We start from the raw sequence: 57,671 nt of genomic DNA, 5'->3' as shown, positions 1-57,671 counted from the left end.
ACCAAAAGATAACCCTTTTGTAGATAAAGAGAATGCTAAAACAGCAATTTTTAGTTACGGTCATCGTAATCCGCAAGGCATGGCTAAACACCCAAAAACAGGAGAAATTTGGGTCAATGAGCACGGACCAAAAGGTGGTGACGAGATTAACATTGTTAAAAAAGGAGAAAATTTTGGATGGCCTGTTATTAGTTACGGCGTAAACTATAGCGGTACAAAATTTACAGACATCACTGCAAAAGAAGGTATGCAACAACCTCTTTTTTATTGGGTACCATCCATCGCACCAAGCGGAATGGCTTTTGTAACATCAGACAAATATCCCGATTGGAAAAATAACATACTTGTTGGATCTTTAAAATTTGAATATTTAGAGCGTTTAGTTTTAAAAAACAATAAAGTTGTAAAGCGAGAAAAATTACTTGAAGGTATGGGTCGTGTTAGAGATGTCCAGCAAGGACCAGATGGTTTTATTTATGTTGCAATTGAAAATAAAGGCATTGTAAAAATTGTACCAAACAGCTAAAACAACGTTTCAATGAAATTGAACAAAATAATTCAAATAGTAGTGCTTTTCATATTTGTGCTATCTTCTTGTAAGGAAAAAATCAAGGAAGAGAAAAAAGAAAGACGCACAAAACAAAATATTGAAACAGTACAAAGCAATCCACTAAAAGAAAGTATTGCTCGCGGCAGATTGGTCTATAACGATTTTTGCATACAGTGCCATATGGCAACAGGTAAAGGTGTTGCTAATACATTTCCACCTTTGGCAAATTCAGATTATTTAAAAAATAAACAAGAGGAAAGTATTCACGGTATAAAATATGGTCAAAAAGGAGAACTCATTGTTAATGGTAAAACTTATAATGGTGTTATGATGCCTATGGGTTTAGAAGATGATGAAGTTGCCGATGTAATGAACTATATTAACAACTCTTGGGGCAATAATTATGGTGATTTAGTGACCGAAAAAGAAGTTGCCGAAATCCAAAAGTAATCTGCATCTAATTAATTAACTTTGTAAGCTTAAAAAAATTTAGAAATTAATGCTAATTATTGGAATTGCCGGCGGAACAGGCTGCGGAAAAACAACTGTTGTAAACAAACTTATAGAAGAACTTCCTGAAGGCGAAGTTGTTGTAATTTCTCAAGATTCGTATTACCAAGACACATCACATTTAAGTTACGATGAGCGTGTAAAAATCAATTTTGACCATCCACGTTCTATAGACTTCGATTTATTGGTAAAACATCTTAATTTACTTAAAGATGGTAAAACTATTGAGCAGCCAGTTTACTCTTTTGTAAAACACAACCGAACTGGCGATACCGTTTTAACCAAACCTCGCAAAGTGGTTATTGTTGAAGGTATTTTAATATTAACAAATCCTGAAATTAGAGAATTATTTGATATTAAAATATTTGTGCATGCCGATAGTGATGAGCGTTTAATTAGACGCTTAAAACGAGATATCTCGGAGCGCGGTAGAGATATTGATGAAGTTTTAAACCGTTACCAAACCACACTAAAACCAATGCATCAACAATTCATAGAACCAATGAAAGAGTATGCAGATATCATTATACCAAACAATAGATACAACACGGTTGCCGTTGACATAGTAAAAACAATTATTAGCGATAGACTTTAGTAAGAGATGACAAAATTTAATCCAAAATACCTTAAACCTTTCAAGAATTTCTTCGTTCTTGTTACTGTTGGTTTTGTAGTTTGGATGTTGTTTTTTGATACACACTCGTGGCTTTTGCATCACGATTTAAATAAAGATATTGAAGCGTTAGAGAACGAAAAAGAGTACTACCGCAATGAGATGGAAAAAGACAAAAAAGCTATTAAAATTTTAAGTACAGAAGAAGGTGTAGAAAAAGTGGCAAGAGAAACTTACTATATGAAAAAGCCTAACGAAGAAATTTATATTATAGAATACGAAGACAGCATTCCTAAAAAAGATAATGATGAGTAAACTATTCAATGATTTTGAAGAAATATCATCAAAAGCTTGGAAACAAAAAATTCAAGTAGACCTAAAAGGTGCAGATTATAATGACACCTTAATATGGAAAACACCAGATGGTATCAATGTAAAACCCTTTTACCACGCAGATGAATTTAAAGATTTACCTGAGGTATCAAAATCAAAAGCTACAGATTGGAAAATTGCTCAAGCTTTTGAAGTAAATGCTGCAAGAGAAGCCAATACACAAGCAAAAATCGCAATTGAAAAAGGAGCAGAATTCATCATTTTTAATATTAATAATTCTGAAATCGATATAAATACATTAGTTGAAGGAATTGAAACCGGCATTCATATTAATGCTTCGGAATTTTCAATAGAATTTATCGAAAGTATTTCTAGTTTGAAACGTAAAAATATCAGCTTTAACAATGATATTATTGGGCATTTAGGCAAAACAGGAAATTGGTTTTCAAACCTAAAGGAAGACCATTTAACTTTTGAAAAATCTGTTTCAAATAGCAATCAAATTTTTGTTGACCTAACGCATTATCAAAATGCAGGGGCAAATAATGTTCAGCAACTAGCCTATGCATTGGCACACGTTAATGAGTACCTTAATCATCTTACAAATAATTCTAAAAAACTCGACCAACTCAATGTAACATTTTCTGTTTCAGTTGGTAGTAATTATTTTTTCGAGATTGCAAAACTCCGCGCTTTAAGACAATTATGGTCTGTTTTAGCAAAGAGTTATAATGCAAATATAGATTGTAAAGTTATTGCTACACCGAGTAGACGAAACAAAACCATTTACGATTATAACGTAAATATGCTACGCACGACTACAGAATGTATGAGTGCTGTTTTAGGTGGCGCTAATGTAATTTGCAATCAGCCTTATAATAAACTGTTTCAAAATCCAACCGAGTTCGGAGAGCGTATATCTAGAAATCAACTGCTTATTCTTAAAAAAGAAAGCTATTTTGATGCAGTAAATAATCCTTCTGACGGTTCTTACTATATCGAAAGTTTAACCGAACAATTGTCAGAAAAAGCTCTAGAATTATTCAAAAATATTGAAACAAACGGTGGCTTTTTAAAGCAGTTAAAAGAAGGAACAATTCAGCGCAAAATAAAAGAAAGTGCAACAGAAGAACAGTCCGCTTTTAATAACGGAGAAATTACACTTTTAGGAACAAATAAACACCCTATTGCAGATGATAAAATGGCTAGTAATTTAGAAAAAATGCCATTTTTGAAAATTGAAAAAAGAAAAACGCTTATAGTTCCTATTATAGAAAAGAGACTTTCGGAAGAACTAGAAGCTAAAAGATTAAAAGAAGAATAAATTATGACATTTAAAAAAATAGGTATATTCATTTTAGCATTTTTTTACATCAGTTTACAGTCTTGTAAAGACAATGTAAAACTTGAAAATATACTCGATGAAAAGCAAGAACAATCGCCTTCAATTGGCACTAAACATTTTCTCGAAGAAGATGGTATACAGCTGCAATTACCAGACAATTTTAAGAGATTATCGCTTGCTAAATATTCTGAAATATTAAATTCAAAATCTAATAAAAACAAGCAAATTTTAGCACGTGCTGAACTTCAGAATTCGAGAAGCCTTAACGGAAACAGTTACATTTTTTATAACAAAGCTGATGAGGAAACTTATTTTGTAAACACCATTCCGTTTTCTGAAATTGAAAAAGAAGATGCACAAAAACTACTCGGCATTATTCGTCAAAACAATAAAGAAGTAGCTAAAAAACATGATGTAAAGTTTACTAAAGTCACTGCAAAGTTTAAATCTATAACTGGAGCACAAATTTTTAAAGCTGTCTTTAAAGCTGATTTTAAGAAGACTAAAACCGTAAATTATCAGCACACGTATTACATTACTTCCAATGATAAATCGGTATTACTTAAACTGATAACACCTACAGAAAATAGTTTTGACAAATACATTGAAAAAATGATTTTTTAATGACACGAAAAGATGTACAACATATTACGCTTGAAGAAAAAGCATTAGAACATAATATTTCTAAAGAGCAAAACCATTTTGAAACTGCAGAAGGCATTTCTGTAAAACCAACTTACTCAAAGGATGACATTGCTGATTTAGAACATCTCAATTTTGTAGCTGGTATTGCACCTAATCTCCGTGGACCATATTCTACAATGTATGTACGTCGACCTTGGACTATTAGACAGTATGCAGGATTTTCGACTGCTGAAGAAAGTAATGCCTTTTACAGACGAAATTTAGCTGCAGGTCAAAAAGGATTATCGGTTGCCTTTGATTTGGCAACGCATCGTGGTTATGACAGTGACCATGAACGTGTAGTTGGTGATGTTGGAAAAGCGGGCGTAGCTATAGATTCGGTTGAAGACATGAAAATGTTATTTGACCAAATTCCGCTAGATAAAATGTCAGTTTCAATGACTATGAATGGAGCGGTTTTACCAATTATGGCTTTCTACATCGTAGCAGCTGAAGAGCAAGGCGTAAAACCAGAAGAATTATCTGGAACTATTCAAAATGATATTTTGAAGGAATTTATGGTGCGTAATACCTACATCTATCCACCAACGCCATCGATGAAAATTATATCAGATATCTTTGAATATACGAGCAAAAATATGCCACGATTTAATAGTATTAGTATTTCAGGGTATCATATGCAAGAAGCTGGTGCAACTTGCGATATTGAGTTGGCATATACACTTGCCGATGGCTTAGAGTACATCCGAAAAGGACTTGAAGCTGGTATGGATATCGATACCTTTGCACCTCGCTTATCCTTCTTTTGGGCCATTGGGATGAACCATTTTATGGAAATTGCAAAGATGCGCGCAGCCAGAATGCTTTGGGCAAAACTTGTAAAGCAATTTAATCCTAAAAATCAAAAATCTTTAGCATTAAGAACACATTGCCAAACTTCTGGTTGGAGTTTAACTGAGCAAGACCCTTTTAATAATGTTGCACGCACCACTATTGAAGCGGCAGCTGCCGCGTTTGGTGGCACACAAAGCTTACATACAAATTCTTTAGATGAAGCTATTGCATTACCAACAGATTTCTCTGCACGAATAGCTAGAAATACCCAAATTTATTTACAAGAAGAAACACATATTACAAAAACGGTTGACCCTTGGGCAGGAAGTTTTTACGTAGAAAAATTAACAAGTGATATTGCTGAACGTGCTTGGCAACATATTCAGGAAGTTGAAGAATTAGGCGGAATGACAAAAGCAATTGAAGCAGGAATTCCAAAACTGCGAATTGAAGAAGCCGCCGCTCGCAAACAAGCCAGAATAGACTCTGGTCAAGACGTTATAGTTGGCGTAAACGAATATAGACTCGAAGAAGAAGACCCTTTACATATTTTAGAAGTCGATAACCAAACCGTGAGATTACAACAAATCGAACGCTTGAATAGTATTAAAGCATCTCGAAATACTGAAGAAGTTAATGCCACTTTGGCAAAATTAACCAAAGCTGCAAAATCAGGTGAAGAAAATTTACTAGCTTTAGCAGTAGATGCTGCAAGAAAACGTGCAACATTAGGCGAAATTAGTGATGCACTTGAAGCCGAATTTGGACGTTATAAAGCACAAATAAAATCATTTTCAGGTGTGTATAGTAAGGAAATAAAAGACGATAAAAGCTTTAAAAAAGCCCGTGAATTAGCAGATACATTTGCCGCTCAAGACGGGCGTCGTCCTCGTATAATGATTGCCAAAATGGGACAAGATGGTCATGACCGAGGCGCAAAAGTTGTTGCAACTGGTTATGCAGATGTTGGTTTTGATGTCGATATTGGTCCATTGTTTCAAACACCAAAAGAGGCAGCCAAACAAGCCGTAGAAAATGACGTGCATATTTTAGGCGTGTCGTCTTTAGCGGCTGGCCACAAAACACTTGTCCCTCAAGTTATAGAAGAATTAAAAGCTTACGGAAGAGATGATATTATGGTAATAGTTGGTGGTGTAATACCAAAACAAGATTACCAATTTTTGTTTGATGCTGGTGCCGTCGCTGTTTTTGGACCAGGAACTAAAATTAGTGATGCGGCTATACAAATTTTGGAGATTTTAATTGATTAAATTCTGTTATTCTAATTAAAACTTTAATGCGTAACTTTACTTAAAAAGAAAAGTTATGAATTATAAAATCCATTTATTATTGTTATTGTTTTTCTCTACCGTAATAGTTTCTGCACAGTCTTATCAAACAGCAACAATAGAAATTGAGGGCAAAAACATAGAAGTTTTTATTTTATCTGAATCTCCAATTGGTTTCTATAAAACAAAAGAAACCAACAGATATTATATTGAGAATAAAAAGAATACAACAGAATTAGTATCTCTAGACAATCTTTCTTATCCGCCAACAAATGGTAAAAATCGAGGCAAGCTCTTAGTTATATTTAGTGACTGTGTTTCTGTAAGAAGTAAAGCTTCAAAAAGCGATTTGTCAGAAGGTCGAATTTTAGCTTTAATAGAAATGTATAAAAACTGTGAAAGTTATACTGAGGATTACGAACTTTCAACACGAGAAAAAATAAACCAATCATATGCTAACCAAAAAAGTATAGTTAATTACGATTTTGGTGCGGGTTATTACAATCAGGAACTAAATTTTAGGTTAAATGGCAATCGCTCATTAGCTAGCAACAAAGGTGGAATTAGTATTTACGCAAGTGCAAATATTTCACCAAAACATTTAATTAGTTTAACTGGTCGTCTCTTTTATGATTTCTCTTTGCAATATAATTTTAACTCAACTTACGATTTTGGTAATTTTAAAAGCGATATTTCTTCGCTCTTTGTAACTGTTGCACCTAAATATTATTTAAATAAGTCAATCACAAAACTAAATCCTTTTATTGGTGCTTCAATTGGCGCAGCAATCTTAAATTACGATTACACAGACGATTCAGGAGTTGATTTTTCAAAAATTGATGGTACAGATGTAAAAGTTATTTACGGTTTTCATTTGGGTACAGAACTCTTTGATGATTTTGAATTAAGCTTAAATTATTACCCTGATTATAAGTTTAATGTTGTTATTGACGATACAACAGCAATCAATTCAAAATTTAACAGTCTCAATCTCAATATTGGGTACAAATTTTGATTAAAATATTGTAGGCGTCTTACCTAAAAATGAAAAAAAGAATTATCATATATCCGAATAGAATTAAGGGATTTGCAATCCTAATAATTTTTGCTGTGATAAATTCATCTGCTTTTGCTCAAAAAGCAAGCTTAATTAAATCTATAAAATCGGATACTATTCTAAAAAAGGAAGCGATAATCAATAAAAAAAAGAAAAATACACTTATAGAATTTAATGGAAATGATGGACCGTTTATCATTAACGATAGTTTACTTTATGTGGTAGATGAAGCCAACCATCTAAAAATTACAACCGTTTTTGATAAAGATTCAATACCAGTAGAAGTTTCAAATTTAAATAAAACAGAATTTTTTGTAAGTCTTGCATCAGGATATGATATTCCAGATTCAGAATACGAACTTCCTGAAAAAATTGTGGCAATTTCTGATATAGAAGGTAATTTTAACGCTTTTTCCAGCTTTCTGTATTCAAACAAAATAATAGATAAAAATTACGATTGGATTTTTGGTGAAGGGCATTTGGTTTTAAACGGAGACTTTGTAGATAGAGGTAAAAATGTAACGCAAGTTTTGTGGCTTATCTATAAATTAGACCAACAGGCAAAAGCACAAAATGGTCAAGTCCACTTTATTTTAGGAAACCACGAAATACTAAACTTTTACGGTGATTACAGGTATAACAACGGAAAGTATATTAAAGCAGCGCAAGTCATTAGCAATAAAAACAATAACGAAGAAGCTTTGCGATTTTTATATTCTGAAAATTCTGAAATTGGAAAATGGCTTGCTACAAAAAATGTGATTGAAAAAATAGGAGACTATATTTTTACACACGCTGGCTTGAGTCCAGATATTTTAAAATACGATTTAAACATCAAAGACATTAATAAGTTGGTTCGAAAAAACTATAACAATTTAGTTAAAATTGAAGATAAAACTGAACGGTTTTTATACAGTTCAGATGGGCCGTTTTGGTATCGAGGTTTAGCCAGAGAAAAGCTTAAATCTCAAGAATTAGACGAAATTTTAGAGGAGTTTAAAGCTAAAAAAATAATTATTGGTCATACTCCAGTTGATAGTATTTCTTCTAAATATGAGGGTAAATTAATTAATATTGATGTGCATCATGGGCAGCAAATGTTTTCTGGTAAAACTTATGGTTTACTAATTGAAAACTGTGAAGAGTTTATTATTGACGACACCAATAAAATTAAAGCTTTAAACAAAGACTAAAGTCCTTCAAAATATCTATCTAAATACGCTAAACGCTTTTTTAACCAATCTTCAAGATAGGCGTAATGTTCTGCATTAGACAATTCGTTCAACTTATTTTGCCAAACTAAAAATTCGCGCTCATATACCAATTCATCCGTAAAAGAATTATAAATGGCATCAATTTTAGAAAATAGGTTTCTATCATTATAAACAGTACCTCGTAGTTCTTTCCAACGTGTTTTAAGCTTTCCTTTGTAACCTTGAGGATTTTGAGCAATTAGCCTTTTAAACAATCCGTTGGTTAAAACATCATCTGTGGTAGCAATACGTTTTCCATCTTGAATAACCCCAAAAGTACCATCCAAATCCCACGGCACAATAAAATAAGGTTGGTTAGCATCATATTTTGCAAGTGAATAATTTTTACCCAAATTATCTGTAGCTCTAATAATATTTACAAAAATGTAATAATCAATGGCATTATCTAACACAAATTCTTCTGAAATTTTAGTTTTAAAATCTTCATTGCTAGAATTAACAACTAAATTTTGAAACCTTGATAAGTCACCAAAGTCTGAAGTATAATCAATAAAAGGATAATTAGATTCCCAACCAATCCAGCTTTTAAATACATTATCGTATTCTGGTGACGCTTTTGAAAAATCTGGTCCACCTTCATAAGAATTTGCTCTATAAATTCTACCTCTGATGGTATCGCCTTTATTCTTTTTAACTTGTAATTGTTTTCTATCAACAGACTCCATCAACTGATACAACCCGTAGTATTTGTTGTTTTTAAAAACTTCTACATAAGCCACATCAAAACCACTTTTTGCTTCGGGTTCTTTACCTAAATAATAGGGTTTATGGGTTTCGTTCCAAAGATTAGTTGCTACAAAAGAACGCAGACGGATTGGCTCATTAAACATGGCATCTAAAATCCAATCGTCATCAGAACGCATATGTAAAAACTGAGCATCTACACTCTCCTGAGTTGTGGCGTCTTTCCAAAGTTCTAAATCAAAAGATTTTTTATCAAATGATAACGAAAGATTGCCACGATGTCTCACACCCATTACAGATTCCACAAACTGCTTGTCATCGTAATAGCTGAATTTTCCTTCAATTTTTTTGCGACTATTAATCTGAGCGTCATTCATTGAAATATGAATGATTGGTAATTTGGTAATGTATAATTTATATTTAGTATCAGCTTTTACTGAAATCGCATTATTATGTGTGAGCTTTTCACCCTTTTTATCGAAAACATAAGTCTTATCAAAAGTTATAGATTTTACGTTTTGAGAAGCTAAATTTGTTTGATGCCAAACAATAATTTTACGCTCTATATCTATACCATAGCTACCTTTTTCTGCTATGATATCTTGAGAACATGATGTACTAACAAAAAATAAAAGAAAAATTAATGCAATTGTATGTTTCATTTCTCTCATAATTAATCTTGTAAATAGGTGTAAATTTAAAACTTATAAATCAATATTATTCTTAATCAATCAATAATAAAGCCATAATAAAAATTTAAGGCAATGTTGACAACTTCAATTTCTAAAACCCACAAATAATTGTATTTTTAAACCCTAAGAAAACCAAATCGATTAATGGGTAAAATCATAGCCATAGCAAACCAAAAAGGAGGCGTTGGTAAAACAACAACTTCTGTAAATTTAGCCGCTTCTCTCGGTGTTTTAGAGAAAAAAATATTATTGATAGATGTAGACCCACAAGCTAACGCAAGCTCAGGTTTAGGCATTGATGTAGACGCCGTTGAAATTGGTTCTTATCAAGTTTTAGAACATACAAAAACTGCCAAAGAAGCCATTGTAACTTCTAATGCACCAAACGTTGATATAATTCCAGCGCACATAGATTTAGTAGCCATTGAGATAGAACTTGTGGATAAAGATGAACGTGAATACATGCTAAAGAAAGCATTGGAAAACGTTAAGGAAGACTACGATTATATAATTATGGATTGTGCGCCATCACTAGGCCTACTTACGTTAAATGCACTTACTGCTGCAGATTCTGTAATTATACCTATTCAATGCGAATATTTTGCCCTCGAAGGCTTAGGAAAATTGCTAAACACTATTAAAAGTGTTCAAAAAATACACAACAAAAATTTAGATATCGAAGGTATGTTATTAACTATGTTTGATTCTAGATTACGATTATCTAACCAAGTGGTTGAAGAAGTACAAAAACATTTTAGTGATATGGTTTTTGATACAATTATTCAAAGAAATGTGCGTTTAAGCGAAGCACCAAGTTACGGCGAAAGCATCATTAATTATGACGTTAGCAGTCGAGGTGCCGCCAATTATCTTAATTTGGCAAAAGAAATAATTAAAAAGAATTTATAATGGCGAAGGCAACTAAAAAACAGGCTTTAGGACGAGGACTTTCAGCATTACTTAAAGACCCAGAAAATGATATAAATTCTGCTTCAGACAAAAATGCCGATAAAGTTGTTGGTAATATTGTGGAGTTAGATGTTGAGGATATAGAGATTAATCCGTTTCAGCCACGTACCAATTTCAATGAAGAAACCCTCAGAGAATTAGCTTCATCTATTAGAGAGTTAGGAGTTATTCAACCAATTACTGTTAGAAAATTAGCCTTTAACAAATACCAACTTATTTCTGGTGAGCGTCGTTTTAGAGCATCTAAACTTATAGGAAACGCCACCATACCTGCATACATTCGTATAGCTAATGACCAAGAATCATTAGAAATGGCACTTGTTGAAAATATTCAACGCCATGATTTAGACCCAATAGAAATTGCATTATCATACCAGCGTTTAATAGATGAAATTCAATTAACGCAAGAGCAAATGAGTGAGCGTGTTGGTAAAAAACGCTCAACAATTGCCAACTATTTACGTTTATTAAAATTAGACCCAATTATACAAACTGGAATGCGAGATGGTTTTATAACCATGGGACATGGACGTGCAATGATAAATATTGAAAGTCAAGTTGACCAACTCGAAGTTTACGAAAAAATCATCACTAATAAGTTATCTGTTCGTGCTACTGAAGCTTTGGTTAAAAATTTAAATAATCCTTCAGATTCTAATTCAAAAACAGAAACAGTTGCCATTCCGAAGCCAATAAAAAAAGGAATTAAAGAATTTTCGGAATACTTTGGGCATAAAATAGACGTTAAAGTAGCAAAGAACGGAAGCGGAAAAATTTCAATTCCTTTTCATTCTGAAGAAGATTTTAATCGCATTATAAAACTCGTAAAAAGTGCTAAATAAGCAACCTATCTTATTTTTTCTCTTTGTTATTGTTTCGGTCTGTGGATTTTCGCAAGTTGAAAGCGATACGATTACAGATACTACAATTGATGAGCTAAAAATCGAACAAGCACTTACAAAACAACGTGAGATAGACCCATTGCGTCCATCAAAAGCAGCGTTTTATTCTGCAATCTTACCAGGTTTAGGACAAGCCTACAATAAAAAATATTGGAAAATCCCTATTGTTATAGGTGCCATAACAACAGGTATTGTGGTTTATGACTTTAACAACGACCAATACAACCGTTACCGTGACGCTTTTAAAAGACGTTTAGCTGGCTTTACAGATGACGAATTTTATGGAACTGGCGCAACACCAGCAATTTCTGATGATGGCTTAATAAGAGCACAACGCCAGTTTCGCCGTAATAGAGACATTGCTATGCTTATTACAGCTGGCATCTACATCTTAAATATTATAGACGCCAATGTAGATGCGCATTTATTACAATTTAACGTAGACGAAAATCTTGCCATGAGACCTCATTTTCAATACAATCCAATGGAAAACTCCTCGGATTTAGGTGTCACCGTAAATTTTAAATTTTAGATATTTTGCTTATGAAAATAGCTTTACTCGGTTATGGCAGAATGGGAAAAATAATTGAACGCGTTGCTATAGAACGCGGTCATTCCATTTCAATAAAAGCAGATAGCAAAACCACTTCGCTTAATTTTTCTGATACAGACGTAGCCATAGACTTTAGCTTGCCTTCAACAGCAGTTTCTAATATCAAAGCATCAATTGATGCTAAAGTTCCCGTAATATCCGGAACAACTGGTTGGCTTGAGAGCTATGAAGATATAGTGTCTTATTGCAACGAAAAAAAGGGTGCTTTTTTATATGCATCCAACTTTAGTTTGGGTGTCAATATCTTTTTTGAAGTTAATCGCGTTTTAGCAAAATTGATTGGAAACTATTCTGACTACAAATTGAATATTGAAGAAATTCATCATACCAAAAAACTAGACGCGCCAAGCGGAACAGCAATTTCCTTAGCAGAAGATATTATTCAAAATTCAAAATTTACTAATTGGGCAATGGATAAAACCAACGCTGATACCGTTAAAATTGAAGCCAAACGAATAGTTGATGTCCCAGGAACACATATTGTAAATTACGATTCTGAAGTAGATAGTATAGAAATAAAACACACCGCTCACAATCGTGAAGGTTTTGCGCTTGGTGCTGTTATTGCTGCGGAATGGATTGCCAATAAAAAAGGTGTTTTTAATATGAAAGACGTCTTAAATATTGGTTAATTTGCAAAAAATTTGAAACAATTTATAATACTTTTCTACCAACTGTAGAACAAAACATAAAATATGAACTGGACAGAGTGGTTAATCTTTTTTCTGATATTACAAGTTATTCACGGACTTGGTACATGGAAACTATACGTTAAAGCTGGCAGGCAAACTTGGGAAGCGTTTATCCCTGTTTACAATGCTGTGATTTTAATGAAAGTTATTTCACGTCCTTGGTGGTGGGTTATCCTTATATTTTTGCCAATAGTTAACCTAATTATGATTCCTGCTGTTTGGGTAGAAACCGCAAGAGCTTTTGGCAAAGACAGTAAAATTGACGCATTATTGTGTATAGTTACTTTAGGGTTTTACTTGTATTACCTAAACTACGCTGCAAATGTTCAATTTATAGAAAACCGAAACGTGAAGCCTAAAACTACGACTGGCGAATGGATTACCTCTATCCTATTTGCAATTGTCGCAGCAACAATCGTGCATACGTATTTCTTTCAGCCTTTTGTTATTCCATCATCATCTTTGGAAAAATCCTTATTGGTTGGTGATTTTTTAGTGGTAAGTAAAGTGCATTATGGCCCAAGAGTACCAATGACCACAGTGGCTTTGCCAATGGTGCACGACACTATTCCTGTTGTTGGAGTAAAATCTTATTTATACAATGATAATTACGAAAAACGCAATACTGCTTGGCAAAATAAACTACAGCTACCTTACCTAAGGATTCCTGGTTTTGATAAAATTGAAAGAAATGACTACGTCGTATTTGGGCAACCAGCCGATACGTTGCGGGACATGAACGATTTTAGACCAGACCGCACCTACTACAAACCTATTGATAAAAAAACCAACTTGGTAAAACGTTGTGTTGCTATTGCTGGTGATACGTTGGAAATTAAGGAAGGTTATGTGTATATAAATGGTAAGAAAAATGAATTACCTGATAGAGCAGAATTGCAGTTTTCTTACGATGTAAAACTAAAAAATCCAATGGCATCACAAGCTGATGTAAATCGTATTTTAAAAGTGCTCGACCGCGCGGATATCGATGATGGTATGTACAGAGTTAATGATGATACTTATCGATTAGCTGCTGCATCAGACAAAGCTATTGAAGCTTTTAAAAATCATCCTGAGGTATTATCTGTTGAAAGGTATATTAAGCCAAAAGGTCAATTTTCTCGTGATGATTACGGAAGACCAGACATTTTTCCGCGTGACCCAAACTATTCTTGGAACAGAGATTTTTTTGGTCCACTTTACATTCCAAAGGCTGGTACTTCAACGAAACTTACCGTGCAGAATTTACCGATATACAGCCGTTTAATTCAAGAATACGAAGGTCATAAAGTTTTTGCTCGTGGTAACGAAGTGATTTTAGATGGTAAGGTTGTAGATTCTTACACGTTTGAAAAAGATTACTATTGGATGATGGGTGACAATCGCCACAACTCTATTGACGCAAGAGCTTGGGGATTTGTTCCATTTGACCATGTTATTGGGAAGCCTGTATTTATTTGGATGAGTATTGATGGTATCAATGACGGTCTAAAAAATTGGAGCATTCGATGGAATCGCGTTTTCACCACAGTTAATGGTGAAGGCGAACGCACTAGCTATTTAATTCCTTTTTTAGTATTAGTTTTTGGTCTAACATTTTTTAATAGATGGCGAAAGAAGAAAAAGGCAGAATCTAAAAAGAATTAATAAATGATTGTTCGGTCGAGAGCAGTCAAAACCTATTTTAAATCAAATCGTCTTGAAGTTCTCGACTGCGCTTGAACAGATAGACATAACCATTACAATGTCACTAATTCACCCGACTTACTTTCCAAACATTGCACATATTTCGGCAATAGTTTCTGAGACTAAATTGGTGTTTGAGGTTTGTGACAATTACCAAAAACAAACGTTTAGAAATCGTACTGAAATATATGGCGCCAACGGAAAATTAGCTTTAACTGTTCCTGTTTCTTACACACAAAAGAATCGTCAACAATACAAAGATGTGCGAATTTCAAAAACTGAAAATTGGCAATCTCAACACTTAAAATCATTAGATTCAGCCTATAAAATGTCGCCATTTTACGAGTTTTATATCGATGATTTAATGCCACTTTTTATTGAAGAATTCGACTTTCTTTTAGATGTTAATTTGAAGTGTTTTGAACTGCTTTCAGATTGTTTAGAAATTGCAATTCCATTTACACTTACAGAAGAATTTATTCATCCTAAAGAAGCCGACAATGATTTTAGAAGCTTGGCAAATGCTAAAATTGCTTCAGAATTTAGCTTTGATAATTATACCCAAGTATTTACAGAAAAACACGGCTTTTTAAGCAATTTAAGTGTTTTAGACGTCCTTTTTAATGAAGGTCCAAATGCTATGAATTATTTGACTAGCCAAAAAGAGAAATTATGACAGTACAAAGTTTAACGCATTACGGCATTCATTTTATTGTGCCGCTAATTGTTTCTCTTTTATTTTTTAAAAAAAAGTGGAAAATAGCTTATGTAATTATGCTTTCAACTTTTGTCATAGATTTAGACCATTTATTGGCCAATCCTCTTTTTGACCCTAACCGTTGCAGTATCAATTTTCATCCGTTGCACACCTATTACGCAATGATTTTGTATATGATTTTAGCTGTTTTAAAACCGACAAGGATATTTGGTGTCGGTTTAATAATTCATATTATAGCTGATGCTGTGGATTGCGCTTTTATTCTAAGTTAAAACTTTGTGCCACTGCAACTTTTTAGACATTCGACTGCCTGAATGGATTAATATTTAAAAATGCTATTTTAGTGTAGCTTTGATAGGATAATGGTCCGATAATTTGATACTGTAATTTTTAAAACCGTTGACATCAAATTCTGTATCAACCAAAATAAAATCAATACGTAGCGGAATACCATTATAACTAAGTGTTTTTCCAAAACCATTACCTGCTACATTAAATGCGTCTTTAAAATTACCTTTTAGCTTTCCGTAGATATAAGAGTAGGCTGTATTATTAAAATCGCCAGTAATTATAACTTTATAAGGACATTTTTTCATGTGCCCTAATACCAGTTCTGCTTGTGACTGTTGCATCTGAAACACGTTACCAATACGCTTGGTCAGTTCTTCAGAACCTTCTTTTTGTAAGTCACTCACTTTTGTGCTAACACGAGATGATTGCAAATGCAAATTGTAAATTCTGATGGTATCATTCTTTTTTGCGACATCTACATAAATGGCATTATTTGATGTATTTGGAAACGAGATTGAACCCGAATTGATTATAGGAAATTTTGAAAAAATTGCCTGACCCGTTTTTAGCTTTCTGCCTGACAAATACTCATATTTGTGATAACCTTTCAATCTAAAATTGGGCATCACTCTATATTCTTGAAAACTAACAATCGATGGATTCTCTTTGGTAATGAAGTCTTTTATCTTTGAATCAACATCAGTTTCTGGTAACCAATCGTAACGGTTAAACAAACGAACATTATAACTCATTACTGAGAAGTTGCCCGCATCGTCTTTGGATTTTGAACCCGTAAATTTATAGATAGAAATGATGTAATTGAAGCCTAAAATTAAAACAACAAGCGATAAAATCATCTGCTTTTTAACATTGAATAACCAATACAGAAAAAAGATGATATTTAAAACAATAAGTCCTGGAACTGCCAAACTTAAAACAGATAATAACGAAAATGTTTTTGGCGGTATATAAGGTAAAATGTAAGCAATAAGCAATAAGAAAGCTGCCAACGAGTTGACTAAAAATATAAGTTTAGGTAAAAACTTTAGGCCTTTCATTTACACTTATTTGCCTTGTTTAAAAAGAAATTCTTTTTCTTTTGCTGTTAAGCTTTCGTAACCACTTTTACTAATTTTGTCGAGTATAGCGTCTATTTGTTTCTGATTATTTGAAATGTTAGTTGTCGTTTTTGGTTTTGATTTTGAACTTGAAGTTCTTTTAGTACGATGTACCGTTTTTAAATTAGATTTTGGTTTAAAAATGGCTACAAATTTATCGGCTATTTTTTCAAACCCGCTACCAATATCTTTTCCTTCCATTAATTTTTTCGCATAAAAATAGCCTAAAATATATCCTCCAATATGAGACACGTAACCGCCAGAATTAAAACCTAAAAGCATACGGATAACATCTAAACTTACAAATATTAGCGCCACGTATTTCCACTGTATATTAAATAAATTAAATGGTCTAATTTGAGAATCTGGCATGTAAACAGCGACAAAAACCAATAGTGCAGCAACACCAGCCGATGCTCCTCGTAAGTTACCACCAGCACCAAAAAAGTTAGTTGGCCATAAACTTGCAACACTCATATATAAAACACCACCAACGATTATACCTAGAAAATAAATATTAAGAACCATTTTAGGGCGAAAGAGATTTACTAAGACTCTTGACAAGTAAAAAAGAAATAGCATATTAAATATAATATGCATAAAATCCGCATGTATAAAGCTGTAGGTAATTATTGACCAAGGTTGTATAATAAAATCAAGAAAGTCTGAAGGCAAAACAAAATAATTTTGTAACCAACCTAATTTCGAAACCCAAAGCAGCAAGCAAACCACAAAAACAATTACGTTTATGGCAATGATTTTACCAAAGGCACTTAAATTATTGTACTTGTATTTTAAATCTTGAAAGATGCTCATGTCTAATTCCAACGGTATTTATCCATACTATTCTTTTTCCAATACCACATAATCAAGAATCCAATAACTGCACCACCAACATGTGCCATGTATGCTGTATTACTCGGACTAAAAAATGATTGACCAGTTACAGCAGAAATGATATCTAATAAAATAATTCCAGGTATAAAGTACTTGGCTTTTATAGGAATTGGTAAAAAAATAAGCATCAACTCCGCATTTGGATTCATCATACCAAAAGCTGCCAAAACACCCATAATACAACCAGATGCACCGACCATTCTTGCATCCATAATTGAACCCATATTTCTAATTTGACTAATCTGTTCGGCATTTAATCCATCAGCGATTCTATTAGCTTCAAACATTTGATAAATTAATTCTGGCGATACGCCGGAAGAAACTAAACTATTATAATCTGGTAAGTAATTAAAGTAATAGTAACCAAGTTGAAACAAAACAGCTCCTAATCCTGCAGAAAAATATATGAATAAAAACCGCTTCTGCCCTATTTGGCGCTCTACGGCTGTACCAAACATCCATAAGGCAAACATGTTAAAAAATAAATGTCCAATATCTCCATGCATAAACATGTGCGTCAAAATTTGCCAAGGTTGAAACGAGGGATTTTGAGGAAAAAATAATGCAAACCACTCGTAAAATAAACGTCCATTGCCGATGCTTACTGTCCCAATAAACATCAAAACATTGACTATTAAAATATGCTTTACTGCGTCTGTTATTCCTAATCTCATAATTGGTTACATAAATTTCTTTTCAATATCATCAACACCCAAAGTTATAAAAGTGGTTTTATTTGTTGGTGATACTGATGGTTCTTTACAAGCAAACAAACTATTTAAAATATGCTCTTGCTCATCTGCATTTAACGATTGTCCTGTTTTAATCGACAAGCTTTTTGCCATTGATTTTGCTAATAAATCTGAAGCGCTAAAGTTTTGGTCTGGTACATCATTTTCCACATCACTAATCAATTGCTCTAACACAATCGTAACTTCACTTTCTGGTACACCAACAGGGACACCAGTAATTATAACACTTTCATCTTTTACATCAGAAAATTGAAAACCTGCAAACTCCAAATCGGATTGTAACTGCTTGATAATTGCAATATCCGAAGTAGAAAAACTAATATTTAAAGGAAACAACAATTGTTGGGTTGTTGCTTCTTTAGACGTTAGCTGTTTGAGTAAATTTTCATACAATATACGTTGGTGCGCACGATTTTGGTCTATAATTAACATACCAGATTTTATGGTGCTCACAATGTATTTTTGTCGTAATTGATATGTGGTTTTTTCTGGTGAAACTTCGCTCGATTTAAATATTGATTCCGTTTTAGCTTCACTTTCAAATGTTACTTCATCAAAGTTATTTAGCGCGTCATTTGACTTGGATTCTAAACCTACATACAAACTTTCCCAGTGTGCTTGAGTTTTTAATTGTCGATTATAATTTTGTTTTTGCGGAGCTGCACCGCTAGAAGCAAATGGATTAAAGGAACTATCAACTGTTATTGTCGGTGTTTTGCCTGATTTGTTTTTATAATTATAGGGAGTATCTAAGTTGGCATCACTATCAAAATCTAAAACAGGTGCAATGTTAAATTGCCCTAAGCTATGCTTAACCGAAGAGCGTAATATGGCGTAAAGCGTATGCTCATCATCAAATTTTATTTCAGTTTTTGTAGGATGAATATTAATATCAATCGTTTGTGGGTCGACCGTAAGATTTAAAAAATATGTCGGATGATAGCCATCTTTTAATAAACCTTCAAACGCAGCATTTATAGCATGATTTAAATACGGACTTTTTACAAAACGATTATTTACAAAAAAGAATTGTTCGGATTTGGTTTTTTTAGAAAACTCAGGTTTACCTACAAATCCAGAAACGGTTAAAACTTCAGTAGCTTCTTCAACAGGCACTAACTTTTCGTTGGTTTTTGTTCCAAAAATATTCACCACGCGTTGTCTATAATTGGTCGCTGGTAAACTAAATTGTTCGCCACCATTGTGAAACATTGAAAACGCAATATTAGGATGCGCCAACGCCACACGATGAAACTCATCAGTAACATGACGTAACTCTACAGTATTCGACTTTAAAAAATTTCGCCTTGCTGGAATATTGAAAAAAAGATTTTTTACAGATACCGAAGTTCCTTTTGGTGTCACCACAACGTTTTGAGATTTCACTTCGCTACCTTCAATGACAATACACGTTCCGAGTTCGTCATTTTCTTGTTTTGTTTTAAGTTCAACATGTGCAATTGCGGCAATACTTGCTAGAGCTTCTCCTCGAAAACCTTTAGTATTAAGCTTAAATAAATCTTCGGCAGACCTAATCTTTGAGGTTGCATGACGCTCAAAGGACAAACGCGCGTCAGTTACGCTCATGCCTTTACCATCATCAATAACTTGAACAAGCGTTTTACCAGCTTCTTTAAGAATAAGTTTTATTTCTAAAGCACCAGCATCAATAGAATTTTCTAGTAATTCTTTTACTACTGAGGCAGGACGTTGCACTACTTCACCAGCTGCAATTTGGTTGGCAACATGGTCTGGTAAGAGTTGAATAATGTCTGACATTTGCTCTAATAGAAAATTGAAAGGTCAAAATCCAAGATGTAAAGCGCGATAAAAGTGAAGACGAGGATTAAAATATAAATCGTTTTATTGAATCCAGAATTACCTCTGTTTCTCTGATTAAGTCGTGTTTCGTGCCACTGACCAGAAAAATCATTTTTATTTAAAGTTTCTGCATACGCGTCAAACTTTGTTGGAAACTCTTGCTCGTCTATTTCTTGTTTGCCTTTATAATATCTTGGAGTATAGTTGAATCTTTTGTTCTTTGGCAATCCTTTGTACAACTTAAATTTTATCGGTCCCATAATTCATCATTTTATATATCCATTAAGAATATAGATTAATACAAAAACTGCTACTAAAAAGATAATCAATGCGGGCAGTGAAGTTAAAAAATTTCCTTTTCGTTTGGTATTTCCTCGAAGTTCTGCCCATTTGGCTTTTAACTCCTTATCAGATTCACCACGTTGAGATTCCGAAAAGCGTGTTTTATAATTAAACTTCCTATTTGGCTTTTGATTAAACACTTTTAGTTATGCTAAGATTCCTTTCAAAAATACTGAAAATACTAGGAAAATAGCTAAAGCAATTACTAAAAATTGTTAACAAAAAGGATGCCAGAATTAAGAGATGAAAGATATTAGATGCTAGAAAATAGATTTGTGTGTAATTGCATTTGAGTCATGTCGAACGCAAAGACCCATTTAATCATGCTTTTATAAAAATCTTAAACTATGTGATTTAAATACTCTGTAATTAAGTTTCTCGACTGCCGCTCGAAATGACATTCAGTTTCATATTCGAATTCGAGTTGGAGTTCATCTTCGTCTTCAAATTCTAATACCCAATACTTCCACTTCGTTTTGAAGCATTTCTTCGAAGCTCTGCCATTTTAATTGCTGCAATAGCAGCTTCTGTGCCTTTGTTACCATGTTTTCCGCCAGAACGGTCAATAGATTGTTGCATGTTATTATCTGTAAGAACACAGAAAATAACTGGCGTATCATTTTGAACATTTAAATCCTTTATGCCTTGCGTTACGCCATCACAAACAAAATCAAAATGTTTGGTTTCGCCTTGTATTACAGAACCAATTGCAATCACGACATCTACATTTTGCAATTGCATTTTTTTGCAACCGTAAATAAGTTCGTAGCTTCCTGGGACATTCCATCTGGTGATGTTTTCCTCTAACGCTCCACAATCTTGAAGTGCAGCAATGGCGCCATTATAAAGACCTTCAGTAATAGTATCATTCCATTCTGAAACAACAATCCCAAACCGAAAATCTTTCGCGTTTGGGATTGTAGCTTTATCGTAATTAGATAAATTTTTATTTTCGGTTGCCATATGCTATAAGCTTGCTTCTGCTTTTCCGATTAATATATCAACGTCTTTAGCATCTTCAGAAGTTGGGAATTCTGTTTTAATGCGTGTTAAATAATCTAATGCTTTTTGATTTTCGCCAAGACCCATCGCGACTATTGCAGCTTTCTTTAAATAAAGAGGCGTCGTAAAATCATTAGTGTTATCGTTGATTGCTTTTTCGTAATACTCTAAAGCATCTTTTGGCTGATTTAATTGCACAAATGCATCGCCAATTCCACCTTTTGCAATTGGAGATAGCATAATATCATCGCTTTTAAAGTCGCTTAGATATTTAATAGCTTCGTCATATTTATTCATGTTTAAATATGCTGTACCAGCGTAATAATTTGCTAAATTTCCTGCTGGAGTTCCGCCGTATTCGTCAATAATATCTAACATCCCAAATTTACCTTCACCACCTTCAAGTGCCAATGTAAATAAAGAATCTTTTGATGTTGACGTTAAGGCCTCGTCAAAGTAACCTTGTGCAACTGTCATCTCATTCATTGCATCTTCTGCCTTTGGCTCTGCAATAAGTTTTTCGTAACCTATAGTTCCAAGAATAGCTAAAGCCACAACAGCGATAACCACAAAAATCCATTTTTGATTCTTAACAACCCATTCTTCGGTTTTTGAAGCCGACTCGTCTAAGGTATTAAACACCTCAGCTGTTGTAGATTCTTCTTCAATATGCTCAACCTTCTCTTTTTGAGTTTTAGGTTTATATCCTCTTTTCTTATATGTTGCCATAATTTCTTTTTTGTGCGTTGGCAAAAATAAAATTTTTATTGGTATATAAAAGCCTATTTATTTGTTATTTTTCAATAATTTCGCTTTGTAAATTTTCTAAAAAAAATCGCTCAAACACCTCGATTACACTGCCTTTTATGTTTTTAAAGAAACTCTCATTATTGAATTATAAGAATTTTGAAAGTTCTTCATTTGAGTTTGATACAAAAATTAACTGTTTTGTTGGCGCAAATGGTATAGGTAAAACCAATGCTTTAGATGCCGTGTATCACTTGGCATTTGGCAAAAGTTATTTCAACCCTGTGGCGTCTCAAAATATTAAACATGGCGAAAACTTTTTTGTAATCGATGGCCATTTTGAAAAAAACGAACGCGACGAAAAAATAGTGGTTTCGCTTAAAAAAGGACAGAAAAAAGTTATAAAACGCAATGCGAAAGCTTATGAAAAATTCAGTTCGCATATTGGTTTTATTCCGCTAGTTATTATTTCGCCAGCTGATAGGGATTTAATTAGTGAAGGTAGTGACATTCGTCGGAAGTTTATGGACAGTGTTATTTCGCAAAGTGATAAAAACTATTTATCTGACCTAATCAATTACAACAAAGTGTTGTCTCAGCGTAATGCGTTGCTGAAATATTTTTCTGCTAACAATACCTACAATTCTGATACATTAGAGGTCTACAACGAACAGCTAAAAACGTTTGGCGAGCCTGTTTTTGAAAAACGACAAGCATTCATCGAGACTTTTATACCGATTTTTAAAGAACGTTACGCAAGTATTAGCAATAGCTCCGAAACGGTAAATCTAAGTTATAAAAGTGATTTGTTTGATAGTGATTTAGCAATACTTTTAAAAAACAGCTTAGCCAAAGACCGTGCGTTAACATATACAAGCGTAGGAATTCATAAAGATGATTTGGTATTTGAAATTGACGAATATCCCATAAAAAAATTTGGAAGCCAAGGTCAGCAAAAATCCTTTTTAATTGCATTAAAGTTAGCGCAATTCGATTTTATAAAAACGCAAAGTGGCGTGCCCCCAATTTTACTTTTAGATGATATTTTTGATAAGTTAGATGAAAACCGTGTGGCACAAATTATTAATTTGGTCGATAATGATTATTTTGGACAAATATTTATTAGCGATACACATGCCGAACGTACTGAAAATGTAGTAAAGCAGATACACCAAAGTTATAAGATAATTAAATTGTAAAAGAAGTTGTTTAGTTGTTATCTGAAAGTTACCTCGACTTCGCTTGGTGACCGAAAAAATCTTAAATTTGATTCATGAAAAAAATTCTCGCGTTATTATTTTTTATATCAATCCTTTCTTGTTCTACAAATCCAGAAAGTCATCTCGAACACGTAAACGGCTATTGGGAAATTGACCAAGTGATTTTTACTGATGGCTCAAAAAAAAGCTACAAATACAACGAAACGATTGATTACATAAATATTAATGATAGTTTGAAGGGTTTTAGAAAGAAACTAAAACCTGGGTTTAATTCAAAATACATAACGTCTGACGATGCCGAAGGTATCACTGTAAAAATTGAAAATGATAGCTTAAACTTTTATTACAAAACGCCTTTTGCCAACTGGAAAGAAACAATTCTCATGGCAGAAGAAAATAACATGAAAGTGCTTAACGATCGTGAAACCGTTTATATTTACAGACGTTATAAACCATTAGAATTGGATTTGGAGTAAGATTTTTTTAAATAAAAAAACAAATTACAATATCGAAATACCAATTTCAATATCGAGCGTTAGTCGAGATGTAATTGAAACTTGAATCACTAAAGAGTTCTCGACTGTCGCTTGAACTTAAAAAAACAAATGGAGTATCATAAGTCTTTATAATTCTTTTTGATTAAATTCAAGATATCAATTAAATCAGCATGAAAAAAATTTCACTACTTCTATTTATATTTTGTGGCTTTGGTCTCAATTTAGAAGCACAATCTTCAGATTTATACCAAACTTGGTATTTAAATTTTTGTCAAAGTAGTGATGGCTCACCAGAATATACAGTTTCAAACATCAATCCTCCAATAACTCCAACCTTGACAATTTCAAATGATGGTAGTTTTACTGGAGTCGCAGCTTGTAATACATTTAGTGGTGTTTTTGAATTTCTGCCAAATGGAACAATGAGCATTCAATCTTATTCAACAACTACAAATGATTGCGGAAACGCTAACCTAAATAATTTTGAAGCGAGTTATAGAGACACTCTAGATTTAGCTGCTTTTTACAATGTTGGTACTGATGCAAATGGGATGACACTTGCTCTTGACACACCAATTTTTGGCGGAGCTGACTTTACCAATTATGTACTAAGTACTAACGCCTTTCTAGAACGTAAAATATCAGTTTATCCAAATCCTGTAAAAGATATTATTCACATTAAAAGTAATACAGCTTTAAATAAAATCGAAATCTATTCTTTAAACGGAAAAATGATTCACACTGAAAATAAAGCATTCGATAATTTGAATTTAGAATTTCTCAATTCTGGTATATACCTGGTTAAATTTTATACCGAAAATGGTTCAACTTTTAAAAAGATTGTAAAGGAATAATTTTGTATTTACATTTGACGTTCAATATTTCTAATAATTCTATAGTATTCAGAATCGAAGAAATAAAACAATATGTTTACCGCTTTCGCAGCAATATTATGGCAAAACGCAATAACGAAAATCAAACCATTCAAGACGTACTCAAAGAGTTTGTCTCTACCAATAATTTACAATCTGGTTTAGATAAAGTCAACGTGCGCGAAGCTTGGATAAACCTAATGGGTAATGGCGTTAATAACTACACAACTGCCATAGAATTAAAACGCGACATTCTTTATGTGCAGCTAAGCTCAAGCGTTTTACGTGAGGAATTAAGTTACGGAAAAGAAAAAATTATCGCTATGCTTAATGAAGCGATTGGAAAAGAAGTGATTACAAAATTAGTTTTACGCTAATTTATAACAATCATAAATTTTTGCTAAGCAGTCAATTAAAGATTTAGTTTCAATTTATCTTCGTAATTCAAACTTACGATGATGAAGTACGCCTTATTCTTTTTAATTCTGTTAACAATTCCGACTATGATTTTATTCGACTTTAATTCTGAAAGCAATATTAGTAATTGGCGTGTTGTAGATGATGTGGTTATGGGCGGACGTTCCGATGGAAATTTTAAATTAAATGAAGATGGCCATGCTGAATTTTCTGGCGATGTGTCTTTAGAAAATAATGGTGGTTTTTCTTCGGTTAGATATAATTTTGAAACAGTTGATGCTTCAAAATATTCAACTTTTAAAATATACTTAAAAGGCGACGGAAAGTCTTATCAATTTAGAGTTAAAAGCAACGACAATCAGCGCTATTCTTACATTTATGAATTTCAAACTTCTGGTAAATGGGAAATTATTTCAATTCCATTTAACCAAATGAAACCAGCATTTCGTGGTCGTCAACTTAATCAACCTAATTATAACGGAAACACAATGGAAGAAATTGCTTTTTTAATTGGAAACAAAAAACCACAAAGTTTCAGCTTATTGATAGATAAAATTGAGCTAGAATAAATCTATTAAGCGCCAATATCAAAAATCTAAATTCCAAAAATTATTCAACCAAAATTCCTACAATATTCTATTGCGTATTACAATTGGTCTTAGTATTTTAGTTATATGACTGAAGCGGCAATAGAACAAGAAAATGCAGCCATTGCAAAGGCGTACAAGGAACTACTCAAAGTAAGTTACCAAACGCTCACGACTGACGATAAGAAATTAATTCGTCATGCGTTTGAGGTTGCCGTTGATGCGCACAAAGAACAACGCCGAAAGTCTGGCGAAGCTTACATTTTTCACCCAATTGCAGTCGCTAAAATTGTAGCCCAAGAAATTGGCTTAGACGCCACGAGTATTGCTGCTGCCCTACTTCATGATGTGGTTGAGGATAATCCAAACTATACTATTGCCGATATGGAACGCCTCTTTGGCGAAACCGTTGCACGAATTGTGGATGGACTCACCAAAATTTCCTCGCTTAAAAAAGATATGGATGTGTCTCTACAAGCGGAGAATTTCAGAAAAATGCTCTTAACGCTCAACGATGATATTCGCGTCATCATTATAAAAATTGCAGACCGTTTGCACAATATGCAAACCATGGACAGCATGCGACCAGATAAGCAAGTGAAAATTGCTTCGGAAACGTTATACATTTATGCGCCTTTGGCTCACAGAATAGGACTTTATAATATCAAAACCGAACTCGAAGATTTAGGTTTAAAATACACACAGCCTAACGTTTATAACAACATTTTAAGCAAGATTGAAGACAGTAAAGAAGAGCAACAAGCCTATATTAAAGATTTTAACAAGGTTATAGAAGATTCGCTCAATGCTGAAAATCTACAATATGAAATAAAAGGTCGCACAAAATCCATTTTTAGTATTCGCCGAAAAATGGTAAAACAAGGCGTAAGTTTTGACGAAGTTTATGATAAGTTCGCGGTGCGAATTATCTATAAATCAGACCTTAAAGACGAAAAGTTTTTGGCTTGGAAAATATATTCTATCGTAACAGACCATTTTACACCGAATCCTATTCGACTTAGAGATTGGATTTCATCACCAAAATCTACAGGATACGAAGCTTTGCACATTACCGTTGTTGGGCCAAAAAGCCGTTGGGTAGAAGTGCAAATTCGTAGTGAACGCATGAACGAAATTGCCGAAAAAGGCTATGCCGCACACTACAAATATAAAAACGAAAACGAAAAGGAAGATAGTCTCGACCTTTGGATAAACCGATTACAAGAAACCTTAGAAAGTGATGATACTAATGCTGTAGATTTTGTGGAGCAATTTAAACTCAATCTTTACAGCAAAGAAATATTTGTCTTTTCACCAAAAGGTGATTTAAAATCTTTACCTAAAGGTGCAACGCCACTCGATTTTGCATTCAGCATACATACCGAAGTTGGCATGAAAACACGTGGTGCCAAAGTCAACGGAAAATTAGTACCGCTTAGTCATGAATTGGTAAGTGGCGATCGTGTAGAAATTTTAACCTCAGAAAATGCAAAACCTAATACCAACTGGTTAGATTATGCCACAACAGCACGTGCACGAAGCAAAATAAAAACAGCATTAAACGCAGGTAAAAAAGAGGTTGCTGAAGAAGGAAAAGAAATTTTACGCCGTAAATTAAAACAGCTTAAAATTACCCTGAATGAAAATTCGGTCAATGAAATGGTGAATCATTTTAAGCTAAATACGTCTCAAGATTTATTTTACCGTGTAGGCTTAGGCACTATTGATAATACCATGCTTAAAGGTTATGCTTCCTCTCGTAGTAACGCATTAGTCAATTACTTTAAGAGTAAAATAACTAGAAAGCCGACAGCACCTGCAGATATCGACAAAGATGAAATCACCTCTAAATACGATATGCTGGTGTTTGGTAAAGAGGAAGAAAAATTAGATTACACATTGGCACAATGTTGCAACCCAATTCCCGGTGATTCTGTATTCGGATTTTTGACCATAAATGATGGCATTAAAGTGCATAAAAAAAATTGCCCTAATGCGGTTAGTCTTCAATCTAATTACGCTTACAGAATCATGCAAGCTAAATGGAAAGACTCGTCTCAACAAGAATATACGTCACAAATTTTATTATCTGGTTTAGATGATTTAGGATTGGTTAATGATGTTACTAGAGTTATCTCGGCAAATATGCACGTTAACATGAAAAGTCTTAATTTTTCTAGTGATGATGGTATTTTTACAGGTAAAATAACCGTTGTTGTTAAAAATAAAACCATGCTAAAAAAACTCATTGATAATCTCAAAAAAATCAATGGTATAGATAAAGTGACGCGCGTTTAAAACCCTTGAAAACTTGTTCATTTCTTTTTTATTTTAGGTTTAATTTTGGACTAACTTGCTACAATTTTGTTTAAATTTACTCCCGAATTGTCGCGGTAAATATGAGTGCAAAAACAGAAGAAAGTAATCAGGAAATTGTAAAACGTGTGTTTACCAATTTCTTAGAAGAAAAAGGCCACAGAAAAACACCTGAACGCTACGCCATACTTCAAGAAATTTACGATAGTGAAGAACATTTTGATATAGAATCTTTATACATCAAAATGAAAAATAAAAACTATCGCGTTAGTCGTGCAACACTTTACAATACCATAGAATTACTTTTGGATTGTGCCTTAGTGCGTAAACATCAGTTTGGACAAAACCAAGCGCATTATGAAAAGTCTTATTTTGATAAACAACACGATCACGTTATTCTTACAGATACCGGAGAAGTTATAGAATTTTGCGACCCGCGAATTCAATCTATAAAAAAAACCATAGAAGAAGTTTTTGATATTGAAATCAATAACCATTCGCTTTACTTTTATGGCAACCGAAAAAACAACACTACAAAATAACATACAATGGCAGTAGATTTACTACTAGGATTACAATGGGGCGACGAAGGCAAAGGAAAAATTGTCGATGTTTTCACCTCTAAATACGATATTATTGCACGTTTTCAAGGTGGACCAAATGCAGGTCACACACTTGTATTTAACGGCAGAAAACATGTATTGCATACAATACCTTCTGGGATTTTTCATGAAGATACTGTGAATTTAGTTGGTAACGGTGTTGTCATTGATCCTGTTATTTTTAAGAAAGAATTAGATAAACTAGACGAGCAAGGTGTTGATTATAAAAAAACACTTTTAATTTCTCGTAAAGCACATATCATCTTGCCAACGCATCGCTTGTTAGATGCAGCCAGCGAAACGGCAAAAGGAAAAGCAAAAATTGGTTCGACTTTAAAAGGAATTGGACCAACATACATGGATAAAACTGGAAGAAACGGTATTCGAGTTGGTGATATTGAATTGGCAGATTGGAAAGACAAATACAGAACGCTTGCCGATAAACATCAAGCCATGATTGATTTCTACAATGTAGATATTCAATACGATTTAAAAGAACTTGAGAATGAATTTTTTGCTGCGGTTGATGTTTTAAAATCATTAACCTTCATTGATTCTGAAGAATATATACACCAAGCACAAACTGCAAAAAAGTCTATTTTAGCTGAAGGTGCTCAAGGCTCTTTATTAGACATAGATTTTGGGACGTATCCATTTGTAACTTCATCTAACACAACTGCCGCTGGTGCTTGTACAGGATTAGGTGTAGCTCCAAATCAAATTGGTAAAGTCTTTGGAATATTTAAAGCTTATACAACACGTGTTGGTTCCGGACCATTTCCTACGGAATTATTTGATGAAGATGGCGAAACCATGGGTCGTGTTGGTCAAGAATTTGGTGCAACTACAGGTCGTCCAAGACGATGTGGTTGGTTAGATTTAGTAGCATTACGTTATGCTTGTCAAGTTAACGGAGTGACTGAATTAATTATGATGAAAGGCGACGTACTTTCAGGATTTAAAACCCTAAAAGTATGCACAGCTTATAAATATAAAGGCGAAATTATTAAGCACTTACCTTATAATATTGAAGCCGAAAACGTCACTCCTATTTATACCGAATTGAAAGGTTGGGCTGCAGATTTAACAGGAATGACCGAAGCTTCTCAATTACCAGATGCCTTAAATGGTTATGTTGAATTTTTAGAAAAAGAATTAAATATTCCTATCACTATTGTTTCTGTAGGTCCAGATAGAAAGCAAACGATTGTGAGGAAATAGGCATCCGTAATGTTGTATTTCTGTTAAAAAAAAGATTAGCTCATACGAAAGCAAAAGTAAATCGGTTAATAGTCAATAAATCAAAATTTTGAAATTACTTAAATTAATCTTACTCCTCTTTTGCTGCACCTTCGCAACTACAGGCTTTTCTCAAAAAAAAGAAAAGCTTAAAATTATTTATGCAGGTAAAGGCGACGCTAATAATAAAGAGGGATTTACTACATTTCTAAGAGACAATCAACAACAAGTGCATTTTGTGCATAAAGGCATTGACTTTTACTGCGACAAAGCTGTTTATTATAGCAAGCAAGATTTCATTGAAGCGTTTAGCAACGTCCGCATGATACAAGGTGACACTATAACCATGACGGCTAATTATACGGAATATAGTGGCAAAACAGAATTAGCTTTTGCTCGCGGCAACGTAGTTTTAACAGAACCCCAAACTACATTAACTACGGACAAACTACATTTTGACCGTATAAAACAACAAGCCTTTTACAATACGTCAGGTAAAGTTGTACGCGATTCTTCAGGAACAATCACCAGTAAAATTGGTAGATATTATATCCCGACTAAAAAATATCAATTTGTCGATAGTGTTGTACTTGTCAATCCAGAATACACATTAAAAACAAAACGACTTGACTTTTTTAACGATTCTGGTCACGCCTATATTTTTGGACCTTCGACCATAACTGGCGAGAACAATAAAATTTATTGCGAACGTGGTTTTTACGACACTCAAGAAGATTTTGGTTATTTTGAGCGTAATGCCAAAATAGATTACGACGACCGCGAAGTCAAAGGTGACAGTATGTATTTTGACCGTAAACTCAACTTTGCTTCAGCCACAAATAATATTGTGGTAACCGACACAATTAACGAAAGTATTGCCAAAGGCGATTATGCCGAAGTGTGGAAAGCTAAGGACTCACTATTCATTACAGGTCGTGCATTGGCGATTTCTGTTCAAGAAAAAGATTCTATCTATTTGCACAGTGATACTTTGATGTTAACTGGACCTGAAGAACACCGCATCACAAGGGCGTTTTACAATGCCAAATTGTATAAAACGGATTTGGCTGGTAAGGCAGATTCTATTCACGCAGACCATAAAACGGGTTTAACACAAATGATAAATCTGGCTCGGTATAATTCTAAAGACCCTTTTGCCATAAAGCGAAAACCTTTATTGTGGAATATAGACAACCAAATGTCTGGCGATACAATTCATCTCATTTCTAATGTTGAAACTAAACAACTGGACTCTTTAAAAGTTTTTTACAACGCCTTCTTAGTTAGTAAAGATACCATAAGCGATGATGGCTTTAACCAAACCAAAGGAAAAGAACTTATAGGTTTATTTAAAGAAAATGAGCTCTACAACGTAGATATTATAAAAAATGCTGAAGTTATTTTTTACAGTCGGAATGATACTGGAGAATTGATTGGTATTAATAAGTCAAAATCCGGAAGTATTAACATCAAAATTTCAGATAATGATATCGAAGAAATCCGATTAATTAATAAAGTGGACGGCGACTTAAGTCCAGAATCCATGTTTCCAAAAAATGCGAATCGACTACGTGGTTTCGATTGGCGTGGCGATGAACGTCCAAATAGTGTTGAAGACTTATTTAAGGACGACCCACCATTAAATCTGCCAATTATTAAAGGTTTAGATGATTACGTACCGCCCGAAGATTTTTTCGACGAAGAATTAAGAACGCGTATCGATAACGCAAAACCAGAGGATAAAACCAAGGAAAATAAAGCCGCACGAAACGTTCCTGAGAAAAAAACTCTAGAAGTCGATAAAAAACCTGACCTAAAAAAGAAAAAATCTGGCAACTAATATGCAAGATGATTTTTTTAAATATCAAGCGCAAACTACACCACACCCGTTAGCGGTAGAAGTAAGTCATGCCGAAGGTTCTTATATTTACGATAGGTCTAACAATGCTCATCTCGATTTTGTTGCCGGAGTTTCGGCGCTTCCATTAGGACATAGACATCCAAAGGTCGTTGACGCTATAAAAAATCAGCTTGACAAATACATGCACGTCATGGTTTATGGCGAATATATTCAACAACCAGCTGTAGAGTTAAGCCGACTTTTAGCCAAGCATTTGCCCGCATCTTTAGACACAACATATCTAGTCAATTCTGGTACCGAGGCTATAGATGGCAGCATTAAATTAGCGCGACGTTATACAGGAAGAACAGAAATTATTGCAGCAAAAAACGCTTACCATGGCAATACAATGGGCGCATTAAGCTTAATGGATTACCAAGAGCGTAAACGTCCGTTTCTGCCTTTAATCCCAGATGTAAGACATATTACTTTTAATTGTGAATTCTGCCTCAATAACATTACAAAAAAATCAGCAGCGGTAGTTTTAGAAACCATTCAAGGTGGTGCAGGTTTTATTGAACCAAAGAATGATTATCTTAAAAAAGTAAGACAACGTTGCACGGAAGTTGGAGCATTACTGATTTTAGATGAAATTCAGCCAGGTTTTGGTCGTACTGGAAAATTGTTCGGTTTTGAAAATTACAATTGTATGCCAGATATTCTTGTGACTGGAAAAGGACTTGGCGGCGGCATGCCAATTGGTGCTTTTACAGCGTCTAATGAAATGATGAGCAGCTTGAAGGACAAACCAAAATTAGGACATATCACCACGTTTGGCGGTCATCCCGTAATTGCAGCTGCTGCTTTAGCAACGCTAAAAGAAATCACTGAATCTAATCTGATACTCCAAACTCTGGAAAAAGAAAAATTATTTCGCAAACATTTGAAGCATCCAAGAATAAAAGAAATTAGAGGTCTTGGATTAATGTTAGCAGCTTTGACAGATTCCGCAGAAATTACTTCAGAAGTTATACTAAAAGCTAAAGACAGAGGTTTAATTTTATTCTGGTTATTATTTGAACCTAAAGCCATTCGCATCACACCACCATTAACAATATCGGAAGAAGAAATTATAAAAGGTTGCAAGATTATTACGGATATTTTAGACGGTTTAGCTTAGAGATTTCAATTCTTTCATTTAGGTACAGAAATTGCACTTACCAAAATCACATCATCAAAACAACTGTTAACTACTTTGTTAAAAACATTAACAATTTTAACGTCAAACAGAAAAGGATAACTGTAATTTAGTTTTGTTGAATATTACATCTGCCTATGGAGTATAGTCAAAACGAAAATTACAATAATATGTCCCTCACAAAGTTTGAGTCGATGTTAAAAACAAACGATGTATTGTTTTTTGACTCTGACGAATTTGAAAATATCATTCATCATTATCTCGAAAACGGTAAAATTTCCCTAGCTAAAAAAGCGATTAAGCTTGGCTTAGAACAGCATCCATCGTCAATAAATCTTAGATTATTTAAAATTGAAATTCTAGTCATAGAAAACAAGTTTGACGAGGCTAATGATATACTTGAAGAACTTCATTTTTTAGAACCTAATAATGAGGAAATCTATATCCAGAAAGCCAACGTACTTTCCAAACAAGACGAGCACCAAAAAGCGATAAGCGCTTTATTAATTGCTCTCGACTTATCGGAATCTCCTGAAGGCGAAAGTGACCTTTATGGGTTAATTGGGATGGAATACTTGTTTTTAGAACAATTTGAAAACGCATTAATTTATTTTCAGAAGTGTTTAGAGGTTGAACCTACAGACTATGCAGCTTTGCACAATGTTATTTATTGTTTTGACTTCTTAGATAAAAATCAAGAGGCAATCGATTTTTTAAACGCATACTTAGATATCAATCCATATTGCGAAGTGGCTTGGCATCAACTTGGTCGTCAATATTTTGCTTTAAAAGAATATGAACGGGCCAATTCGGCTTTTGATTTTGCAATAATTTCAGACGATACTTTTGTTGGTGCTTATCTAGAGAAAGGAAAAGTTCTAGAAAAGCAGAAAAAATATCACGAAGCTATAGAAAATTATAAAATTACTCTAGCTCTAGAAGACCCAACATCATTTGCCCTACTAAGAATGGGCTATTGCTACGAAAAATTAGGTGATGATGATTTAGCGGTGCAATTTTTTAATCAGACGGTTGAGGAAGACCCTCTTTTAGACAAAGGCTGGATTGCTATAACTAAATTTTATAATAAAAAACAAAACTACCAAAAAGCATTGCATTACATTAAAAAAGCCGTAAATATTGACGGTGATAATGTGTTGTATTGGAAATTATACGCTCAAATTAACCTACGTTTAAACTTTTTAGAAGAGGCCGAAGAAGGTTTTAAACGCACTATTGAATTGGGTAATTACGAAATTGATACTTGGATTAATCGTACTGATATTTTAATAAAATTAGGCGAATATGAAGCCGCTATTTACAATTTGCTTCAAGCCATAGAATTTTATCCAGAATCTGCTGAGATTGAATACCGACTTGGTGGTTTATATTTTAAAACTTGGGAACAGGAAAAAGGACGTTACCATTTAAAGAATGCCCTTCGCCTCAATATTGATTACGATTTTATTTTAGATGAGTTATTTCCAAATATCTTAAATAGACCAACGGTTAAAGCTATAATTTCGTCCTCAAAAAAATCCTAGAACTTAAAATTATTTTAACTTAGCGTTCATAACAAAATCATCTATGCAACGCAGTTTTTTTAGCTATCTCATAATTTCATTAAAAGGAGTTGCCATGGGCGCAGCCGATGTAGTTCCTGGTGTCTCTGGCGGAACCATAGCCTTTATCTCAGGTATTTACGAAGAATTAATAGATAGTATAGACCGTATTGACTTAGGCTTTTTCAAACTTTGGAAAGACTCCGGATTTAAAGCCGCTTGGCGGTCAATCAACGGCACATTTCTTTTGGCATTATTTACAGGTGTTGCCGTAAGTATTTTGTCATTAGCGAAATTGATAAAATATTTATTGCATAATGAACCCATTTTGTTGTGGTCCTTCTTTTTTGGATTGGTTTTAGCAAGCATTTTATATATCGCTAAACAGATAAAAAAATGGTCAATAAAAATTATTGTTGCCATTATTTTAACTTCGGTTCTATCCTACTTCATTACGCTTTCAGAACCATTTGCATCACCAGATAGTCCGTTTTATTTATTGTTCTGTGGTTTTATTGCCATTATTGCTATGATATTACCAGGAGTTTCAGGAGCATTTATTTTATTAATTCTTGGAGCGTACCAAACGGCAATCGACACAATTAATAATTTACGTGATGGTTTACTTAATGGCAATTGGGAATTATTAAAAGACGCACTTTTAAATTTTGTACTACTAGCAATTGGAGCTGTTATCGGAATCAAAGTTTTTAGTAAACTTTTAAACTGGATGTTTAAACATAAAAAAAATATCACACTTGCAATTTTAACTGGTTTTATGATTGGTTCGCTCAATAAAATTTGGCCATGGAAAGAGATATTATCTACACGTATAAATTCTGAAGGTTTAGAAGTACCACTTTTAGAAAAAAGTATTTTACCGCAAAACTATGAAGGTGACCATCAAATGCTTATGGCATTGGTGTTTATGGTTATTGGGTTTTTTACAATTTTAATTCTTGAACGATTAGGAAAAGGAAAAGAAAACGTCAAAGCTTAAATGGAAAGTACGCGCTCACTTAAAGATAAAATTTTCCTAATCATAAAAGGCTTAGCAATGGGCGCGGCAAATAAAGTCCCTGGTGTTTCTGGTGGTGTAGTAGCTTTTGTCGCAGGATTTTATGAAGAATTTATATACTCACTTCAGCGCGTTAACAAAACAGCTTTTAAATTACTTCTTAATGGGCGCTTTGTAAGCTTTTACAGATTTATAAATGGACGCTTTTTGTTTCTTTTATTCCTCGGAATGGTTATAAGTTACTTTAGCGTTTCAAAATTATTAGACTACTTAATAATTCATTATCAGCTTTACGTTTGGAGCACATTTTTTGGAATGATTTTAGGCTCTATTTATTACATCAATAAAGATTTTAAAGACTGGAACAGTAAAACCATCATTGCTCTTATCATTGGCGCATTGGTTGGTATTGGCATAAGCTTTTTAGACCCAGCTAAAGAAAACGACAATTTATTTTTTGTTTTCTTATGCGGTATCATTAGTGTTTCAGGTATGACATTACCAGGTTTTTCTGGCTCATTTATACTTATTATTTTAGGAAATTATGTGCTACTTCTTGTAGATTCTGTAAATGCACTTTACGATACAATATCTGATGTTTTTTCAGGAAACTTTGAATTTATTAAAAATGAGGCACGCATCAGATTACTAAAAGTCTTAACTGTATTTACTTTAGGTTCTGTAACAGGCTTAGTAACACTTAGTCATTTGCTCAACTATATTTTAAAGCATTATAAAAGCATAACACTCGCCACAATAATTGGCTTTATAATTGGTTCTCTTGGTGTTGTCTGGCCATGGAAAGAAACCATATTTAAAAAAAATAGAAACGGTGAAGTTTTGGTCGATTCCACTGGGAAATCTGTAGTCGAAAACTACCAGCGCTTTTTGCCCGAATTAAACCAAGAAACCCTTATTGCCATTGCATACATTGCACTCGGCATTTTTATAGTTTTAGCATTAGAATGGTATGGAAAACGCACGCAGCGCATCAAAATTTAAATTCGGACTTGTAGGAAAGGAAATCGATTACTCGTTTTCGAGGGGTTATTTTGCTAAAAAGTTCGAAGCTGAAAATTTACCACATTCTTACGTGAATTTCGACCTTGAGAATATTTCAAAATTCCCTTCAATTTTCGAAACTTCAAAAAACATCAAAGGCTTAAATGTTACGATTCCATATAAAGAAGACGTCATTCCTTTCTTAGATAAACTCAATAAAACGGCTAAAGCTATTGGCGCCGTAAATACCATTCGCGTTACAAAAAAAAGAAAACGTGTTGGTTACAATACCGATTATTATGGCTTTAAAAAATCATTAGAACCGCATCTAAAAAAACATCATAAAAAGGCATTGATTTTTGGAACTGGTGGCGCATCAAAAGCGATTGCATATGCTTTGAAGCTACTTAAAATAGAATTTAAATTTGTGTCGCGAAGCAAAAAAAATCTAGATGTTTTAACCTATTCAGAATTAACTGAAAGCATAATTCAAAAACATCAAATTTTGATTAATTGTTCGCCTGTTGGTACGTTTCCTAATGTTGAGCAATGTTTAGATATTCCATACAACGGTATTACAGAGCATCATATTCTCTATGATTTAATCTACAATCCGGCCGAAACAAAATTCCTTCAGCATGGTAAAAACCAAAATGCAACTATTATAAATGGCAGTAAAATGCTAGAACTTCAAGCCGAAAAATCTTGGCGTATTTGGAATAAATAAGCTCAATTTTATAGGCGTTGTTTAACACATAAGACTTTTTATTTGCTTTGCAATTGTTATCTTTAGCATCCACATTTAAAATTAAATAAAATGTTAGAGAATGATAACCTGCAAAATGCAGAAGGAAAAAAAGAAGTTGAAGAGACAAATGTTGAAACAACTCCAAACACGTCCGTACAAGAGACAACACCAGAAACTGTGATTGAAAACAAAACTACTGCTGATGAATCTTCGACAAAACAAGAAGAAACTCATGTTGAAGAAATTGATAACTCGAACGCCGAAGATGCTGAAGATGAAGACAACCAAGAGCGTCATAAACTAGAGGATAAAGATTATCACAGCATGAGTATGGAAGCATTGGTTACTGAATTTGAAAGCCTCCTGAAGAATCATAAAATACAAACAATTTCATCACATGTTAATGATATAAAGACAGAATTTAAGTCTAAATACGAAGTTTTGCTTGATGAAAAAAAGGCGGAATTTGAAGAAGATGGTGGTAATCCAATTGACTTTTATTATTCAAACGATACCAAAAAACGTTTCAATGCAGCGTCAAAAGAGTATAAACAAGCTATAAACGCCTACTACAAAGACCGTGAAAAATCGCTTAAAGATAATTTAGCGAATCGTCTAGAAATTATTGAAAACATCAAAGAATTGGTTGGTGTTGAAGAAAATATGGGCGAGACATACAAGCAGTTTAAAGAATTGCAAGACAAATGGCGAAATGCAGGTCCAATTCCGCGAGATAAATACAATAATGCTTGGAATACATATCATCATCATGTGGAGCGTTTTTATGACTTTTTACATCTTAATCGTGACTTACGCGACATGGACTTTAAGCATAATTACGACCAAAAATTGAAAATCATTCAGCGTGCTGAAGAGTTGGCGGCTAATCACAATGTTAATCATTCGTTTAGAGAACTACAGGTGTTACACAAGCTTTGGAAAGAAGAACTTGGTCCTGTGGCCAAGGAGCACCGTGACGAGATTTGGGAGCGTTTTAGTAATGCCACAAAAATTATCCACGATAAACGCCAAGAGTATTATGCCGATTTAGATAAGGCCTACGAGAAAAATTTAGTCCGAAAAGAAGAAATTATTGAAAAAATTAAAGCATTAAATACAGAGGAATCAACTTCGCATGGTGTTATACAAAAACGCATAAAAGCCCTTGAAGCGTTGCGCGAAGATTTTTTTAATGCAGGTAAAGTGCCTTTAAAACAAAATGAGGCGACTTGGAAAAAATTTAAAGATGCTGTTAGAGAATTTAATCGTAGCAAAAATAAATTCTACAAAAATCTTAAGAAAGACCAATACGAAAATTTACAGCAAAAGCTAGAGCTGATTAAAGTTGCGGAAGACAATAAAGACAGTGACGATTTTAAAACCGTGACGCCTTTGATGAAAAAAATCCAAAACGAATGGAAATCTATTGGCCATGTACCAAGAAAGGATTCTGATAAAATTTGGAAGCAGTTTAAAGCCGCTTGTAACCATTATTTTGACCGTATGCATGCAGAACGTAAAGCCGAAAATCAAGAGCTTTATGATGCATTTGACAAAAAGCAAGAACTACTTAACAAAGTCAAAGCTTTTAAATTTAGTGATGATGTAAAATCCGATGTAGCCAAGCTTCAAGATATAATTAAAACATTTAAAACTGTTGGTCATGTACCACAAAACAAACGTTTTATAGACGGAAAGTTCTACAAAGCTGTGGACAACGCTTTTGATGCGGTAAAGATGGAAAAATCTAAACTAGACATGATACGTTTTGAAGGTAGATTAGACAACCTGTCTGCTGGAGATGACACACGCCAATTAGATAACGAGCAAAATTTTATCCGCAAAAAAATTGACGAGGTAAAATCTGAAATTAACCAACTAGAAAACAACTTACAGTTTTTCTCTAATGTTAAGTCTGACAATCCATTAGTAAAAGACGTTCATAAAAACATCGCCAAGCATAAAAACGATTTAGAAACTTGGAAAAGTAAGCTGAAGCGCGTGCGCGAGATGTATTCTGAGGAATAAAAAAGTATTTATTAAACGGAAAACCAATTATCAGATTTCTCATCCTAATTATTAATTTTTCAAAATAAATTGTAAAATAGTGATTACGTTATTAGTTCTGATTGGTCCTATTGCTTTTGTTTACAGGAATATATTTATATTAGAGTAATAACTATCACCAAATCAATGATAAAATTCTTTAGAAAAATCAGGCAAAACTTACTCTTAAAAAATAAATTCAAAAAATACTTAGTTTATGCTATCGGTGAAATTTTTCTTGTTGTTATAGGAATATTATTAGCATTGAGTATTAATAATTGGAATTCAAATAGAATTAAAGATAAAATTATCAGAAATTACTATGAGCGAATTATAAGCGAACTAAATCAAGAAATAATTTCAGCCGAAAGGCAGAAAAAACAAAATCATAAATTAATTAGTTATAATCAGAGAGCTCTGAAAATTTTAAATTCAAAAAACTCAGACTCCTTAGATATATTAAAAGATTTACTTGGAGCTACCGCTACAAATTGGATAAGTGAATATTCGTTTCCTATTACAGACGAATTTTTGAATCAAAATTTTTTATCCGAGATTAAAAATGACAGTTTAAAAGCAAATTTTAAGTATTTTTCTCAAGTTTTAAAAATTACTGAAGGATTGAATGGTTATAATAATGATCAATATCGTATGACTATAGAACCTTTTTTTGCAAAAAATATCAACTACAGCGAAGTTGCTCTAAAAAATTACAAAAAGTTTTTAATTGATGGTGGTCCAAAAACTGATTTAAGACCATTTTTTGAAAATCTCGAACTTTGGAATATCCTGACATTTAAATTAGAATCACTAGAAATTGAATATCAAATGTTTGACAAAGCAATTAAGGCCTTTAAATCTTTGAAGTCTGAAATAAAAACAGAGCTAGAAAAAAAGTAAATTTTATACTGTTAGACAAAATATACATGTAATCTACTAAATCCAAAACCCACTTGCTTACACAAGTGGGTTTTGCCCTAACTAAACTAATTAACCTTAATTACAACCGCTAAATAATAATTAAGATTCTACAAATAAAACTACTTTTAGTAGCTTTCAATATAGTTACGAATGCAATTTGATTTTGGATTTTTGCTTTGTGATTTTAACAATTATTTCTAATAAATGAATTTGGCGCTTAAACTTCTAAAAGGGACTCTAGCAATTTTAATACATAGAATTTTATATAAGTTTGAGTCTGTCTCGAACTTAAAAAATTCGCGAAACACAGCAATTATAACTTCTTCGCCTCTTCCCAAAACACATCCATTTCAGCAAGTGACATGTCTTGTAAGGATTTATTCAAATCCGCAGCTTTTGTTTCTAAATATTGAAAACGCTTAATGAATTTTTTATTTGTGCGTTCGAGAGCATTTTCTGGATTGACTTTAAGAAACCTTGCATAGTTGACTAAGGAGAATAAGACATCACCAAATTCGCTTTCAATTTTATCGGTGTTTCCTGCTTTGATTTCGACTTTAAGTTCAGAGAGTTCTTCTTCTACTTTTTCGAATACTTGTTCTGGGAATTCCCAATCAAAACCAACACCAGCTACTTTATCTTGTATACGATTTGCCTTTACCATTGATGGTAAACTTTTTGGCACGCCTTCTAGCACACTTTTTTTGCCTTCTTTAAGTTTTAATTGTTCCCAATTGCGTTTGACGTCTTCTTCGTCATTAACCTCAACATCGCCATAAATATGCGGATGACGGTCAACGAGCTTATCGCAAATGCTATTGCATACATTGGCAATATCAAAATGGTTGGTTTCGCTTCCTATTTTAGAATAAAAAACGATGTGTAAAAGCACATCGCCAAGTTCTTTTTTTACTTCTTCTAAATCATTGTCCAAAATAGCATCGCCAAGCTCGTAAACTTCTTCTATAGTAAGATGTCTCAAAGACTCCATAGTTTGTTTTTTATCCCAAGGACATTGCTCACGTAACTCATCCATTATAGTAAGTAAACGGTCAAATGCTTTTAATTGGGTAGCTCTGTTGTGCATTTTAATTTAGAAATATATGAGTAATCGGTTCACTTCGACTACGCTCAGTGACCGATAATGATTACAAAAAGTTCAAACCACCATCAAATTAGGTTGATGATTTGTTACTTTATTCTTCCTCAGAAACGTCAGCTGTTTCTTCTTCTTCTTCAAGACTTTCTAACAAGTTGTTTTTTTGAAGAATATTGTACCACTGAATTACTTTTTTAATATCTGAAGCATACACACGGTCTTCATCATATTCTGGTAAAATCTCAAAGAAAAATTCTTCCAATTCAATTTTACTTGCTTTATGGCTAATTTCAGTTTGAGCGCCCTTGTATTTGTCCTTTATGGCTTTTAAAACGTCTCGCAGTGGCACTTCTTCTGTTAAAGTATAAATAGCAATTTCGCTAAGAATACTAATGTTGCTATGTGCACCTACTGTGATTCGTTTTTTGTCGTTAAGTGACTCAACTACAGCACCAGTTCGTGTTTGGGTTAAAATCTGGTATAATCCTGGTTTTCCGGATATTGATAATATTTTATCTAAACTCATTTTATATTTTTTTTGTCTGGTTGAGCGCATTCGAAACCTTTTAAAAATCTAAATTTCAAAAGATACTTCGACTGCGCTCAGTGTAACATTATAATTTCTTTTAACGCTTTCTGCTCATTGCAGGAAAACGCATTCTGTAATCTGCTCTAATTTTTCCTTTGGAAATGTTTTGCAACTTTCCTTTTAATAAACGCTTTTTAAACGATGATAGTTTATCGGTAAATAAAATACCTTCAACATGGTCATATTCATGCTGAATTACTCTCGCGATTAAACCATCGTATTCTTCGGTATGCGTATTAAAATCTTCGTCTTGATATTGGATTTTAATTTTCGGCTTTCTAAAGACATCTTCGCGAACATCAGGGATACTTAAACAACCTTCATTAAACGCCCATTCGTCACCTTCTTCTTCTAAAATAATTGGATTGATAAACGTTTTTTTGAAATTCTTTAATTCCTCTTGCTCTTCTTTTGTAAACGCTTCGTCTTCAGCAAAAGGCGATGTATCTACCAAAAACATACGTATAGCCAAACCAATTTGTGGCGCTGCTAAACCAACGCCATATGCACCGTACATGGTTTCGTACATGTTAGCGATAAGCTCGTCTAGCTTTGGATAATCTTTATCAATCTCCACAGCTTTTTTCTTTAAAACCGGGTCGCCATATGCAACAATTGGTAAAATCATATTTTTTAGTTTTTACGGATGCAAAAATACAATTCTTAATGTATTTCTAAAGCGGTTTTACAATTATTGTAGGCAATTATAGAGAAGACATATAACTCTGAAGAATAAGTGTAGCACTTATTTCATCGACCAAAGCCTTATTTTGGCGTTTTTTTTTGCTCAAACCACTATCAATCATAGATTGAAACGCCATTTTTGAAGTAAAACGTTCGTCGAAACGTTCAATTGAAATATTAGGAATTTCACTATCCAATTTTCTCAAAAACTTCTGAATATAAACCTCACTTTCTGAAGCTGTATTATCCATTTGTTTGGGTAAACCGACTATAATTTTTTCAACAGATTCTTTGGAAGTGTACTGCTTTAAAAACGTAAGTAATTCTGAAGTATTAACTGTCGTCAATCCAGACGCAATGATTTGCAATTCGTCTGTTACTGCTATACCTGTTCGTTTTGTGCCGTAGTCTAATGCTAATAGTCTTGCCATTGAGGCAAAGGTAATGATTGAAGTTGGAAGTGCGAAGATTTTAGTTGGAAGTTAGAAGCAAGAAGCTGGAAGTTACTAGTATAGACTTGAGAGAATGAAATGAATTCTTCCATCTTCCGACTTCAAGCTTTAAACGTTAACTATTTTACACATCTCACATTTCCTCACAAAATTTTCAAAATAGTTTTACAATCTTTTCAATGGCATGTATCTTTGAATTCTAAATTTTAAGATATGAATCAGATACAAACCGTTATAGAAAATGCTTGGGACGACCGTTCTTTATTACAAAATGAAGTTACACGAGATGCCATTAGAGGTGTAATTCAGCTTATAGATGAAGGTACTCTTCGCGTTGCAGAGCCAACTGATGACGGTTGGAAAGTTAACGAATGGGTCAAAAAAGCAGTTGTGCTTTATTTTCCTATACAAAAAATGGAAACGCTTGAAGCTGGTATTTTTGAATATCATGATAAAATGCCGCTAAAAAGAGATTATGCATCTAAAGGCATTAGAGTTGTACCAAATGCTGTAGCTCGTCACGGTGCATATATTTCTAAGGGAGTAATTATGATGCCAAGTTATGTTAATATCGGCGCTTACGTTGATGAAGGCACAATGGTAGATACGTGGGCAACTGTTGGTAGTTGTGCGCAGATTGGTAAAAATGTTCATCTTTCTGGCGGTGTTGGTATTGGTGGTGTTTTAGAACCTCTACAAGCTGCTCCTGTTATTATTGAAGATGGTGCATTTATTGGTAGTCGTTGTATCGTAGTTGAAGGCGTGCGCGTTGAAAAAGAAGCGGTTCTTGGTGCAAATGTGGTATTAACTATGAGCACAAAAATTATAGATGTGACTGGCGATGAACCTGTAGAAATGAAAGGTCTCGTACCTGCGCGTTCTGTAGTCATTCCTGGTAGTTATACTAAAAAATTCGCGGCCGGCGAATTCCAAGTACCTTGTGCATTAATTATTGGAAAGCGTAAAGAAAGTACAGATAAAAAAACATCACTTAATGATGCGTTGCGTGAGTATGATGTTGCGGTTTAAAAATTAAATTTTAATAATTAAATTCCAAATTCCAAAACCTTATATGTTTGGAATTTGGAATTTTTTATTTTGGGTTTTTTGATGCAAATCGCATCTTCCGACCAGAACGACGCAATTTCTTTTTATCAATCTTTAGTTGAAAATCTCTGCTATGCTTCAACATAAGCGCATGTGTTTCTTTGTATGATTTGCCGTATAGTTCGGCATATGTTTTAGACATGATTTTTATCATCGCTTTAGATAGCCACAAACGTCTAAAGTTGTGCATACGCTTATCTAAATTGAGAGTTTCAAATTTCATTCGGTTTAAATCTATGAGGTAAAACTCGTAATCAGTTTCAGTTTTAACAATCAAAGTATTTCCTGGCGAATGGTCTAAAAAATTAATATTATTCTCATGTAATTTAAAAGTGAACTCGGTGAATTTTTCAAGTATTTCTGTTCGGTTTTCAAACCAAGGTTTGTGAATGAGCTCTCTAAATTCAAAATCGAAATCGATATGCTTGCTGATATAAAAACTTCGTTTTAGTCCTGAAGCTGTAGATTCTTCAAAATACGCGATTGGAAACGGTGTCGAAATTCCACATTCAATCAATCGGCTTGCATAATCAAAAGAGCGTTTCGCCTTACTCGGTCTTACATATTTGTAAATAAAACTATTAAAGGCATTCGGGACTTTAAACGATTTTACATTCAGATTTAAATCATCAACTTCAAAAGATTTGATGCTATTTCTACTTAAAACAATGGCATCACCAGACGTATTAAAACTTTCAATAACCAACTGTAGTTTTGGTCGTAAATACTCGTATTTTGGGTGACAGTGTAAAATAGTTTCCGTTTTATTGATGTGCTCAAAGATATACCAAAGTAAATTTTAATAAAAGCCGATAAAATTATATTTTGCAAACACCCAATTGATGTGGTCCAATCAACAATGAAAAAAATTCTTGTCATTCAGAACAAACGCATAGGAGACGTACTCTTAGCGTCTTTAATTGCTACAAATCTGAAGAGTGTTTTTCCAGATTCGGTTATCGATTTTATGGTGTATGACTTCACAACTGGTGTTATTGAAGAGCATCCAGCGATTGATAATATTATTCCTATTAAAGAAAAGGAGTTGAAAAAGATTCCCAATCTTATTAAAACCGCGTTTCAAATTCGGAAAAAAAAGTACGATATTATTATGGATCCCTACGCCAAAACGCAAAGCCGAATTTTGTCTCTGTTGTCTGGTGCAAAAATCAGAATTGGATACAAAAAACGCGATAAAAATCCGCCACTTCCGTTTTACACACATAACGTTGGGTTTTTAAAAGAAAAATCGCATCCGGCAGGGAAATCTCTGGAAGATCGTGTGCATTTGGTGAATTCTGTATTTCCTCTTGAAAATCCTGATTATGTTCCAAAAATTTATTTAACCGAGAAAGAACAGCAATATAACAAACTTAACAAGTACGATAAGCCTGTTATCATGTTTGGTATTCTAGGAAGTACGCCGCAAAAATCAATGCCTTATGATTACATTGTAAGTTTGATTGATTTTGTAACTGAAAATTACGATGTATACGCTTTGTTTAATTATTCGCCACATCAAAAAGAAGACGCGCAATCTATTTACGATACTTGTAAACATAAAGACAAAATTATTTTTGATATTTATGAAGAAAGCATCCGTGGATTTGTACGCTTAATGAATAAGTGCAAATTGTTAATTGCAAATGAAGGTGGCACAGTACATATTGCCAAAGCTTTAGACAAACCAACGTTTACGATATTTTCGCCTTATGTTTTAAAAGACCATTGGGCAAGTTTTGAAGATGGAAAAATGCATACATCGATTCATCTTTTAGATGAAAAACCAGACCTTTTTTCTACTGATAGAGAACAACGCAAAAAAATTGAAGAAGACCCAAGTTTCTTGTATAAACAACTGACACCAGATTTGATTATCGCACAACTTGATAAGTTTTTAAAACAACACTTTTAACACTTTTTTATGGCAAAGCTTAGCTTAATTGATAGATTTCACCACTGGCGGAGAAAAAGACGTTGGGACAAACAATACAAAAAAGGAAAATGGGATTATTTGGCGAATGAGCGCGAAGCTGTCCGTTACCATAAAATTATTGAATACATAAAAACTTATGGTAAAGCACAGCCGTCTATTATGGATCTAGGCGCTGGCGAAGGCGTACTCAACGAACGATTGAAAGATTTCGATTATTCACAATTTACAAATGTGGATTATTCCGCAGCATCGATTGAAAAAGCAAAAGCGAAAAACTTACCCAAAGCCAAAAGTCTAGTCGCAGACATCCACACATTTACACCAGAAGAACAATTTGATGTCATTGTTTTCAACGAAGCATTTTATTATGTGCATCTAGATTTAAGACAGGAAGTTTTAGACCGTTTTATTGATAGATTAAAACCCAATGGTGTTTTAATTGTTTCAATTTATAAAGAAGGTCAAGATTGTTGGGATTTAATAAATGCCTCACCGAAACTAAAACAACTCAATTTTGAAGTTGTGAATACGGATAGAGAGACGACGTATTGGAAAGTTGGTGCTTATAGAGCGATTTAAGATTCAAGGTTTTGGATTTAAAATTTAGAATTTTAAGCTTTTAAAATTCCGTATTTCGTCCAAACCCTTTTCTCAGATTTAGTCTCTTTCCTAATAAACAAGTTGGCTTTTTCAGCAGCAGCATTTTTGTAGCCACGTGTATGAAACAAATGCACACAAATGGCACTGTAACGTATTTGCAAAGGCTTAATTCCTAAATTCATAAGGCGTTCGCCAAGTTCTCTGTCTTCGCCACCATATTGCATGCGTTCGTCAAAACCATTGACTTTTAGGATATCGGCTTTCCAGCCTGACGCATTCATGCCATCCCAAGTGGCTTTTGTTGGTGTAAATGTATTTAGTAAACACTCTTTAAATCCAGATACTGTGAGTTTATTCAGCTTAAAAGAGGATTTTAAACCTTTAGATAATAACCAATCTTTATTAAAACAATTTTGGTTTTTAATATCCTCTATTGTAATAGCTTTAGAAATAAGTTCAGGGAGTTTAAAATATCCGCCAGATAAGAAGCAATTCTGTCGTTTTAAATTGTAATGTGTTTCTACAAAGTCTTGTCGTGGAATACAATCGCCATCTGTAAACAACAGATAATCTGCTTTTGTTTTTAAAATCGCTTTATTGAGAATTTTCGTTTTTTGAAAGCCTTCATCATCTTGCCAAATATGAGTGATATTTATTTCAGAAGTTTTAGAAAAATCAACAATTAAATCTTTGGTTTCATCTGTAGAACCATCATCAGCGATGATGATTTCAAAATCTTTAAAGGTTTGAAATTCGTAACCAAAAAACACTTTTCGCAACCATTCAGGTTGATTGTAAGTACTTATAATTACAGAAATTTTTGGCATTCTTATTTTTTAACGATTCCGTGGTCAGTCCACTTTAGATTTTCGTCTTTTACCGTTTTTCGGATTGCTAAATTTCGCTCTAAAGATTCCTTGGTTTTATAACCTCGAGGATGGTCTAAGTGAAGTACAATTGCTTTGTGTCTAATCTGCTTAGACTTTAGACCGTAGTTCCATAATCGCTCACCCAATTCTCGGTCTGGTCCGCCATATTGCATGCGTTCGTCGTAGCCATTAATAGCGATTAAATCGTCTTTCCAAGCGCTAGAATTACAATTATTAAAAGATGCATTTGTTGGCGTAATAAAATCCAAAACGGTTGATAAACCTTCACCCGAATTCAATTTTAACGCATTTTTTCGGGTTACGCCACCATTTGCTTTTAACCATTTGGTATCAAAGCAGTTTTCGTTTTCAATATCTTTATTTGTAATGGCTTTGCTTGCGGCCATGTTTAATTTTAAATAACCACCAGAAAGGAAGTAGCCTTTTTCGGCAAATTTTGCATGAGTCGAGACAAAATCTTTGCGAGCAATACAGTCGCCATCCGTCATTATAATATAGTCGTGTTCCGTCTGTAGAATGCACTTATTTAACAATTCTTGGCGACGATAGCCTTTGTCTTCATGCCAAATATGACGTAAGTTTACGGGATAATCGACTTTAAATTTATCAATGAGTTCTTTGGTGGTTTCGCGTGAGCCATCATCTGCTACAATCACTTCAAAATTATCGTAATCTTGATGCTTGTAACTTTCTAATGTTTTTTCGAGCCATTCTTCGGCATTATAGGTACTTACGATGACAGTAATTGCTAAACCACTCATTATTTTTGCTTTAATATCTTGGCAAAGATACGCCTTTTTTAAGGTATTTGTAATCTGTTATTATTGCTGTAGATTTGTACTATTCTATGAAAAACACCTTATCAGTAATAATACCAACTTTTAACGAGGAAAATTACCTCGAAAAAGCCATTAGGTCTGTGCGCTTTGCCGACGAGATTATTGTGGTAGATTCTTTTAGTACAGATAAAACTGTTGAAATTGCCGAAAAATATAATTGCATAATTACACAGCGAAAGTTCGATAATTTTTCTAATCAGAAAAACCATGCTCTGACCTTTGCGACTTGTGATTGGGTTTTGTTTGTAGATGCCGATGAGCGCATTCCTTATGCTTTGAGAGCTGAAATTGAAGACGCTATCCACAATGGAAAACATGCAGGTTATAAGCTAAATTTTCCGCATTTTTATATGAATCGGTTTTTATACAATCACTCTGATAATGTTCTACGTTTGGTAAAAAGAGCCAATTGTCGTTTTGAAGGTTTGGTACACGAAAAATTGATTATCGATGGTAGTGTTGGACAACTTAAAAATCCAGTGTTGCACTTCACCTATAAAAGTCTTGACCATTACATCAGTAAAAAGGATAGTTATGCTTGGTTTCAAGCCGAACAAATGCTAAAAAAAGGTAAAAGCGCCACCTATTTTCATTTGGCATTTAAACCATTCTACCGATTCTTCAGCAGTTATATTTTGCGTCGTGGATTTATGGATGGCATCCCAGGGTTGACAGTGGCGACTATAAATGCTTACGGTGTATTTTCTAGATATGTAAAGCTAATGCTATTACAACGTGGCTTAAAATAATTTCAGTTTCCCGAAGCGCAATTTTAACTTGAATTTCGCCAGCGTGTCTTCACCTTTAATATCTATACGCTGAATTTCATAAGCATTTTTGAAAGGAAAACGATTTACACGATTCCCAATTCGCAAGCCGTATTTGATATTATTATTTTGTAGTAGTTTGAAAAATGAGTCTTTTTCGGGATTAGAGGTTGGGTATTTCCCATAAGGATACGCCAGCGTTCGATAAATTTTTAATCCTGAAGCTTCGATAAATTCTTTAGATTTTTTTAAATCTTCCGCTGAAGCTTCAAGCGACATATTCTTATAATTGCCATGTGCAAAACTATGCATGCCTAATTCAATAATTTCAGAGTCCAAAGATTGTAATTGCTCTAAAGACATAATTTGTTTTTCGCCTTCGTCCCAATCGTTTTTTCCATTGACATATTTAAACGGAACGTAGAAACACGCCTTAAAACCGTATTGTTTTAAAAGTGGTACAGCCAATTCTAACTGATTGACATAAACATCGTCAAAAGTAATTACGATAGACCTTTTAGGTAAAGATTTTAGATGCTCTAAATCTTTAAAATGAAATGATTGAAAACCTTTGGATTGTAAAAATTTCAGCTGCGCTTCAAAATTAGATGTACTGATGGTTAAGCCTCTACTTTCTGCATCTGAAGTAGAAACCGAATGGTACATTAAAATTGGGAGTTTAGACATGGAGCGTAATTGTTTTTACATGACAAATATATAAACACCATTAGTTATATTTGTCAAAAATCTCACTTTACCTCGTATGATAAGCGCTTTAGCTATAACCTATAACGAAGCTTCTAATATAGAACGCTACATCAAAAGCTTATCTTTTGCTGATGAAATTATCATTGTAGATTCGTTTAGTACAGACGAGACTGAAGCTATTGCCAAACAACATAACGTGACGTTTTTACAACGTGAATTTGATGATTTTTCGAGTCAGAAAAATTATGCCTTATCGCTAGCAAAACACGATTGGATTTTGTTTTTTGATTTGGATGAAATCATTTCTGAAGACTTAGCCGAAGAAATTCAAAATCGTATTGCTAATAACTCTGAAACTGTTGCTTATAAAGTCAAACGAAACTTTCACTTTATGGGAAAACGCATAAAGTACAGTGGATTTCAAAATGATGCCGTTGTGAGAGTTTTCAAAAAAGCGAATGCCAAATACAACGGAAAAGCGGTGCATGAAACTTTAGAAGTTAATGGAAAAGTAGAAACATTAAAAAACCGAAGCGACCATTTTTCGTACAAAGGTTTTGATGCTTACAATCAGAAATTGACGGATTACAGTAGCTTTCAAGCACAGATGCTTTTTGATAAAAATATACGTCCAAATTTATACCATTTCTTGTTCAGACCTTGGTACCGCTTTTTTCATCAATACGTCATAAAATTTGGGTTTTTAGATGGTAAAGAAGGCTTTATACTTGCCTATTGTAGTGGCTTTGCAGTTTACAAACGTTACATAAAATTATGGACGCTTTACAGAGCTATTGATTAGGCCTTTGGCAAGTATTTATCAATTCCGTTTTCTGCCCATTTAGATTTTGAAGTTATCGTCTGCAACTCAATATCGTCATTAGCATCCAAACGTTCACGAGATTTTTCAACATGAAAAATATGAAATAAAATCCCTTTAAATTTAAGTCGCTTTCCCTTAATTCCGTTATGATGCAAACGCCTCATAAATTCCGAATCTTCTCTTCCCCAACCAATAAAAGCTTCGTCATAACCATTGACAGCAATTGCATCTTTTCTAAAATAAGACGTATTGCAACCTCTAAATTTCTCTGAAATTTCTGGAACTTCACCTTGAAATTTTGCCAATATTGGCGAATAAAACGCACGTGGTCTTTTCTTGATGCCTTTAGAAAATGGGCTAAAATTTATTTTCTTTGTTTTAAATAGCGTTGGTAAAAAGGATTCTTGAATATTTACACGACCTCCGAACAGATAATAGCCGGTTTCGGCTTCAGTTAAATGGTCTTTTACAAAATGCTTGTGAATGATACAATCACCATCAATTTGAATGAGATATTCTCCTTTGGCTTTTGCAATGGCTTGATTTAAAATTTTAGATTTCTGAAAGCCTTTATCTTCCTGCCAAACATGTATAATCGGAATGTCGAATTTTGAAACATAACTTTCAATCAAGTCTTTTGTTTCTTCGGAAGAACCATCATCTGCAATGAGAATTTCATCTGGAAATTCTGACTGATTCAAGACACTTTTCAACACTAAGTCTAATGCTTCTGGCCAATTATAAGTTGAGATAATTAAAGAAGATGTTAAGCGTTTTGCCATAATTCAATTTAGCTAAAAATACGGTAAGCTTCAGAATTTAATTTTTCATGTGGCACCATAAATACATTGTCAACCGTACCACAATCTTTTAATGAAGTAATTGGTGTCCAAGTCTTATTCACTTCTCGGTAAATGGTATAATTTTCAGGAATTAATGGTAGAAAAATTTCATCCAAATCAACACCACGAGCTTCATAATAAGGTTTATTAACTTCCATCATAATCGTTGGACGATGCGCCGCAATACTATTCACGCCACCTTTAAAACAGAAATCTTCGTGACCTTCAATGTCCATTTTAATCAAATCAATATTTTCTAAATCCGAAAAATTGGTATTCCAAACTTCATCTAAAGTTTTCAATTGAATAGATGATGTTTTAAAACCAGCATCCATCGATTCGCTTGTTGGTATTGAGGCATTTCCTGTGTTAGAGCCGTGTTTAAAATCTTCACGAAGCGTAATTTCAGTGGTTGTCGAAGTGTCTGATAAACCAAAATTATTTAGAATGCAATAATCAGATAAATTATTGGCTTCAATATTATGTGTGAGACGTTTAAAATTACCTTCAAAAGGTTCAAAAGCCAAGGTTTTACCTTTCGCATTTTTTACCCTAAATACATTCGAAATGGCTACGGAATAAAACCCAATATTAGCACCGACGTCTAAAAATACACCATCAGTATTTAATAGCTGTTTTATCACTTCCAACAAATCCGAATCATAAGCACCTGTATAGAAAGCCATGCGCTCGGTACGTGTGGATAAATCCACCTTAATGGTTGTGTCATCTTCCATTTTTGCGTTAACAATTGGCTTGGCGCCAAGCGTTAAAAACACCCAATTAAAATGCTTGTACAACTGATTGAGTTTTCGGTGTTTTGGCAAACTTCGGCTAAGGCTAGAAAATCCGTTAACAACGGCGTTCATTAGGTTCATAAAATTGGTTTTGTAACGGTCACAAAAGTAATAAAGCAATTTCTTTTACTGAGGTTTTGTAGCTTTTTATTCGGAATTAAAGGTGGTTTGCCATAGTTATTTTTAAATTTACAAGCGCAAATAATTTGGCGAAAGGGCTTATGAAAATTGTGATTGTAGATAATGGCGGAAAAATTCCAGCACTAAAATATGGTGGCACCGAACGCGTGATTTGGGGTTTGGGAAAAACCTTAAATCAGCTTGGTCATAAGGTTGTTTATTTGGTTCCTGAAGGCTCATATTGCGATTTTGCCGATGTTCTTTTTTATGATGAAACCAAATCTTTTGAAGCGCAAATTCCTGATGATGCTGATGTAATTCATTTTAATTTTAAAGTGAATCCAGAATTATCGAAACCTTATATTATTACCATTCACGGTAATTATGAAGACGATACGTTTTTCGACAGAAATTCTGTTTTTCTTTCAAAAAATCATGCAGAACGTTACAATGCCGAAACTTACGTTTACAACGGTTTGGATTGGGATGATTATCCAGAAGTAAATTTAAACTTAGAAAGAACACATTATCATTTTTTAGGAAAAGCCACTTGGAAACTCAAAAATGCGCTTGGTGCTTACAGTATTGCTCAAAAAGCCAAAATAAATTTGAAGGTTATGGGCGGAAAAAAGTGGAGTGAATACAACCTTAAATATGGAAAGAAATTTCTATTAAATTCTAAAATAGACTTTTTAGGAATGGTTGATAATGAAGAAAAAACAAAGGTGGCATTACACTCTAAAGGGTTAATTTTTCCAGTAAAATGGCACGAGCCATTTGGCCTTGCGGTTATTGAGAGTTTATACTGCGGAAGTGCTGTATTTTCAACGCCTTACGGAGCACTTAACGAATTGGTAACGACCGATGTCGGATTTACAAGTAATAGGCAATCGGAATTAATTTTAGCCATTGCCGAAGCTGATTTTTCGCCTAAAGTTTGTCACGAATATGCCAGAGAAAATTTCAGTGCTAAAGTGATGACCAAAAACTACATTCAGCTTTACGAGAAAGCCATTAATGGCGAAGCTTTGAATAAGAATCAACCACACTTAAAAGACAACAGTGGGTTGGAATTACCATTTTACACCTAATATTTCTTCAAATTCTGAAATAAATAAAGTCAGAAATTATCATAAAATATAGTGTTGTTGTAACTTTGCATTTTAGAAAATAATGGCGCCAAGCTTTATAAAATGAGGTACAAAAACGCATTACAACATTCCATTTTTAAAATCATTTCTCAATCTGCAGATGCGCTTTGCATCGAAGCTTATGTTATTGGAGGTTTTGTGCGCGACTATTTTTTAGAACGTGGCGATGCAAAAGACATTGATGTTGTTGCCATTGGTAGCGGTATTGAACTGGCGCAGCATGTAGCAAATAGTTTACCAAACAAACCGAAAGTCCAGATTTTTAAAACTTACGGTACAGCAATGCTAAAGTTCGATGATATTGAAATTGAATTTGTAGGCGCGCGAAAAGAAAGTTATACTGAAGATAGTCGAAATCCCGTAGTGGAAAATGGTACTTTAGAAGATGACCAAAACCGACGCGATTTTACTATGAACGCTTTGGCATTAGGCTTAAATAATTCAAATTTTGGCGAATTATTAGACCCATTTCAAGGTATTGAAGATTTAGAAAACAAATTAATAAAGACACCACTAAATCCAGATATTACCTATTCTGACGACCCATTACGCATGATGCGTGCCATCCGATTTGCAACGCAATTGAACTTTAAAATTGAAGAAGCATCGCTTGAAGCGATTTCAAAAAATAAAAATCGCATCAAAATAATTACTAAAGAACGTATTGTTACCGAGCTGAATAAAATTTTGGAAAGCGATAAGCCTTCAATTGGGTTTATTCATCTTGAAAAAACAGGATTATTAGAGTATATTCTTCCAGAATTAACAGCTTTAAAAGGCATTGACGAAAAAGAAGGACAACGCCACAAAGATAATTTTTACCACACGCTCGAGGTTGTAGATAATATTTGCCAAACTACAGATAACCTCTGGTTACGTTGGGCTGCATTGCTACACGATATTGGTAAAGCACCGACCAAACGCTTTAGTAAAAAAGTAGGTTGGACGTTTCACGGACACGAATTTGTAGGCTCCAAAATGGTTTACAAATTATTTAAACGTTTAAAGATGCCATTGAATGAAAAAATGAAATTTGTTCAAAAAATGGTATTTATGAGTTCGCGACCAATTGTTTTGGCTTCGGATGTTACAGACTCTGCCGTAAGACGGTTAGTGTTTGATGCAGGCGATTACGTTGATGATTTAATGACGCTTTGCGAAGCTGATATTACTACTAAAAACCCGAGAAAGTTTCAGAAATACCACAACAATTTTAAAATCGTACGAGATAAAATTGTAGAAGTTGAAGAGCGTGACCAAGTTCGAAATTTTCAACCACCAGTTTCTGGCGAAGAAATCATGAAAACTTTTAACCTTAAGCCATCTCGAGAAATTGGTGTTATAAAAGAAGCCATAAAAGAAGCGATTCTTGAAGGCGAAATCCCTAACGAATACGAAGCAGCTTTTGAGTTAATGTTAGAAAAAGGAAAAGCGCTTGGATTGACAATTGATAATTAGTTAATGACCATTTTAAGAACAACATCTGAAAACAAAGACTTCATCAATTTAGTGGAAGAATTAGATGCGTATCTTAAAATTACAGATGGCGATGAGCACGAATTTTATAATCAATTCAACACAATCGAAACCTTAAAAAATGTAGTTGTTGCTTATGAAAATGAAACTGCTGTTGGCTGTGGAGCATTTAAACCATTTGATGACAATTCAGTTGAAATTAAACGCATGTTTGTATTTCCTTCAAATCGGACTAAAGGTATTGGAGCATTAATTTTAAAAGAATTAGAAAATTGGGCGAGCCTTATTGGATATTCAAGCTGTGTTTTAGAAACAGGTAAACGTCAAACTGAAGCTGTTCAATTTTACAAAAAGTGTGGTTATTACGAAATTCCAAACTACGGGCAATATAAAAACATGGAAAACAGTTTGTGCTTTAAAAAGGAGTTTAAAATAAGAATGAATAAAGATTCAGAATAAATTAATTCAAGTTCGAGCGAGAGTCGAGAACGCATTGGATTTCGACTGCGCTCAATCTGACATTAGACGTGAAATAAGAATGAAAAAAAGATTCAGAAAAACGGCCAAAGTCGCTTTAGTAATGATATACTTAGTCATCATTGCTGGTGCTGTTGTGCGTATGACAGGTTCTGGAATGGGATGTCCTGATTGGCCAAAATGTTTTGGATATTACATCCCGCCAACCGATATTTCTGAGCTTCAATTTAAACCCAATCACGATTACAAAAAAGGCATCGTCATTATCGTTGAAGAAGCTTTACAGGTTGCTACTGAAGATTTCACCTCAACATCAGAATTAAATCTCGATAATTGGGAACCGTATACGGCACACGACTATGCAGTTTTTAATCCTTTACATACTTGGGTAGAATATATCAATCGGCTTATCGGAGCACTTTCAGGTTTGCCAATTCTCATATTTACTATAATGTCTATTTGGCTTTGGAAAGACAAAAAACGATTTTTATTGCTTTCAATATTCACTGTTTTTGCTATGGCGTTTCAAGCTTGGCTTGGTAAAACGGTTGTAGATTCTAACTTAGCGCCCTATAAAATTACCATACACATGGTAATGGCTTTAGTGATTGTTGCAGTTATTTTATATTTAATTTATGCGTCCAAAACAACTTACAAAAATCAAAAGTTCGATTTGAAGTTTCGGAATGTGCTCATTTTTGCAACATTGTTAACTTTAGTTCAAATTGTTTTAGGCACACAAGTCCGTCAGTTTGTAGACGTGCAAAACAAACTTTTTGGTTATTTTAATTGGGACATTGAAATTTTAGCGCCATTGAATTTTTACATTCATCGCTCGCTTTCTATTTTAGTTTTGGTTGTTAATGTTTGGCTATTTTTAAGAAACAAAAAATTAAACTTAGGTTACAACAAATTTAAACTAGTGATGCTTTGCATTGGCCTTGAAATCCTAACAGGTGTTGTGATGTTCTATTTTAATTTTCCATTTTCATCACAGCCGTTACACTTAGTGATTGCAACCATATTAATAGGAATTCAGTTTTATATCATTTTAGAAAGTCAAAATACAGAACGCTTAAAAACCAAAATTTCTACAACATAAATTGTATCTTTGCGCCACTAAAATTTTAAGATGATTTACAGATTTAGAGTTATACTAGATAACGATACAGAAGAGGATATTTTTAGAGATTTAGAAATCCGCGAATCGGATTCTATGGAAGATTTACACAACATTATTACCCAATCTTTTGGGTTTGATGGTATGGAAATGGCATCGTTTTACGTCAGTGATGAAGAATGGAATCAAGGCGAAGAAATTGCCATGTTCGATGTTAGCGAAGGCTTAAACCAAGTCAAGATCATGAGCAACACAAGAATCAACGATTTGGTACATGAAGCTTCTACCCGACTGATTTATGTTTACGATTTTTTAAACATGTGGACGTTTTTTGTAGAGCTTGCTGAAATTGTTGAAGAAGCCGAAAGCACCGATTATCCTAACCTTATGTTTGTAAAAGGGCAAGTGCCAGATGAAGCACCTATAAAAACCTTTGAGGCTGAAACAGATGATGATTTTAATGAGTTTGACGACGATTATGATGTGGACGATTATAGCGATTTGGACTTTGATGAGAATTGGAATTAATTTGAAAATATATCAGATAATTTGTAAAAGCATTTCTTCATAGAAATGCTTTTTTTTATTTCTTGCGTGTAACAAAAAAACAATTGACTCGTCTTACTTCTATAACCAATACATATTGAAATGTCACAATGAAGATAGTTGAAGTGCTTCAGAGTTTTTTTTCAATATTTCAAAACCAATCATCTTGGAGAATATCCTTACTATC

General features: G+C 33.7%; 62 protein-coding genes (2 of these 62 cut by a window edge). 43 read left to right on the top strand and 19 right to left on the bottom strand.

What is annotated here, in order from left to right; translation table 11 throughout:
* The 9 genes in view from ACFQ1Q_RS09595 to ACFQ1Q_RS09555 are tightly spaced (at most 55 nt apart) and all read left to right on the top strand, a layout consistent with a single transcriptional unit that may run on beyond the window.
* A protein-coding gene (locus ACFQ1Q_RS09595; RefSeq protein ID WP_386130521.1) for a PQQ-dependent sugar dehydrogenase crosses the window boundary here: on the top strand, positions 1-526 show its 3' end. 659 nt of this gene lie to the left of the window's left edge; the window shows 526 of its 1,185 coding nt (coding positions 660-1,185); its start codon lies off the left edge, out of view; the stop codon is at positions 524-526.
* A 12-nt stretch (positions 527-538) separates the two neighbouring features.
* Complete coding sequence (locus ACFQ1Q_RS09590) at positions 539-1,000, top strand: c-type cytochrome (RefSeq protein WP_386130518.1); 462 nt, start codon at positions 539-541, stop codon at positions 998-1,000.
* A gap of 49 nt (positions 1,001-1,049) precedes the next feature.
* Entirely contained in the window at positions 1,050-1,655 is a 606-nt protein-coding gene (udk, locus tag ACFQ1Q_RS09585; protein ID WP_386130515.1) for a uridine kinase, read from the top strand.
* A 6-nt stretch (positions 1,656-1,661) separates the two neighbouring features.
* Positions 1,662-1,988, top strand: a complete 327-nt coding sequence (locus ACFQ1Q_RS09580) for an FtsB family cell division protein (RefSeq protein ID WP_386130513.1) — start codon at positions 1,662-1,664, stop codon at positions 1,986-1,988.
* Positions 1,981-3,330, top strand: a complete 1,350-nt coding sequence (locus ACFQ1Q_RS09575; protein ID WP_386130511.1) for a methylmalonyl-CoA mutase subunit beta — start codon at positions 1,981-1,983, stop codon at positions 3,328-3,330. Before ACFQ1Q_RS09580 ends, ACFQ1Q_RS09575 begins: the two co-directional genes overlap by 8 nt.
* 3 nt (positions 3,331-3,333) lie before the next feature.
* Positions 3,334-3,975 carry a hypothetical protein gene (locus ACFQ1Q_RS09570; protein ID WP_386130508.1) on the top strand — a complete coding sequence of 214 codons (642 nt, stop codon included), beginning with the start codon at positions 3,334-3,336 and terminating at the stop codon, positions 3,973-3,975.
* Positions 3,975-6,101, top strand: coding sequence for a methylmalonyl-CoA mutase (gene scpA, locus ACFQ1Q_RS09565; RefSeq protein ID WP_386130505.1), 2,127 nt, complete (start codon positions 3,975-3,977; stop codon positions 6,099-6,101). The genes ACFQ1Q_RS09570 and scpA overlap by 1 nt, the downstream gene beginning before the upstream one ends.
* 55 nt (positions 6,102-6,156) lie before the next feature.
* Entirely contained in the window at positions 6,157-7,134 is a 978-nt protein-coding gene (locus tag ACFQ1Q_RS09560) for a hypothetical protein (protein ID WP_386130503.1), read from the top strand.
* A 29-nt stretch (positions 7,135-7,163) separates the two neighbouring features.
* Positions 7,164-8,369: a metallophosphoesterase gene (locus ACFQ1Q_RS09555; protein WP_386130500.1), complete on the top strand. Its 1,206-nt coding sequence runs from the start codon at positions 7,164-7,166 to the stop codon at positions 8,367-8,369.
* Here ACFQ1Q_RS09555 and ACFQ1Q_RS09550 read toward each other — a convergent pair.
* Positions 8,366-9,796, bottom strand: coding sequence for a CotH kinase family protein (locus ACFQ1Q_RS09550; RefSeq protein WP_386130498.1), 1,431 nt, complete (start codon positions 9,794-9,796; stop codon positions 8,366-8,368). The two genes, ACFQ1Q_RS09555 and ACFQ1Q_RS09550, sit on opposite strands and share 4 nt — an antisense overlap.
* A 174-nt stretch (positions 9,797-9,970) precedes the next feature.
* Here ACFQ1Q_RS09550 and ACFQ1Q_RS09545 point away from each other — a divergent pair, with 174 nt between their 5' ends.
* The 7 genes from ACFQ1Q_RS09545 to ACFQ1Q_RS09515 all read left to right on the top strand — a co-directional run bounded on the left by ACFQ1Q_RS09545 (position 9,971) and on the right by ACFQ1Q_RS09515 (position 15,678).
* Positions 9,971-10,735 carry a ParA family protein gene (locus ACFQ1Q_RS09545; protein ID WP_386130495.1) on the top strand — a complete coding sequence of 255 codons (765 nt, stop codon included), beginning with the start codon at positions 9,971-9,973 and terminating at the stop codon, positions 10,733-10,735.
* Entirely contained in the window at positions 10,735-11,637 is a 903-nt protein-coding gene (locus ACFQ1Q_RS09540; protein ID WP_386130492.1) for a ParB/RepB/Spo0J family partition protein, read from the top strand. The genes ACFQ1Q_RS09545 and ACFQ1Q_RS09540 overlap by 1 nt, the downstream gene beginning before the upstream one ends.
* Positions 11,627-12,229: a DUF5683 domain-containing protein gene (locus ACFQ1Q_RS09535; RefSeq protein WP_386130489.1), complete on the top strand. Its 603-nt coding sequence runs from the start codon at positions 11,627-11,629 to the stop codon at positions 12,227-12,229. The genes ACFQ1Q_RS09540 and ACFQ1Q_RS09535 overlap by 11 nt, the downstream gene beginning before the upstream one ends.
* 11 nt (positions 12,230-12,240) lie before the next feature.
* Positions 12,241-12,942, top strand: coding sequence for a 4-hydroxy-tetrahydrodipicolinate reductase (dapB, locus tag ACFQ1Q_RS09530; RefSeq protein WP_386130486.1), 702 nt, complete (start codon positions 12,241-12,243; stop codon positions 12,940-12,942).
* A gap of 63 nt (positions 12,943-13,005) precedes the next feature.
* A complete protein-coding gene (gene lepB / locus ACFQ1Q_RS09525; protein ID WP_386130483.1) occupies positions 13,006-14,649 on the top strand; it encodes a signal peptidase I in 1,644 nt (547 codons plus the stop codon).
* A 52-nt stretch (positions 14,650-14,701) separates the two neighbouring features.
* The gene (locus tag ACFQ1Q_RS09520; protein ID WP_386130480.1) at positions 14,702-15,364 is read left to right on the top strand and encodes a WbqC family protein; all 663 of its coding nucleotides are present in this window, start codon (positions 14,702-14,704) and stop codon (positions 15,362-15,364) included.
* Positions 15,361-15,678, top strand: a complete 318-nt coding sequence (locus ACFQ1Q_RS09515; protein WP_386130478.1) for a DUF6122 family protein — start codon at positions 15,361-15,363, stop codon at positions 15,676-15,678. The genes ACFQ1Q_RS09520 and ACFQ1Q_RS09515 overlap by 4 nt, the downstream gene beginning before the upstream one ends.
* Positions 15,679-15,741: 63 nt before the next feature.
* Here ACFQ1Q_RS09515 and ACFQ1Q_RS09510 read toward each other — a convergent pair whose 3' ends face one another.
* The 8 genes from ACFQ1Q_RS09510 to ACFQ1Q_RS09475 form a co-directional block, all read right to left on the bottom strand.
* Positions 15,742-16,755 (bottom strand): endonuclease/exonuclease/phosphatase family protein, encoded by a 1,014-nt coding sequence (locus ACFQ1Q_RS09510; RefSeq protein ID WP_386130475.1) that lies wholly within the window; start codon positions 16,753-16,755, stop codon positions 15,742-15,744.
* Positions 16,756-16,761: 6 nt separating this feature from the next.
* Positions 16,762-17,631, bottom strand: a complete 870-nt coding sequence (locus ACFQ1Q_RS09505; RefSeq protein ID WP_386130472.1) for a rhomboid family intramembrane serine protease — start codon at positions 17,629-17,631, stop codon at positions 16,762-16,764.
* Between the two features lie 2 nt (positions 17,632-17,633).
* Positions 17,634-18,386 (bottom strand): rhomboid family intramembrane serine protease, encoded by a 753-nt coding sequence (locus ACFQ1Q_RS09500; RefSeq protein WP_386130469.1) that lies wholly within the window; start codon positions 18,384-18,386, stop codon positions 17,634-17,636.
* Between the two features lie 6 nt (positions 18,387-18,392).
* Entirely contained in the window at positions 18,393-20,243 is a 1,851-nt protein-coding gene (gene mutL / locus ACFQ1Q_RS09495) for a DNA mismatch repair endonuclease MutL (protein ID WP_386130466.1), read from the bottom strand.
* 5 nt (positions 20,244-20,248) lie between these two features.
* On the bottom strand, positions 20,249-20,545 hold the full coding sequence (locus ACFQ1Q_RS09490; protein WP_386130463.1) for a hypothetical protein: 297 nt from the start codon (positions 20,543-20,545) through the stop codon (positions 20,249-20,251).
* A 6-nt stretch (positions 20,546-20,551) separates the two neighbouring features.
* The gene (locus ACFQ1Q_RS09485) at positions 20,552-20,767 is read right to left on the bottom strand and encodes a hypothetical protein (RefSeq protein WP_386130460.1); all 216 of its coding nucleotides are present in this window, start codon (positions 20,765-20,767) and stop codon (positions 20,552-20,554) included.
* A 310-nt stretch (positions 20,768-21,077) separates the two neighbouring features.
* Entirely contained in the window at positions 21,078-21,590 is a 513-nt protein-coding gene (gene ribH / locus ACFQ1Q_RS09480; protein WP_386130457.1) for a 6,7-dimethyl-8-ribityllumazine synthase, read from the bottom strand.
* 3 nt (positions 21,591-21,593) lie between these two features.
* Entirely contained in the window at positions 21,594-22,358 is a 765-nt protein-coding gene (locus tag ACFQ1Q_RS09475) for a tetratricopeptide repeat protein (protein WP_386130454.1), read from the bottom strand.
* 137 nt (positions 22,359-22,495) lie between these two features.
* Between ACFQ1Q_RS09475 and recF the strand changes: the two genes are divergently transcribed.
* The 16 genes from recF (at position 22,496) to ACFQ1Q_RS09395 (ending at position 40,440) form a co-directional block, all read left to right on the top strand.
* Positions 22,496-23,575 (top strand): DNA replication/repair protein RecF, encoded by a 1,080-nt coding sequence (gene recF / locus ACFQ1Q_RS09470; protein WP_386130451.1) that lies wholly within the window; start codon positions 22,496-22,498, stop codon positions 23,573-23,575.
* A 74-nt stretch (positions 23,576-23,649) separates the two neighbouring features.
* Positions 23,650-24,072 (top strand): hypothetical protein, encoded by a 423-nt coding sequence (locus ACFQ1Q_RS09465; RefSeq protein WP_386130449.1) that lies wholly within the window; start codon positions 23,650-23,652, stop codon positions 24,070-24,072.
* A 191-nt stretch (positions 24,073-24,263) separates the two neighbouring features.
* Entirely contained in the window at positions 24,264-24,947 is a 684-nt protein-coding gene (locus ACFQ1Q_RS09460) for a T9SS type A sorting domain-containing protein (protein ID WP_386130446.1), read from the top strand.
* Positions 24,948-25,045: 98 nt separating this feature from the next.
* On the top strand, positions 25,046-25,342 hold the full coding sequence (locus tag ACFQ1Q_RS09455; RefSeq protein ID WP_386130443.1) for a DUF721 domain-containing protein: 297 nt from the start codon (positions 25,046-25,048) through the stop codon (positions 25,340-25,342).
* Positions 25,343-25,423: 81 nt separating this feature from the next.
* Positions 25,424-25,951, top strand: a complete 528-nt coding sequence (locus ACFQ1Q_RS09450; protein ID WP_386130440.1) for a CIA30 family protein — start codon at positions 25,424-25,426, stop codon at positions 25,949-25,951.
* A 105-nt stretch (positions 25,952-26,056) separates the two neighbouring features.
* Entirely contained in the window at positions 26,057-28,267 is a 2,211-nt protein-coding gene (locus ACFQ1Q_RS09445; protein WP_386130438.1) for a RelA/SpoT family protein, read from the top strand.
* A 101-nt stretch (positions 28,268-28,368) separates the two neighbouring features.
* A complete protein-coding gene (locus ACFQ1Q_RS09440; protein ID WP_386130435.1) occupies positions 28,369-28,827 on the top strand; it encodes a Fur family transcriptional regulator in 459 nt (152 codons plus the stop codon).
* A gap of 6 nt (positions 28,828-28,833) precedes the next feature.
* Entirely contained in the window at positions 28,834-30,108 is a 1,275-nt protein-coding gene (locus ACFQ1Q_RS09435) for an adenylosuccinate synthase (protein WP_386130433.1), read from the top strand.
* Between the two features lie 88 nt (positions 30,109-30,196).
* Positions 30,197-31,966 carry an OstA-like protein gene (locus tag ACFQ1Q_RS09430; protein ID WP_386130430.1) on the top strand — a complete coding sequence of 590 codons (1,770 nt, stop codon included), beginning with the start codon at positions 30,197-30,199 and terminating at the stop codon, positions 31,964-31,966.
* A gap of 1 nt (position 31,967) precedes the next feature.
* Entirely contained in the window at positions 31,968-33,146 is a 1,179-nt protein-coding gene (locus ACFQ1Q_RS09425) for an aspartate aminotransferase family protein (RefSeq protein ID WP_386130428.1), read from the top strand.
* Positions 33,147-33,301: 155 nt separating this feature from the next.
* The gene (locus ACFQ1Q_RS09420) at positions 33,302-34,708 is read left to right on the top strand and encodes a tetratricopeptide repeat protein (RefSeq protein WP_386130425.1); all 1,407 of its coding nucleotides are present in this window, start codon (positions 33,302-33,304) and stop codon (positions 34,706-34,708) included.
* A 43-nt stretch (positions 34,709-34,751) separates the two neighbouring features.
* A complete protein-coding gene (locus ACFQ1Q_RS09415; protein ID WP_386130422.1) occupies positions 34,752-35,726 on the top strand; it encodes a DUF368 domain-containing protein in 975 nt (324 codons plus the stop codon).
* The gene (locus ACFQ1Q_RS09410; protein ID WP_386130420.1) at positions 35,727-36,746 is read left to right on the top strand and encodes a DUF368 domain-containing protein; all 1,020 of its coding nucleotides are present in this window, start codon (positions 35,727-35,729) and stop codon (positions 36,744-36,746) included.
* Positions 36,715-37,473 carry a shikimate dehydrogenase family protein gene (locus ACFQ1Q_RS09405; RefSeq protein WP_386130417.1) on the top strand — a complete coding sequence of 253 codons (759 nt, stop codon included), beginning with the start codon at positions 36,715-36,717 and terminating at the stop codon, positions 37,471-37,473. The genes ACFQ1Q_RS09410 and ACFQ1Q_RS09405 overlap by 32 nt, the downstream gene beginning before the upstream one ends.
* Before the next feature lie 90 nt (positions 37,474-37,563).
* The gene (locus ACFQ1Q_RS09400) at positions 37,564-39,522 is read left to right on the top strand and encodes a DUF349 domain-containing protein (RefSeq protein ID WP_386130414.1); all 1,959 of its coding nucleotides are present in this window, start codon (positions 37,564-37,566) and stop codon (positions 39,520-39,522) included.
* Between the two features lie 165 nt (positions 39,523-39,687).
* Positions 39,688-40,440 (top strand): hypothetical protein, encoded by a 753-nt coding sequence (locus tag ACFQ1Q_RS09395; protein WP_386130411.1) that lies wholly within the window; start codon positions 39,688-39,690, stop codon positions 40,438-40,440.
* A 334-nt stretch (positions 40,441-40,774) separates the two neighbouring features.
* On the opposite strand, the gene mazG is transcribed toward ACFQ1Q_RS09395, so the two are convergent.
* The 4 genes from mazG to ruvX form a co-directional block, all read right to left on the bottom strand.
* On the bottom strand, positions 40,775-41,548 hold the full coding sequence (gene mazG, locus ACFQ1Q_RS09390; RefSeq protein ID WP_386130409.1) for a nucleoside triphosphate pyrophosphohydrolase: 774 nt from the start codon (positions 41,546-41,548) through the stop codon (positions 40,775-40,777).
* A gap of 109 nt (positions 41,549-41,657) precedes the next feature.
* Positions 41,658-42,086, bottom strand: coding sequence for a DUF5606 family protein (locus tag ACFQ1Q_RS09385; protein ID WP_386130406.1), 429 nt, complete (start codon positions 42,084-42,086; stop codon positions 41,658-41,660).
* A gap of 100 nt (positions 42,087-42,186) precedes the next feature.
* On the bottom strand, positions 42,187-42,777 hold the full coding sequence (gene def / locus ACFQ1Q_RS09380) for a peptide deformylase (protein WP_386130403.1): 591 nt from the start codon (positions 42,775-42,777) through the stop codon (positions 42,187-42,189).
* Positions 42,778-42,853: 76 nt separating this feature from the next.
* Positions 42,854-43,264: a Holliday junction resolvase RuvX gene (gene ruvX, locus ACFQ1Q_RS09375; RefSeq protein ID WP_386130400.1), complete on the bottom strand. Its 411-nt coding sequence runs from the start codon at positions 43,262-43,264 to the stop codon at positions 42,854-42,856.
* 234 nt (positions 43,265-43,498) lie between these two features.
* On the opposite strand from ruvX, the gene ACFQ1Q_RS09370 reads away from it, so the two are divergent.
* A complete protein-coding gene (locus tag ACFQ1Q_RS09370) occupies positions 43,499-44,314 on the top strand; it encodes a 2,3,4,5-tetrahydropyridine-2,6-dicarboxylate N-succinyltransferase (RefSeq protein ID WP_386130398.1) in 816 nt (271 codons plus the stop codon).
* 64 nt (positions 44,315-44,378) lie between these two features.
* Here the strand turns inward: ACFQ1Q_RS09370 and ACFQ1Q_RS09365 are convergent, their stop codons facing one another.
* Positions 44,379-45,098 carry a lipopolysaccharide kinase InaA family protein gene (locus ACFQ1Q_RS09365; RefSeq protein ID WP_386130396.1) on the bottom strand — a complete coding sequence of 240 codons (720 nt, stop codon included), beginning with the start codon at positions 45,096-45,098 and terminating at the stop codon, positions 44,379-44,381.
* 153 nt (positions 45,099-45,251) lie between these two features.
* On the opposite strand from ACFQ1Q_RS09365, the gene ACFQ1Q_RS09360 reads away from it, so the two are divergent.
* Positions 45,252-46,307 carry a glycosyltransferase family 9 protein gene (locus ACFQ1Q_RS09360; RefSeq protein ID WP_386130393.1) on the top strand — a complete coding sequence of 352 codons (1,056 nt, stop codon included), beginning with the start codon at positions 45,252-45,254 and terminating at the stop codon, positions 46,305-46,307.
* A gap of 9 nt (positions 46,308-46,316) precedes the next feature.
* Complete coding sequence (locus ACFQ1Q_RS09355; protein ID WP_386130391.1) at positions 46,317-46,907, top strand: class I SAM-dependent methyltransferase; 591 nt, start codon at positions 46,317-46,319, stop codon at positions 46,905-46,907.
* Between the two features lie 32 nt (positions 46,908-46,939).
* Here ACFQ1Q_RS09355 and ACFQ1Q_RS09350 read toward each other — a convergent pair whose 3' ends face one another.
* Together ACFQ1Q_RS09350 and ACFQ1Q_RS09345 are read right to left on the bottom strand one after the other, a co-directional pair.
* Positions 46,940-47,755 (bottom strand): glycosyltransferase family 2 protein, encoded by an 816-nt coding sequence (locus tag ACFQ1Q_RS09350; RefSeq protein ID WP_386130388.1) that lies wholly within the window; start codon positions 47,753-47,755, stop codon positions 46,940-46,942.
* 2 nt (positions 47,756-47,757) lie between these two features.
* A complete protein-coding gene (locus ACFQ1Q_RS09345; RefSeq protein WP_386130386.1) occupies positions 47,758-48,579 on the bottom strand; it encodes a glycosyltransferase family 2 protein in 822 nt (273 codons plus the stop codon).
* A gap of 86 nt (positions 48,580-48,665) precedes the next feature.
* Between ACFQ1Q_RS09345 and ACFQ1Q_RS09340 the strand changes: the two genes are divergently transcribed.
* Positions 48,666-49,406 carry a glycosyltransferase family 2 protein gene (locus ACFQ1Q_RS09340; RefSeq protein ID WP_386130383.1) on the top strand — a complete coding sequence of 247 codons (741 nt, stop codon included), beginning with the start codon at positions 48,666-48,668 and terminating at the stop codon, positions 49,404-49,406.
* Here ACFQ1Q_RS09340 and ACFQ1Q_RS09335 read toward each other — a convergent pair.
* Positions 49,398-50,111 carry a polysaccharide deacetylase family protein gene (locus tag ACFQ1Q_RS09335; protein WP_386130380.1) on the bottom strand — a complete coding sequence of 238 codons (714 nt, stop codon included), beginning with the start codon at positions 50,109-50,111 and terminating at the stop codon, positions 49,398-49,400. The genes ACFQ1Q_RS09340 and ACFQ1Q_RS09335 overlap by 9 nt on opposite strands.
* 76 nt (positions 50,112-50,187) lie before the next feature.
* On the opposite strand from ACFQ1Q_RS09335, the gene ACFQ1Q_RS09330 reads away from it, so the two are divergent.
* A complete protein-coding gene (locus ACFQ1Q_RS09330) occupies positions 50,188-50,934 on the top strand; it encodes a glycosyltransferase family 2 protein (RefSeq protein WP_386130377.1) in 747 nt (248 codons plus the stop codon).
* On the opposite strand, the gene ACFQ1Q_RS09325 is transcribed toward ACFQ1Q_RS09330, so the two are convergent.
* Together ACFQ1Q_RS09325 and ACFQ1Q_RS09320 are read right to left on the bottom strand one after the other, a co-directional pair.
* Positions 50,931-51,737, bottom strand: coding sequence for a glycosyltransferase family 2 protein (locus ACFQ1Q_RS09325; protein ID WP_386130374.1), 807 nt, complete (start codon positions 51,735-51,737; stop codon positions 50,931-50,933). The genes ACFQ1Q_RS09330 and ACFQ1Q_RS09325 overlap by 4 nt on opposite strands.
* Before the next feature lie 8 nt (positions 51,738-51,745).
* On the bottom strand, positions 51,746-52,675 hold the full coding sequence (locus ACFQ1Q_RS09320; protein ID WP_386130372.1) for an FkbM family methyltransferase: 930 nt from the start codon (positions 52,673-52,675) through the stop codon (positions 51,746-51,748).
* Positions 52,676-52,815: 140 nt separating this feature from the next.
* Between ACFQ1Q_RS09320 and ACFQ1Q_RS09315 the strand changes: the two genes are divergently transcribed.
* The 6 genes from ACFQ1Q_RS09315 to ACFQ1Q_RS09290 form a co-directional block, all read left to right on the top strand.
* Positions 52,816-53,805, top strand: coding sequence for a glycosyltransferase (locus tag ACFQ1Q_RS09315; RefSeq protein ID WP_386130369.1), 990 nt, complete (start codon positions 52,816-52,818; stop codon positions 53,803-53,805).
* A gap of 102 nt (positions 53,806-53,907) precedes the next feature.
* Complete coding sequence (locus ACFQ1Q_RS09310) at positions 53,908-55,323, top strand: CCA tRNA nucleotidyltransferase (protein WP_386130367.1); 1,416 nt, start codon at positions 53,908-53,910, stop codon at positions 55,321-55,323.
* A gap of 3 nt (positions 55,324-55,326) precedes the next feature.
* On the top strand, positions 55,327-55,800 hold the full coding sequence (locus ACFQ1Q_RS09305; protein ID WP_386130365.1) for a GNAT family N-acetyltransferase: 474 nt from the start codon (positions 55,327-55,329) through the stop codon (positions 55,798-55,800).
* A gap of 79 nt (positions 55,801-55,879) precedes the next feature.
* Positions 55,880-56,920, top strand: coding sequence for a COX15/CtaA family protein (locus ACFQ1Q_RS09300; RefSeq protein WP_386130363.1), 1,041 nt, complete (start codon positions 55,880-55,882; stop codon positions 56,918-56,920).
* Positions 56,921-56,950: 30 nt separating this feature from the next.
* On the top strand, positions 56,951-57,466 hold the full coding sequence (locus ACFQ1Q_RS09295; RefSeq protein WP_386130360.1) for an IS1096 element passenger TnpR family protein: 516 nt from the start codon (positions 56,951-56,953) through the stop codon (positions 57,464-57,466).
* Positions 57,467-57,650: 184 nt separating this feature from the next.
* Positions 57,651-57,671, top strand: the beginning of a protein-coding gene (locus ACFQ1Q_RS09290) for an ABC transporter ATP-binding protein (RefSeq protein WP_386130357.1). 879 nt of this gene lie beyond the right edge of the window; only the first 21 of its 900 coding nucleotides appear in the window; it begins with the start codon at positions 57,651-57,653; its stop codon lies off the right edge, out of view.

It is taken from the genome of Winogradskyella litorisediminis (assembly GCF_042675765.1).
Classification (GTDB): Bacteria; Bacteroidota; Bacteroidia; order Flavobacteriales; family Flavobacteriaceae; genus Winogradskyella; species Winogradskyella litorisediminis.
The sequence above is the reverse complement of the archived record's forward strand: the minus strand, read 5'-3'. Positions and strand labels throughout refer to the sequence as shown.

Coding starts and splice junctions, on each gene's coding strand:
- ACFQ1Q_RS09590 (WP_386130518.1), top strand. CDS start 539: ATGAAATTGAACAAAATAATTCAAATAGTAGTGCTTTTCATATTTGTG.
- udk (WP_386130515.1), top strand. CDS start 1,050: ATGCTAATTATTGGAATTGCCGGCGGAACAGGCTGCGGAAAAACAACT.
- ACFQ1Q_RS09580 (WP_386130513.1), top strand. CDS start 1,662: ATGACAAAATTTAATCCAAAATACCTTAAACCTTTCAAGAATTTCTTC.
- ACFQ1Q_RS09575 (WP_386130511.1), top strand. CDS start 1,981: ATGAGTAAACTATTCAATGATTTTGAAGAAATATCATCAAAAGCTTGG.
- ACFQ1Q_RS09570 (WP_386130508.1), top strand. CDS start 3,334: ATGACATTTAAAAAAATAGGTATATTCATTTTAGCATTTTTTTACATC.
- scpA (WP_386130505.1), top strand. CDS start 3,975: ATGACACGAAAAGATGTACAACATATTACGCTTGAAGAAAAAGCATTA.
- ACFQ1Q_RS09560 (WP_386130503.1), top strand. CDS start 6,157: ATGAATTATAAAATCCATTTATTATTGTTATTGTTTTTCTCTACCGTA.
- ACFQ1Q_RS09555 (WP_386130500.1), top strand. CDS start 7,164: ATGAAAAAAAGAATTATCATATATCCGAATAGAATTAAGGGATTTGCA.
- ACFQ1Q_RS09550 (WP_386130498.1), bottom strand. CDS start 9,796: ATGAAACATACAATTGCATTAATTTTTCTTTTATTTTTTGTTAGTACA.
- ACFQ1Q_RS09545 (WP_386130495.1), top strand. CDS start 9,971: ATGGGTAAAATCATAGCCATAGCAAACCAAAAAGGAGGCGTTGGTAAA.
- ACFQ1Q_RS09540 (WP_386130492.1), top strand. CDS start 10,735: ATGGCGAAGGCAACTAAAAAACAGGCTTTAGGACGAGGACTTTCAGCA.
- dapB (WP_386130486.1), top strand. CDS start 12,241: ATGAAAATAGCTTTACTCGGTTATGGCAGAATGGGAAAAATAATTGAA.
- lepB (WP_386130483.1), top strand. CDS start 13,006: ATGAACTGGACAGAGTGGTTAATCTTTTTTCTGATATTACAAGTTATT.
- ACFQ1Q_RS09515 (WP_386130478.1), top strand. CDS start 15,361: ATGACAGTACAAAGTTTAACGCATTACGGCATTCATTTTATTGTGCCG.
- ACFQ1Q_RS09510 (WP_386130475.1), bottom strand. CDS start 16,755: ATGAAAGGCCTAAAGTTTTTACCTAAACTTATATTTTTAGTCAACTCG.
- ACFQ1Q_RS09505 (WP_386130472.1), bottom strand. CDS start 17,631: ATGAGCATCTTTCAAGATTTAAAATACAAGTACAATAATTTAAGTGCC.
- ACFQ1Q_RS09500 (WP_386130469.1), bottom strand. CDS start 18,386: ATGAGATTAGGAATAACAGACGCAGTAAAGCATATTTTAATAGTCAAT.
- mutL (WP_386130466.1), bottom strand. CDS start 20,243: ATGTCAGACATTATTCAACTCTTACCAGACCATGTTGCCAACCAAATT.
- ACFQ1Q_RS09490 (WP_386130463.1), bottom strand. CDS start 20,545: ATGGGACCGATAAAATTTAAGTTGTACAAAGGATTGCCAAAGAACAAA.
- ribH (WP_386130457.1), bottom strand. CDS start 21,590: ATGGCAACCGAAAATAAAAATTTATCTAATTACGATAAAGCTACAATC.
- ACFQ1Q_RS09475 (WP_386130454.1), bottom strand. CDS start 22,358: ATGGCAACATATAAGAAAAGAGGATATAAACCTAAAACTCAAAAAGAG.
- recF (WP_386130451.1), top strand. CDS start 22,496: ATGTTTTTAAAGAAACTCTCATTATTGAATTATAAGAATTTTGAAAGT.
- ACFQ1Q_RS09465 (WP_386130449.1), top strand. CDS start 23,650: ATGAAAAAAATTCTCGCGTTATTATTTTTTATATCAATCCTTTCTTGT.
- ACFQ1Q_RS09460 (WP_386130446.1), top strand. CDS start 24,264: ATGAAAAAAATTTCACTACTTCTATTTATATTTTGTGGCTTTGGTCTC.
- ACFQ1Q_RS09455 (WP_386130443.1), top strand. CDS start 25,046: ATGGCAAAACGCAATAACGAAAATCAAACCATTCAAGACGTACTCAAA.
- ACFQ1Q_RS09450 (WP_386130440.1), top strand. CDS start 25,424: ATGAAGTACGCCTTATTCTTTTTAATTCTGTTAACAATTCCGACTATG.
- ACFQ1Q_RS09445 (WP_386130438.1), top strand. CDS start 26,057: ATGACTGAAGCGGCAATAGAACAAGAAAATGCAGCCATTGCAAAGGCG.
- ACFQ1Q_RS09440 (WP_386130435.1), top strand. CDS start 28,369: ATGAGTGCAAAAACAGAAGAAAGTAATCAGGAAATTGTAAAACGTGTG.
- ACFQ1Q_RS09435 (WP_386130433.1), top strand. CDS start 28,834: ATGGCAGTAGATTTACTACTAGGATTACAATGGGGCGACGAAGGCAAA.
- ACFQ1Q_RS09425 (WP_386130428.1), top strand. CDS start 31,968: ATGCAAGATGATTTTTTTAAATATCAAGCGCAAACTACACCACACCCG.
- ACFQ1Q_RS09420 (WP_386130425.1), top strand. CDS start 33,302: ATGGAGTATAGTCAAAACGAAAATTACAATAATATGTCCCTCACAAAG.
- ACFQ1Q_RS09415 (WP_386130422.1), top strand. CDS start 34,752: ATGCAACGCAGTTTTTTTAGCTATCTCATAATTTCATTAAAAGGAGTT.
- ACFQ1Q_RS09410 (WP_386130420.1), top strand. CDS start 35,727: ATGGAAAGTACGCGCTCACTTAAAGATAAAATTTTCCTAATCATAAAA.
- ACFQ1Q_RS09405 (WP_386130417.1), top strand. CDS start 36,715: ATGGAAAACGCACGCAGCGCATCAAAATTTAAATTCGGACTTGTAGGA.
- ACFQ1Q_RS09400 (WP_386130414.1), top strand. CDS start 37,564: ATGTTAGAGAATGATAACCTGCAAAATGCAGAAGGAAAAAAAGAAGTT.
- ACFQ1Q_RS09395 (WP_386130411.1), top strand. CDS start 39,688: ATGATAAAATTCTTTAGAAAAATCAGGCAAAACTTACTCTTAAAAAAT.
- mazG (WP_386130409.1), bottom strand. CDS start 41,548: ATGCACAACAGAGCTACCCAATTAAAAGCATTTGACCGTTTACTTACT.
- ACFQ1Q_RS09385 (WP_386130406.1), bottom strand. CDS start 42,086: ATGAGTTTAGATAAAATATTATCAATATCCGGAAAACCAGGATTATAC.
- def (WP_386130403.1), bottom strand. CDS start 42,777: ATGATTTTACCAATTGTTGCATATGGCGACCCGGTTTTAAAGAAAAAA.
- ruvX (WP_386130400.1), bottom strand. CDS start 43,264: ATGGCAAGACTATTAGCATTAGACTACGGCACAAAACGAACAGGTATA.
- ACFQ1Q_RS09370 (WP_386130398.1), top strand. CDS start 43,499: ATGAATCAGATACAAACCGTTATAGAAAATGCTTGGGACGACCGTTCT.
- ACFQ1Q_RS09360 (WP_386130393.1), top strand. CDS start 45,252: ATGAAAAAAATTCTTGTCATTCAGAACAAACGCATAGGAGACGTACTC.
- ACFQ1Q_RS09355 (WP_386130391.1), top strand. CDS start 46,317: ATGGCAAAGCTTAGCTTAATTGATAGATTTCACCACTGGCGGAGAAAA.
- ACFQ1Q_RS09350 (WP_386130388.1), bottom strand. CDS start 47,755: ATGCCAAAAATTTCTGTAATTATAAGTACTTACAATCAACCTGAATGG.
- ACFQ1Q_RS09345 (WP_386130386.1), bottom strand. CDS start 48,579: ATGAGTGGTTTAGCAATTACTGTCATCGTAAGTACCTATAATGCCGAA.
- ACFQ1Q_RS09340 (WP_386130383.1), top strand. CDS start 48,666: ATGAAAAACACCTTATCAGTAATAATACCAACTTTTAACGAGGAAAAT.
- ACFQ1Q_RS09335 (WP_386130380.1), bottom strand. CDS start 50,111: ATGTCTAAACTCCCAATTTTAATGTACCATTCGGTTTCTACTTCAGAT.
- ACFQ1Q_RS09330 (WP_386130377.1), top strand. CDS start 50,188: ATGATAAGCGCTTTAGCTATAACCTATAACGAAGCTTCTAATATAGAA.
- ACFQ1Q_RS09325 (WP_386130374.1), bottom strand. CDS start 51,737: ATGGCAAAACGCTTAACATCTTCTTTAATTATCTCAACTTATAATTGG.
- ACFQ1Q_RS09320 (WP_386130372.1), bottom strand. CDS start 52,675: ATGAACCTAATGAACGCCGTTGTTAACGGATTTTCTAGCCTTAGCCGA.
- ACFQ1Q_RS09315 (WP_386130369.1), top strand. CDS start 52,816: ATGAAAATTGTGATTGTAGATAATGGCGGAAAAATTCCAGCACTAAAA.
- ACFQ1Q_RS09310 (WP_386130367.1), top strand. CDS start 53,908: ATGAGGTACAAAAACGCATTACAACATTCCATTTTTAAAATCATTTCT.
- ACFQ1Q_RS09305 (WP_386130365.1), top strand. CDS start 55,327: ATGACCATTTTAAGAACAACATCTGAAAACAAAGACTTCATCAATTTA.
- ACFQ1Q_RS09300 (WP_386130363.1), top strand. CDS start 55,880: ATGAAAAAAAGATTCAGAAAAACGGCCAAAGTCGCTTTAGTAATGATA.
- ACFQ1Q_RS09295 (WP_386130360.1), top strand. CDS start 56,951: ATGATTTACAGATTTAGAGTTATACTAGATAACGATACAGAAGAGGAT.